At 36.6% G+C, this 57671-nt stretch carries 54 protein-coding genes, 5 tRNA genes and 1 pseudogene (2 of these 60 cut by a window edge); 28 read left to right on the top strand and 32 right to left on the bottom strand.

The genetic code is table 11. From position 1 onward, the window contains the following. Both uvrA and GTK57_RS04955 read right to left on the bottom strand, forming a co-directional pair. A protein-coding gene (gene uvrA, locus GTK57_RS04960) for an excinuclease ABC subunit UvrA (RefSeq protein WP_163121670.1) crosses the window boundary here: on the bottom strand, positions 1 to 1612 show its 5' portion. 1220 nt of this gene lie to the left of the window's left edge; the window shows 1612 of its 2832 coding nt (coding positions 1-1612); the start codon lies at positions 1610 to 1612; its stop codon lies off the left edge, out of view. Between the two features lie 176 nt (positions 1613 to 1788). Further along, a complete protein-coding gene (locus GTK57_RS04955; protein WP_163121663.1) occupies positions 1789 to 2172 on the bottom strand; it encodes a hypothetical protein in 384 nt (127 codons plus the stop codon). A gap of 208 nt (positions 2173 to 2380) precedes the next feature. Here GTK57_RS04955 and GTK57_RS04950 point away from each other — a divergent pair. Next, a pseudogene (locus GTK57_RS04950) lies at positions 2381 to 2721 on the top strand (GlpM family protein). 133 nt (positions 2722 to 2854) lie between these two features. Here GTK57_RS04950 and tenA read toward each other — a convergent pair. Beyond that, positions 2855 to 3526 (bottom strand): thiaminase II, encoded by a 672-nt coding sequence (gene tenA / locus GTK57_RS04945; RefSeq protein ID WP_163121661.1) that lies wholly within the window; start codon positions 3524 to 3526, stop codon positions 2855 to 2857. 320 nt (positions 3527 to 3846) lie between these two features. Here tenA and GTK57_RS04940 point away from each other — a divergent pair, with 320 nt between their 5' ends. From GTK57_RS04940 to GTK57_RS04925, 4 genes are all read left to right on the top strand, one after another. After that, positions 3847 to 4926, top strand: a complete 1080-nt coding sequence (locus GTK57_RS04940; protein WP_152873987.1) for a DUF475 domain-containing protein — start codon at positions 3847 to 3849, stop codon at positions 4924 to 4926. A gap of 154 nt (positions 4927 to 5080) precedes the next feature. Further along, on the top strand, positions 5081 to 6445 hold the full coding sequence (locus GTK57_RS04935) for an MFS transporter (protein WP_152873988.1): 1365 nt from the start codon (positions 5081 to 5083) through the stop codon (positions 6443 to 6445). 51 nt (positions 6446 to 6496) lie between these two features. Then, complete coding sequence (ssb, locus tag GTK57_RS04930; RefSeq protein ID WP_152873989.1) at positions 6497 to 7096, top strand: single-stranded DNA-binding protein; 600 nt, start codon at positions 6497 to 6499, stop codon at positions 7094 to 7096. 127 nt (positions 7097 to 7223) lie between these two features. Next, complete coding sequence (locus GTK57_RS04925) at positions 7224 to 7637, top strand: hypothetical protein (RefSeq protein WP_163121651.1); 414 nt, start codon at positions 7224 to 7226, stop codon at positions 7635 to 7637. 99 nt (positions 7638 to 7736) lie between these two features. On the opposite strand, the gene GTK57_RS04920 is transcribed toward GTK57_RS04925, so the two are convergent. After that, positions 7737 to 8369, bottom strand: coding sequence for a nitroreductase family protein (locus GTK57_RS04920; RefSeq protein ID WP_152873991.1), 633 nt, complete (start codon positions 8367 to 8369; stop codon positions 7737 to 7739). 45 nt (positions 8370 to 8414) lie between these two features. Continuing rightward, positions 8415 to 9275, bottom strand: a complete 861-nt coding sequence (locus GTK57_RS04915) for an SDR family oxidoreductase (protein WP_163121649.1) — start codon at positions 9273 to 9275, stop codon at positions 8415 to 8417. Positions 9276 to 9587: 312 nt separating this feature from the next. Here GTK57_RS04915 and GTK57_RS04910 point away from each other — a divergent pair, with 312 nt between their 5' ends. Together GTK57_RS04910 and ahpC are read left to right on the top strand one after the other, a co-directional pair. Then, the gene (locus GTK57_RS04910; RefSeq protein ID WP_163121647.1) at positions 9588 to 9962 is read left to right on the top strand and encodes a winged helix-turn-helix transcriptional regulator; all 375 of its coding nucleotides are present in this window, start codon (positions 9588 to 9590) and stop codon (positions 9960 to 9962) included. Between the two features lie 122 nt (positions 9963 to 10084). Continuing rightward, the gene (ahpC, locus tag GTK57_RS04905; RefSeq protein WP_152873994.1) at positions 10085 to 10648 is read left to right on the top strand and encodes an alkyl hydroperoxide reductase subunit C; all 564 of its coding nucleotides are present in this window, start codon (positions 10085 to 10087) and stop codon (positions 10646 to 10648) included. 62 nt (positions 10649 to 10710) lie between these two features. On the opposite strand, the gene GTK57_RS04900 is transcribed toward ahpC, so the two are convergent. Then, positions 10711 to 11634, bottom strand: a complete 924-nt coding sequence (locus GTK57_RS04900) for a LysR substrate-binding domain-containing protein (RefSeq protein ID WP_152873995.1) — start codon at positions 11632 to 11634, stop codon at positions 10711 to 10713. 138 nt (positions 11635 to 11772) lie between these two features. After that, the gene (gene ycaC / locus GTK57_RS04895; protein ID WP_152873996.1) at positions 11773 to 12399 is read right to left on the bottom strand and encodes an isochorismate family cysteine hydrolase YcaC; all 627 of its coding nucleotides are present in this window, start codon (positions 12397 to 12399) and stop codon (positions 11773 to 11775) included. Positions 12400 to 12692: 293 nt separating this feature from the next. On the opposite strand from ycaC, the gene GTK57_RS04890 reads away from it, so the two are divergent. The 3 genes from GTK57_RS04890 to GTK57_RS04880 all read left to right on the top strand — a co-directional run bounded on the left by GTK57_RS04890 (position 12693) and on the right by GTK57_RS04880 (position 16128). After that, entirely contained in the window at positions 12693 to 13568 is an 876-nt protein-coding gene (locus GTK57_RS04890; protein ID WP_163121645.1) for a pirin family protein, read from the top strand. A gap of 430 nt (positions 13569 to 13998) precedes the next feature. Then, positions 13999 to 15297, top strand: a complete 1299-nt coding sequence (locus tag GTK57_RS04885; RefSeq protein ID WP_194240563.1) for an FAD-dependent oxidoreductase — start codon at positions 13999 to 14001, stop codon at positions 15295 to 15297. 3 nt (positions 15298 to 15300) lie between these two features. After that, positions 15301 to 16128: an SAM-dependent methyltransferase gene (locus tag GTK57_RS04880; RefSeq protein ID WP_163121641.1), complete on the top strand. Its 828-nt coding sequence runs from the start codon at positions 15301 to 15303 to the stop codon at positions 16126 to 16128. Positions 16129 to 16195: 67 nt separating this feature from the next. Here GTK57_RS04880 and GTK57_RS04875 read toward each other — a convergent pair. From GTK57_RS04875 to GTK57_RS04860, 4 genes are all read right to left on the bottom strand, one after another. Continuing rightward, positions 16196 to 16271: transfer RNA gene (locus GTK57_RS04875), tRNA-Thr, on the bottom strand. Between the two features lie 190 nt (positions 16272 to 16461). Then, positions 16462 to 16689 (bottom strand): hypothetical protein, encoded by a 228-nt coding sequence (locus tag GTK57_RS04870; RefSeq protein WP_152874000.1) that lies wholly within the window; start codon positions 16687 to 16689, stop codon positions 16462 to 16464. Between the two features lie 439 nt (positions 16690 to 17128). Then, positions 17129 to 19297, bottom strand: a complete 2169-nt coding sequence (gene yccS / locus GTK57_RS04865) for a YccS family putative transporter (protein ID WP_163121639.1) — start codon at positions 19295 to 19297, stop codon at positions 17129 to 17131. A 465-nt stretch (positions 19298 to 19762) separates the two neighbouring features. Beyond that, positions 19763 to 19852, bottom strand: a tRNA-Ser gene (locus GTK57_RS04860). 122 nt (positions 19853 to 19974) lie between these two features. On the opposite strand from GTK57_RS04860, the gene GTK57_RS04855 reads away from it, so the two are divergent. After that, on the top strand, positions 19975 to 21855 hold the full coding sequence (locus GTK57_RS04855) for a potassium transporter Kup (protein ID WP_152874002.1): 1881 nt from the start codon (positions 19975 to 19977) through the stop codon (positions 21853 to 21855). Positions 21856 to 21939: 84 nt separating this feature from the next. Here the strand turns inward: GTK57_RS04855 and GTK57_RS14655 are convergent, their stop codons facing one another. Continuing rightward, positions 21940 to 22296: a hypothetical protein gene (locus GTK57_RS14655; protein ID WP_228720287.1), complete on the bottom strand. Its 357-nt coding sequence runs from the start codon at positions 22294 to 22296 to the stop codon at positions 21940 to 21942. A gap of 264 nt (positions 22297 to 22560) precedes the next feature. Between GTK57_RS14655 and GTK57_RS04845 the strand changes: the two genes are divergently transcribed. Further along, a complete protein-coding gene (locus GTK57_RS04845; RefSeq protein WP_163121637.1) occupies positions 22561 to 23676 on the top strand; it encodes a DNA/RNA non-specific endonuclease in 1116 nt (371 codons plus the stop codon). A gap of 74 nt (positions 23677 to 23750) precedes the next feature. After that, positions 23751 to 23996: a hypothetical protein gene (locus tag GTK57_RS04840; protein WP_163121635.1), complete on the top strand. Its 246-nt coding sequence runs from the start codon at positions 23751 to 23753 to the stop codon at positions 23994 to 23996. A gap of 85 nt (positions 23997 to 24081) precedes the next feature. Here the strand turns inward: GTK57_RS04840 and aqpZ are convergent, their stop codons facing one another. Further along, complete coding sequence (gene aqpZ / locus GTK57_RS04835; protein WP_163121633.1) at positions 24082 to 24771, bottom strand: aquaporin Z; 690 nt, start codon at positions 24769 to 24771, stop codon at positions 24082 to 24084. A 262-nt stretch (positions 24772 to 25033) separates the two neighbouring features. Continuing rightward, positions 25034 to 25792, bottom strand: a complete 759-nt coding sequence (gene hisF / locus GTK57_RS04830) for an imidazole glycerol phosphate synthase subunit HisF (RefSeq protein WP_152875396.1) — start codon at positions 25790 to 25792, stop codon at positions 25034 to 25036. Positions 25793 to 25906: 114 nt separating this feature from the next. Between hisF and GTK57_RS04825 the strand changes: the two genes are divergently transcribed. From GTK57_RS04825 to GTK57_RS04815, 3 genes are read left to right on the top strand one after another with little or no spacing between them, the layout of a single operon-like run. Next, positions 25907 to 26857 carry a homoserine kinase gene (locus GTK57_RS04825; protein WP_163121631.1) on the top strand — a complete coding sequence of 317 codons (951 nt, stop codon included), beginning with the start codon at positions 25907 to 25909 and terminating at the stop codon, positions 26855 to 26857. Positions 26858 to 26872: 15 nt separating this feature from the next. After that, positions 26873 to 27502: a DUF1294 domain-containing protein gene (locus GTK57_RS04820; protein WP_163121629.1), complete on the top strand. Its 630-nt coding sequence runs from the start codon at positions 26873 to 26875 to the stop codon at positions 27500 to 27502. Between the two features lie 27 nt (positions 27503 to 27529). Further along, complete coding sequence (locus GTK57_RS04815) at positions 27530 to 27925, top strand: DUF4870 family protein (protein WP_152875400.1); 396 nt, start codon at positions 27530 to 27532, stop codon at positions 27923 to 27925. Positions 27926 to 27969: 44 nt separating this feature from the next. Here the strand turns inward: GTK57_RS04815 and GTK57_RS04810 are convergent, their stop codons facing one another. The 6 genes from GTK57_RS04810 to hisB form a co-directional block, all read right to left on the bottom strand. Then, positions 27970 to 28893: a DMT family transporter gene (locus GTK57_RS04810; RefSeq protein ID WP_163121627.1), complete on the bottom strand. Its 924-nt coding sequence runs from the start codon at positions 28891 to 28893 to the stop codon at positions 27970 to 27972. A 76-nt stretch (positions 28894 to 28969) separates the two neighbouring features. Beyond that, positions 28970 to 29695, bottom strand: a complete 726-nt coding sequence (gene hisA / locus GTK57_RS04805) for a 1-(5-phosphoribosyl)-5-[(5-phosphoribosylamino)methylideneamino]imidazole-4-carboxamide isomerase (RefSeq protein ID WP_152875402.1) — start codon at positions 29693 to 29695, stop codon at positions 28970 to 28972. Between the two features lie 114 nt (positions 29696 to 29809). Continuing rightward, entirely contained in the window at positions 29810 to 30457 is a 648-nt protein-coding gene (locus tag GTK57_RS04800; RefSeq protein ID WP_163121625.1) for a 3'-5' exonuclease, read from the bottom strand. 100 nt (positions 30458 to 30557) lie between these two features. Beyond that, complete coding sequence (locus GTK57_RS04795) at positions 30558 to 31088, bottom strand: DUF805 domain-containing protein (RefSeq protein WP_152875404.1); 531 nt, start codon at positions 31086 to 31088, stop codon at positions 30558 to 30560. Positions 31089 to 31240: 152 nt separating this feature from the next. Next, on the bottom strand, positions 31241 to 31858 hold the full coding sequence (gene hisH / locus GTK57_RS04790) for an imidazole glycerol phosphate synthase subunit HisH (RefSeq protein WP_152875405.1): 618 nt from the start codon (positions 31856 to 31858) through the stop codon (positions 31241 to 31243). Next, complete coding sequence (gene hisB, locus GTK57_RS04785; RefSeq protein ID WP_152875406.1) at positions 31858 to 32451, bottom strand: imidazoleglycerol-phosphate dehydratase HisB; 594 nt, start codon at positions 32449 to 32451, stop codon at positions 31858 to 31860. Before hisB ends, hisH begins: the two co-directional genes overlap by 1 nt. A 94-nt stretch (positions 32452 to 32545) precedes the next feature. Here hisB and GTK57_RS04780 point away from each other — a divergent pair, with 94 nt between their 5' ends. The 4 genes from GTK57_RS04780 (at position 32546) to GTK57_RS04765 (ending at position 34218) form a co-directional block, all read left to right on the top strand. After that, complete coding sequence (locus tag GTK57_RS04780; RefSeq protein WP_163121623.1) at positions 32546 to 32923, top strand: GNAT family N-acetyltransferase; 378 nt, start codon at positions 32546 to 32548, stop codon at positions 32921 to 32923. Positions 32924 to 33080: 157 nt separating this feature from the next. Next, positions 33081 to 33156, top strand: a tRNA-Phe gene (locus tag GTK57_RS04775). A gap of 137 nt (positions 33157 to 33293) precedes the next feature. Then, positions 33294 to 33369: transfer RNA gene (locus GTK57_RS04770), tRNA-Phe, on the top strand. Between the two features lie 123 nt (positions 33370 to 33492). Continuing rightward, a complete protein-coding gene (locus GTK57_RS04765; protein ID WP_163121621.1) occupies positions 33493 to 34218 on the top strand; it encodes a class I SAM-dependent methyltransferase in 726 nt (241 codons plus the stop codon). A 16-nt stretch (positions 34219 to 34234) separates the two neighbouring features. Here the strand turns inward: GTK57_RS04765 and GTK57_RS04760 are convergent, their stop codons facing one another. The 4 genes from GTK57_RS04760 to ompR form a co-directional block, all read right to left on the bottom strand. Beyond that, positions 34235 to 34654 carry a GNAT family acetyltransferase gene (locus GTK57_RS04760; RefSeq protein ID WP_152875411.1) on the bottom strand — a complete coding sequence of 140 codons (420 nt, stop codon included), beginning with the start codon at positions 34652 to 34654 and terminating at the stop codon, positions 34235 to 34237. Positions 34655 to 34784: 130 nt separating this feature from the next. Then, positions 34785 to 36302 carry an acetyl-CoA hydrolase/transferase family protein gene (locus GTK57_RS04755; RefSeq protein WP_152875524.1) on the bottom strand — a complete coding sequence of 506 codons (1518 nt, stop codon included), beginning with the start codon at positions 36300 to 36302 and terminating at the stop codon, positions 34785 to 34787. Between the two features lie 205 nt (positions 36303 to 36507). Beyond that, positions 36508 to 37968: an ATP-binding protein gene (locus tag GTK57_RS04750; RefSeq protein WP_163121619.1), complete on the bottom strand. Its 1461-nt coding sequence runs from the start codon at positions 37966 to 37968 to the stop codon at positions 36508 to 36510. Positions 37969 to 38205: 237 nt separating this feature from the next. Continuing rightward, entirely contained in the window at positions 38206 to 38970 is a 765-nt protein-coding gene (gene ompR, locus GTK57_RS04745) for an osmolarity response regulator transcription factor OmpR (protein ID WP_152875523.1), read from the bottom strand. A 334-nt stretch (positions 38971 to 39304) separates the two neighbouring features. Between ompR and GTK57_RS04740 the strand changes: the two genes are divergently transcribed. Continuing rightward, the gene (locus GTK57_RS04740; RefSeq protein ID WP_163121617.1) at positions 39305 to 41662 is read left to right on the top strand and encodes a Tex family protein; all 2358 of its coding nucleotides are present in this window, start codon (positions 39305 to 39307) and stop codon (positions 41660 to 41662) included. Between the two features lie 59 nt (positions 41663 to 41721). On the opposite strand, the gene GTK57_RS04735 is transcribed toward GTK57_RS04740, so the two are convergent. The 4 genes from GTK57_RS04735 to GTK57_RS04720 all read right to left on the bottom strand — a co-directional run bounded on the left by GTK57_RS04735 (position 41722) and on the right by GTK57_RS04720 (position 44996). Continuing rightward, entirely contained in the window at positions 41722 to 42033 is a 312-nt protein-coding gene (locus tag GTK57_RS04735) for a hypothetical protein (RefSeq protein WP_152875528.1), read from the bottom strand. Between the two features lie 108 nt (positions 42034 to 42141). Beyond that, positions 42142 to 42429 (bottom strand): hypothetical protein, encoded by a 288-nt coding sequence (locus GTK57_RS04730; protein ID WP_163121615.1) that lies wholly within the window; start codon positions 42427 to 42429, stop codon positions 42142 to 42144. A gap of 119 nt (positions 42430 to 42548) precedes the next feature. Continuing rightward, entirely contained in the window at positions 42549 to 43436 is an 888-nt protein-coding gene (locus tag GTK57_RS04725) for an SDR family NAD(P)-dependent oxidoreductase (protein WP_163121613.1), read from the bottom strand. 282 nt (positions 43437 to 43718) lie between these two features. Continuing rightward, on the bottom strand, positions 43719 to 44996 hold the full coding sequence (locus tag GTK57_RS04720) for an O-acetylhomoserine aminocarboxypropyltransferase/cysteine synthase family protein (RefSeq protein ID WP_163121611.1): 1278 nt from the start codon (positions 44994 to 44996) through the stop codon (positions 43719 to 43721). A 321-nt stretch (positions 44997 to 45317) separates the two neighbouring features. Here GTK57_RS04720 and ettA point away from each other — a divergent pair, with 321 nt between their 5' ends. From ettA to GTK57_RS04690, 6 genes are all read left to right on the top strand, one after another. After that, positions 45318 to 46979 carry an energy-dependent translational throttle protein EttA gene (ettA, locus tag GTK57_RS04715; protein WP_163121609.1) on the top strand — a complete coding sequence of 554 codons (1662 nt, stop codon included), beginning with the start codon at positions 45318 to 45320 and terminating at the stop codon, positions 46977 to 46979. A 158-nt stretch (positions 46980 to 47137) separates the two neighbouring features. After that, positions 47138 to 47536, top strand: coding sequence for a cation efflux protein, CzcI-like (locus GTK57_RS04710; RefSeq protein ID WP_163121607.1), 399 nt, complete (start codon positions 47138 to 47140; stop codon positions 47534 to 47536). Positions 47537 to 47593: 57 nt separating this feature from the next. Beyond that, complete coding sequence (locus GTK57_RS04705) at positions 47594 to 48982, top strand: TolC family protein (RefSeq protein WP_163121605.1); 1389 nt, start codon at positions 47594 to 47596, stop codon at positions 48980 to 48982. 1 nt (position 48983) lies between these two features. Further along, positions 48984 to 50207: an efflux RND transporter periplasmic adaptor subunit gene (locus tag GTK57_RS04700; protein WP_163121603.1), complete on the top strand. Its 1224-nt coding sequence runs from the start codon at positions 48984 to 48986 to the stop codon at positions 50205 to 50207. Further along, a complete protein-coding gene (locus tag GTK57_RS04695; RefSeq protein WP_163121601.1) occupies positions 50197 to 53412 on the top strand; it encodes an efflux RND transporter permease subunit in 3216 nt (1071 codons plus the stop codon). The genes GTK57_RS04700 and GTK57_RS04695 overlap by 11 nt, the downstream gene beginning before the upstream one ends. Before the next feature lie 66 nt (positions 53413 to 53478). Beyond that, on the top strand, positions 53479 to 54432 hold the full coding sequence (locus GTK57_RS04690) for a cation diffusion facilitator family transporter (protein ID WP_163121599.1): 954 nt from the start codon (positions 53479 to 53481) through the stop codon (positions 54430 to 54432). Between the two features lie 21 nt (positions 54433 to 54453). Here GTK57_RS04690 and GTK57_RS04685 read toward each other — a convergent pair whose 3' ends face one another. The 4 genes from GTK57_RS04685 to GTK57_RS04670 all read right to left on the bottom strand — a co-directional run bounded on the left by GTK57_RS04685 (position 54454) and on the right by GTK57_RS04670 (position 57048). After that, positions 54454 to 54795, bottom strand: coding sequence for a hypothetical protein (locus GTK57_RS04685; protein WP_152875509.1), 342 nt, complete (start codon positions 54793 to 54795; stop codon positions 54454 to 54456). A gap of 150 nt (positions 54796 to 54945) precedes the next feature. Next, positions 54946 to 55021 (bottom strand) — tRNA-Glu (locus GTK57_RS04680). A 92-nt stretch (positions 55022 to 55113) separates the two neighbouring features. Next, positions 55114 to 56622, bottom strand: coding sequence for a glutamate--tRNA ligase (gltX, locus tag GTK57_RS04675; protein ID WP_152875508.1), 1509 nt, complete (start codon positions 56620 to 56622; stop codon positions 55114 to 55116). Positions 56623 to 56751: 129 nt separating this feature from the next. After that, positions 56752 to 57048, bottom strand: coding sequence for a hypothetical protein (locus tag GTK57_RS04670; RefSeq protein ID WP_152875507.1), 297 nt, complete (start codon positions 57046 to 57048; stop codon positions 56752 to 56754). 392 nt (positions 57049 to 57440) lie between these two features. On the opposite strand from GTK57_RS04670, the gene GTK57_RS04665 reads away from it, so the two are divergent. After that, positions 57441 to 57671, top strand: partial view of a sulfate ABC transporter substrate-binding protein gene (locus GTK57_RS04665; protein WP_163121597.1) — the 5' end (the start) only. It continues 771 nt past the right edge of the window; 231 of the gene's 1002 nt are visible here — the first part of the coding sequence; it begins with the start codon at positions 57441 to 57443; its stop codon lies off the right edge, out of view.

The raw sequence follows: 57671 nt of genomic DNA, 5'->3' as shown, positions 1-57671 counted from the left end.
AATCACGTAAGCGAACCAATGTTTCAAGCAAACGGTCGTTATCACGTTGATGTAAACCAATTGATGGTTCATCAAGTACGTACATCACGCCCATTAAGCCCGCACCAATTTGCGAAGCCAAACGAATACGCTGTGCTTCACCCCCTGAAAGGGTTTCGGCAGAACGTGAAAGGCTTAAATAATTCAAACCAACAGATACTAAGAAATGTAGACGTTCACGAATTTCTTTGAAAATCTTATCGCCAATTTCACCTTTGGCACCTTCAAGCTGAACATCTTGATAATAATTTTCAGCATCGCCAATCGACATTTTAGTAATTTGGGCGATGGTTTTATCTAAGATTTTTACATTACGTGAGATTTCATTTAAACGTGAACCATCACAAACGTCACATGCCGCATTAGAAAGATATTGTGCTAAATCTTCACGAACATAATTACTTTCTGTTTCACGGTAACGACGTTCTAAATGTGGCAAAATTCCTTCAAAAGCTTGCACACGCTTATGTGAGCGACCACGTTCATCGATATAACTTAAATCTATTTTATCTTTGCCTGTACCGTATAAAAATTTCTTTTGAGTATCGGCATCAAGTTCATTCCATGGCGTATCTACAGAAAAACTAAAATGATCGGCAACTTTTTGAATCATGCTGTAGTAGTAAGGGCGTTGTCTGTCCCAACCACGAATTGCGCCTTGGCTAATAGAAACTTCTTTATTCGGAATGAGTTTATCTGCACTGAAATGACTGCGCGTTCCTAAACCATCACAAGTCGGGCAGGCACCAAATGGATTGTTAAACGAGAACAAGCGCGGTTCTAATTCACCCACAGCGCGGTCACATTCAGGGCAAGAGTGTTTTGCAGAGAACGTACGGTCTGCTTGTTCACCTTTCATCCAAGATAAAATGGCAATATCACCACCTAAACGCAGTGCAGTTTCAAAAGATTCTGCAATTCGGTTGCCTAAATCATCACGGACTTTAAAACGGTCAACCACTACTTCAATGGTATGTTTTTTCTTTTTATCGAGTTCAGGAATTGGGTCGATGTCCATGACTTCGCCATCGACACGCGCACGAACAAAACCTTGGCTTTGTAATTGTTCAAATAAATTGGTGTATTCACCTTTGCGATCTCGAATAACAGGCGCAAGCAACATCAGTGCTGTTCCTTCTTCAAGACCTTTTACAGCATCGACCATTTCTGAAATAGTTTGTGCCACCATCGGTAAGTCATGTTCTGGGCAATATGGCGTGCCGACACGTGCGTAGAGCAAACGAAGATAGTCATAAATTTCTGTAATTGTTCCCACGGTTGAGCGTGGGTTATGACTTGTCGATTTTTGTTCAATCGCAATGGCAGGGCTTAAACCTTCAATCGAATCGACTTCAGGTTTTTCCATTTGAGATAAGAACTGACGCGCATAGGCAGAAAGTGATTCTACATAGCGTCGCTGACCTTCGGCATATAAAGTATCGAATGCTAAAGATGATTTCCCTGAGCCTGAAAGTCCCGTGATTACCACAAACTTGTCTCGTGGAATATCGAGTGACACATTTTTTAAATTATGGGTGCGTGCGCCTCGAATACGGATATGACTTTGACTCATAAATACTTCTCAAAAAGGGTGCGTGAATAAAGGTATATGATAGCGCATGAAAATTGTTCAAGTGCAAAATAAAGTAATTAAAACGACAATTTGTGGCGGTGATTGTTTTAAATGTGACACAAATAAAAGCACAGTATAAAACTGTGCTAGAAAGATGCTAAAAATTTGAAAGAAAACTAAGCGATATCACATAAGCCAGAATAAGGACGTTCAAAAATAGATTCAATATTTTCAAAAGATTGTGCTTTTATTTGTTGTGTTTTACCGAAAGAGTATTGAATCACTAAGCGTTCAAGTTGAGATAAAAAGTGTTCATATTGTTCTGAAAAGTTTTCAATATCTAGAAAATCGAAATTTAGTTTAGGGTTGCAATTATAGCGACCAATAAAATCGAGCATTAAATTTTGAACTTTACGGTTGGTAAAATAAATTAAATAAGTCGCAGCAGAGCCACAATGCAAACAACCTTGGTTTAAATAAATTTCATCATTTTCATACCAGCACTTTCGCAATGTAATCATGGCGCGAATGGCTTCGGTACCTTGTGTTTCCTGATTCATATCGAGTTGCTCCAATGTTATTTTTAAATGATAATAATTCTCATTAATAATAGTGTACCGTGTCATTTAATAATTACAAATCAATTTTTTGTAAATATTCAGAAATATATTTTTGATTGAAAAATAATCTTTAAGTTTATGATTTTTATCGTAGAACATGTTTTTACTCAGCTATAATGCTGAAAAAGGAATTTACGAAAAATAAATTATGTTTGCGTTATTTTTGAAGTGTGCTTTAGGTGCTGCGGTTGTTCTTCTTATCTCTATTTTGTCGAAAAGCAAAGCTTTTTATATTGCAGGATTAGTTCCTTTATTCCCTACATTTGCTTTAATTGCACATGTGATTGTGTCGCAACAACAAGGGCAGGGGCATTACAGAAAACTGCTTTATTTGGTTTGTGGTCGCTTATTCCATATTTTATTTATTTGCTGATGGTGTATGTGTTTGCAACTAAAATGTCGATGTGGTCATGCTTAGGATTGGCAACTTTGTGTTGGGTGGTTGCTGCGGCAGGTTTAATTTATGGTTGGCAGTTGTATCACCAATAAACAAAAATTAAATTGTTTTAGTGCGAATGAAAATGCTCTTGGTGCCTTTGGGTGAAATCAAAGTGATGAATGAAATGATGTATTTCATATTCTCGATGCACATTTGCATCGAGAATATTTTTTATGAATACAATTAAGCTTCTAAACCATTCCATTGTCTTTGATGATAAGCACCATCCCAGAACAACCATTCAAGCTGTGCAGCACGTGTATATGCTTGATGCATCTTTTCAAGCGTATCTACATCGCAACGTTCAGCAATTGCATCTACAGTATCAATCACTTTTTGTACGGATTCATGAAAGTCTTCACTTGCATAAGTATCAATCCAAGCTTGATACGGATTATTTTCTACCGATTTATTTACAATATCTTTCCCCACTTCTGCATAAATCCAGAAACAAGGCAGTAGAGATGCCAAAACAACAGGATAGCTTTCAGACCAAGCCGTTGCTTGTAAAAATGAAGTGTAATGATGGCAAGCAAGCGTAAGCGGTGTTGTTGCAAAGTCTTGCGTAGAAATTTTAAATTGATCTAAAAATTCATTGTGCATTTCACGTTCAAATACAATGGCAAGTTTCGCAGCTTCAGAGAATTGAATAATTTCTTCTGCGCTAAATGCTTTTGCTGCACATACAGCAAGCGAGCGACCATAAGCCACTAAATAATGTGCATCTTGAATGACATAATGACAAAAAGCATCTTTGTCTAAAGTTCCTTGCGCAAGCTCTTGGTTAAAAGGATGCTGAAGTGTTTTTTGATATAAATCTAAATTTCTATTCCAAACGTCTTGTGAAAAGCTCATCTTAAATCCTGTTTCGAGCATGTTGATATTGTTAGGCTTAATATAGCAATTCAGTACCTGTAGCGTGTTGCAGAAGTATTAATATTTACGCAGTTTCAAAAAATAATATGAAGACTTTGGACTAATTTTTAAAAATAGTGATAATTGAACAAAGTTAAATCAGACAATATTAAACCTGCTTGATTATCTACTACGGTAAAAATTACACAAAGCAAAAAAAACGACAGACATTGGATTGTCTAAAACGAGAAATAAAATAATTTTTGTGCTGTATAATTTTACCAAATTTTAATATTTGAATTATTTAAGGTCGTTCTACCATGTTGAAACATTTTGGTTTCTCTATCTTTTTTACGATCGTGTGTTTGGCTATTTCTGCATATTGGGGTTATACCCACGGTCCAGAAGCTGGCTTACAAACCATGTTCACAGCACTCACCGTAACGGCAATTTTAGCCGTAATGGAAGTATCTCTTTCATTTGATAATGCTGTCGTAAATGCCTCAGTTCTGCGTAATTGGGATCATTTTTGGAAAATGCTATTTTTAACAGTGGGTATTATTGTTGCTGTTTTTGGTATGCGTTTAATTTTCCCTGTTGCCATTGTTGCTGTAACAGCAGATATGGGCTTTATGGAAGTGGTTCAATTGGCGCTGAATGATCCTAAAACCTATTCACAACGTTTGTTAGATCATCATGCTGAAATTGCTGCTTTTGGTGGAGCATTCCTGTTACTAGTATTCTTAAACTTCTTCTTAGATGAAGGGAAAGATACGCATTGGTTCAAATGGCTTGAAAATCGTTTAGCAAACTTAGCCAATGTTCCTGCAATGTCTGTATTTGTTGCGCTTATTGCATTGCTTGTTATGGCAGCAAATGTTGATGAAGCAAAACGCTTAGTGGTAACAATGGCAGGTATTTGGGGCATTGTGATTTATATTGGCGTTCAAGTTTTAGGTCACTTATTGGGTGGCGAACCTGAAGTAGATGAAGATGGTAACAGTGTAGACAAAGAAGGGAATGTTATACCGGGTGGAGTGGTTAAAGCAGGTATTGGTGGTTTCCTTTATTTAGAAGTTTTAGATGCATCGTTTAGTTTTGATGGTGTAATTGGTGCATTTGCGATTACTTCAGATGTTGTCATTATTATGTTGGGTCTTGCTATTGGTGCAATGTTCGTACGTTCTATGACAATTTACCTTGTAGATAAAGGCACATTAGATGCTTATGTTTACCTTGAACATGGTGCACATTATGCCATTGGTGCATTAGCATTTATTATGATTGCAAGTGGCACAGGCTTGCACGTACCTGAAGTTGTTACAGGCTTAATTGGTGTGGCTTTCATCGTTTGGGCTGTGATTGCATCTATTCAATATAATAAACGACAAATGACATGATCTCTTTGTGATTAAGTTGTTGAGAAGCGTAACCTAAGTTACGCTTTTTTGTTTTTTTAGATGGTGATCATCTTTATTTCAAATAAAATATATGCAGAGATTAGCATCAAATGACCTATAATCTTCCACAGAAATTAACGAGTTTTAATGACCTATGATGAACGCCCTTGAACGTCGCTCAACCTTTGCTTTAAGTAGTATTTTTGCCTTACGCATGTTGGGTTTGTTCATGATTATTCCTGTATTTTCAGTTGCAGGACAGGCATATCAAGGTGCAACACCTGCACTTATTGGTTTGGCTGTGGGTGTTTATGGTTTAACTCAAGCCATTTTACAAATTCCATTTAGTCTTATTGCAGATCGTTATAGTCGTAAACCTCTTATTGTATTTGGACTTTTGCTTTTTGCTTTAGGCGGTGCCATTGCTGCCATGTCTGACACCATTTATGGCGTGATTATTGGTCGTGCTATTGCAGGTGGTGGTGCGGTTTCTGCGGTGGTCATGGCATTACTTGCAGATGTAACGCGTGAAGAACAACGTTCTAAAGCAATGGCAATGATGGGTATGAGTATTGGCTTATCCTTTGTTATTGCTTTTAGTTTAGGACCTTGGTTAACCAGTTTGGTGGGTATTTCAGGTTTATTTTGGGTAACAACCATTATGGGCATACTTGCTATTTCTATGTTGTTCCTTGTACCTAAAGTAACGCGTCATCACAAAAATTTTCAACAAGGTTATTTGGTACAGTTAAAAGAAGTACTGAAAATGAAAGATTTGAACCGTTTGCACGTTTCGGTTTTTTCATTGCATTTATTGCTAACAGCCATGTTTATATATGTGCCCTTACAACTAATTAATTATGCAAAAATTCCATTATCTAGCCATGGTTTAATCTATTTACCATTATTAGTTTTGAGTTTATTTTTCGCTTTCCCAAGTATTATTTTGGCTGAAAAGTATCGCAAAATGCGAGGCATTTTCCTCACAGCAATTGGCGGTATTATCTTAGGCTTAATCTTTATGATATTTGGCTTCGAATCTAAATACATTCTGCTTTTAGGCTTGGGATTATTCTTTATTGCATTTAATGTGATGGAAGCTTTATTGCCTTCATGGTTATCTAAAGCAGCACCTATTCAGTCTAAGGCAACGGCTATGGGGGTGAATGCGAGTGGTCAATTTTTAGGGGCATTTTGTGGTGGTATTTTGGGTGGTCAGCTTATTATGCTGAATAATACAGCGATGGGGTGGAGCATCTTAACGGCAATTGCCATTGTTTGGTTGTTCATTAGTTTTGGCTTGTCACAACCTCGTTATTTATCATCTCTAGTATTAAGATTGCCTGACACCAAACAAACAGATGAATGGACTTCTCAATTATTGGCAATTCATGGTATTGAAGAGGTCTTAGTGATGCCTGAACAGCAAGTTGCTTATGTAAAAGTTGATAAAATGCAGATAGATGATGCTGCACGACAACATTTAACGCACTTGTTAGGTAAAGAGGTAGTCATTTAATGAGAACTCTTATAAAGTAAAACATAGAATCGAATAGGAAGATAACAGCAAATGCGCGGCGTAAATAAAGTAATCTTAGTTGGTACTTTGGGTAAAGACCCTGAAACAAAAACATTTCCAAATGGTGGATCACTCACTCAGTTTTCTATCGCGACAAGCGAATCTTGGACAGACAAAAGTTCAGGTGAACGTAAAGAACAAACAGAATGGCATCGTATTGTATTGCACAACCGTTTAGGTGAAATTGCACAACAATATTTGCGTAAAGGTTCTAAAGTTTATATTGAAGGTTCATTGCGTACACGCCAATGGACAGACCAAAGTGGTCAAGAACGCTACACGACTGAAATTCGTGGCGAACAAATGCAAATGCTCGATTCTGCGAACCGTCAACAACAAGGTGGCGATCAGCAAGATGGTTTTGCTCAACCACGTTTTAACAATAATAACCAAGGCGGTGGCAATAACTACGGCAATCAAGGTGGTTATGGCGGTCAACAGTCTGGTGGTTATAACAACCAACAACAAGCACCACAAGGTGGCTATGGCAACAATGTTAACCAAGGTTTCCAAGCGCCTAAGCCACAGCAACAACCTGCTAAGCCAATGGCAACAGCACCTTCAGACTTAGATGATGATTTACCGTTCTAATTTTTAAAACAGTAAACCATATTCAAAAAACCCTTTGATTCATCAAAGGGTTTTTTATTTTGTTATATTTTAAAAAATCTATTATAAATGAAGGATCAAACACGAATAATTATTTGGGGGAATAAGCGTGAAAAAACTCATAGCAATATCAATTTTATTTTTTACGACAACAGCTTATGCAACAACATCAGAAAAATGGGTAAAAGTAAGTACAGATGAATATGGCGAAACATTTGTAAACTCAAGCCATATAAAAAGTGTAGCGGGACATCCATCTGTTATAGAGTATGGTTATAAATATATTTATACATATGGTGTGCCATCATTACAAATTGCACCGCGTGGTTATATTCAAGCAATACACCAAATCAATTGTAAAGAACAAACTAAAGCAACCATTAAAAGTCAGCGTTTTAAGCCAAATGGCAAAGCAATAGATATGGATACACCATTTTCAACAGTATATTTTGAACCTATTTATGATTCTCATACAGATTTAATGAAAGTGTATAAATATGTCTGCAAAGCGAAAAAATCTTAATGTGAAATTCTTCTAAAAACCGATGATTATGTATTTTTTGAATTTTATTAAATAAAAAGAGCACCAATATTGGTGCTCTTTTTTTGCCTAATTCAGTCATTACTTAATTTCAGTAATAAACTCTTCTGTTGGACGACGTACTTTTTTCAATGCGCTTAACCAATCACCTTCAGGTTGACGACGACCTAAAGCAAGTAAAGTTACTGACATTAGACCTTTCGATTTTAAATCTAAGAACTCATCTAATTGGATTTTATCAAAGCCTTCCATTGGTGTTGCATCTACACCTAATTCAGCGGCAGCAGCAATTGCCATACCAAAGCCAATATGCGCTTGTTTTGCAGCATGATGGTGCTGTTGTTCTTCAGTAAATGTCGAGAATAATTGATTCAAGCCAGCAACAACATCTGCTGTTTTATCTAAAGGCAAGCCACGCTCATTATTCGTATAATCATAAATTGCTTGAATACGCTCTGGATCCATTTTGTCCCAAGCTGTAAAAACAAGTAAGTGAGATGATTCAACAATTTGTGGCTGATTAAATGCGATAGGAGAGATTTTTTCTTTCATTTCTGGGTTTGAAATGACGAAAATGTGAAAAGGTTGTACACCCGCAGATGTAGGTGCTAAACGAGCAGCTTCAACAATTTGATCAACAAGCGCTTGCTCAAGTTTTTCACCTGTCATACGTTTAGTTGCATAGCGCCAATTTAATGCTTTTAAAAGTTCCATAAGTATTCCTAGTTTGTATTGTGTTTCATTGTTTTGGTTGAATAGTTAAATTTGATATAACTCTTTAAGTGCAGATTTCAAATCTAAAGGCGATCTACCTAAAAGTGTTTTTAAGTCTGAGCTATTTATTTCATATTGATGCTGTTTGATATCTATAACAGTTCCTTTGGTTAAATAAATTAGGAACTCAGGAAGTTGAATGTCTTTTAATAGTTGTTCGAATTGAGCTTCATCTGCATTGATATAATTAATATTCTTATTGCTAATTTGACTCAATGTTTGCGCAATATCTGCATATGAATAAGCGACATCACCTGTAATATTATAGGTTTTATTTTCATGATTCTCTTGTACCAATAAATTGGCAATTGCTTCGCCCATTTCTCTGCGTAAAGCATAAGGAACTTTGCCATCACCACCTGGTAAATAAACACCTTGTTCAAATACTTTTTCACCAACAATGAGGGGAATTGCATCTGTGTACATGGTGTTTCGAACAAAAGTAAAATCTAAGCCACTCGCTTGTATATATTTTTCAGTATCAAAATGGCTTTGCATTAGGTCTTTAACATTTGAAGTTTCAATATTTTGAATGGCTAAGCCTGTATAAATAATATGCTTTACACCTGCCATTTTTGCAGCATCAATCACATTTTTATGTTGTTCTAAGCGATTGAAATCCATTGTAGAAATAAGTAAAAGTTTTGTTACGCCTTCAAATACATGTCCTAAAGATGAAATTTGATTGAAGTCACCAATACGAACTTCAATGCCTTGTTCTTTATACTTTGAAGCTTTAGTTTCATCTCTAGCAAAAATAGAAAATTGATCTTTTGATGTTGTTTTACTTAATTGAGAGATTACGCTTGAGCCTAATTGGCCTGTTGCGCCTGTAACTAATATCATATGAATTCCTATTGTTTTAACTTTTTTTAAAGTGAAGTTGTTAAAGGGAGATTAATAAAACTGTACTATTCATTTTTTTAATTTCTTATCTTTAGTAAACAAAGTCAATGGACAGTCATGTAAGTGAAATTTTAGGTTGTTTTAAATGTCTTTATAAATTGATTTATTAGTAAAGTTTTATTTAATTTTGTTGATCTATCTTAACGTATTTAAAGGTTTTTTTAAATATTATTAATATTTTACTATACATTATTATAGTTAAAAAATGCTATACATTGTTATAGTTAAACCACTCCCCAAAACTGAATGAAAATGAAGAAAAATACCATTAATCAAGAGAGCTGTAGTGCCAGTTTTGTTGTCGCGCTTAAAGATGCATTGAATGTCATTAATGGCAAATGGAAGCTTGCTATTGTTTGTACATTGTTAGCAGATCAACGACGATTTAGCGATATTGAAAAACTGATTAAAGGTATTACACCACGTATGGTTTCTAAAGAATTAAAAGAGCTTGAAATTAATGGTGTGGTGAGAAAAATTGAAATGCTCGAAAATGGATTAACCGTGACCAAATATGATTTAACTGAATCTGGTCGAAACTTACATGATGTGATTGTGACGATGGTGGAATGGGGTAAGCAGCATCGTGCATTTAGTTTGTCATTAGATATTAACGAGAAAGAATAAATCATTAATCTAATAAATCGATTAAAATTATAAAAAAGTACTGTTTTACCAATTTTAAATATTTTCGTATTCTAGCTTCACAAGATAAGCACTTATATAAATTGAAGTTAGAGGAATATCTCATGAGTTTAATTAACACCCAAGTAAAACCATTTACAGCAACTGCTTACAAAAATGGTGAATTCATTGAAGTGTCAGATAAAGACATGATGGGTAAATGGTCTGTTGTATTTTTCTATCCTGCAGATTTCACTTTTGTTTGTCCAACAGAATTAGGCGATTTAGCTGATCATTATGCTGAATTCCAAAAAATGGGCGTAGAAGTTTATTCAGTTTCTACAGACACACATTTCACGCATAAAGCTTGGCACGATTCTTCTGAAGAAATTAAAAAAATTGAATATCCAATGGTAGGTGACCCAACTTGGACACTTGCTAAAAACTTTGAAGTTTTAATTGAAGAAGATGGTTTAGCTGACCGTGGTACTTTTGTAATTGATCCAAACGGAACAATTCAAATTGTAGAAATTAATGCAGGTGGTATTGGTCGTGATGCATCTGAATTGCTTCGTAAATTAAAAGCAGCTCAATATGTATATGCTCACCCAGGTGAAGTTTGTCCTGCTAAATGGAAAGAAGGCGATGCAACTTTAGCACCTTCAATCGACTTGGTTGGTAAAATCTAAGTTATCCGATTTAAAAGAAAAGCCAGAGCAATTGTTCTGGCTTTTCTTTGTCATTTTAAAACTTATGCAATATAGCCTTTTGTCGATGTTGCATAACTTCGAACCCCATCAATCAGATGATCAATTAACTTCTCCATAACAAGCCTCTGACCTTTACGAGAAGAGTAGACAATTTGTATAGTGCCAATGTTAGAACACCATTCAGGTAAAATATGGATTAAGCGACCTTCTTGAAGATCTTTTTCTACGGTTAATAATGGTAAATCTGCAATACCTAGCCCATCTAATGCAGCAAAATAAGCGCCCGATAAATCGTTACTTTTCACTCGTGGATCTAGATGAATATCAATTTTTTCATGATGTTTTAAGTTGTGTAAACTCCAACGATAATTTGTTTTTTGCGTACCTAAAACAATACTTGGAAAATCACAAATTTCTGTTACGTGTTCAATAATACGCCCTTGAAGTAATTCTGGACTTGCAACTAAGCAATGTGTGGTACGAATAACATCACGCACAATAATGCTGGAATCTTCATTATTTTCGAAATTTGTACGAATCGCTAAATCAATATCATCATGCAAAATATCGACTCTGCGACTAGTGAGTTCCATTTCAATTTTAACTTGCGGATATTGCTTTAAAAACTGATTAAGCAAGGGTCGAATCTGATGTTCCATCATGACGGATGGACAACTCAGTTTAACTAAACCACTTGGTTCTAGTGTTTGTTTCAATAGAATATTTTGAGCACAATCTGCTTGAGATATAATTTTGCTACATTCTTCAAAGAATTCTTGACCTAATGGTGTGACTTTAAAGTGTCTTGTTGATCTTTGAATAAGCGTGACATCGAATTTATTTTCTAAGTCTAATATTCGTCTGCTTAATTTAGATTTTGTAATATTACTTGCTTCACTGGCTGCACTAAACCCACCATGTTTAACAACAAGGTAAAAGTAATAGTAGTCATCAAATGAATGCATATACGCTCCGAGAAAGCAAAAATATTAAATTCTATTGGTGATCATATAGGATATTTTTCAAATACCAATCTGAAAATAGTAAAAGCGATCCATTGATCGCTTTTATTTTATGCTCAAAATTTAACGTGAAATAAAAATTTATTTTTTAGTCGTGTTTTGAACGTAACTATTGATGAGGTTGCGGTAGTCAGGAATATGTTGACTAAATAATGCACCTAAACCTTCAACATCATTACGCCAATCACGGTGTAATTCACATGATGCACCAAACCAAGTCATCAATTGAGCACCAGCATTTGACATGCGATCCCATGCAGAATCACGTGTTAAATGGTTGAAAGTACCCGATGCATCGGTAATCACAAAGACATCAAAATCTTCTTCAAGCGCAGATAAAGCAGGAAATGCTACGCAAACTTCAGTTACAACACCTGCAATAATCAGTTGTTTTTTACCTGTTGCTTTAATCGCTTTAACAAAGTCTTCATTATCCCAAGCATTAATTTGTCCAGGACGGGCAATATAAGGTGCATCGGGGAACATTTCTTTTAATTCGGGAACTAACGGGCCATTTGGACCATCTTCAAAACTTGTGGTTAAAATGGTTGGAAGATTAAAATATTTTGCGGCAGCAGCAAGTGCTAATACATTATTTTTGAATTTATCAGGGTCGATATCACGAACTAAGGAAAGTAAACCTGTTTGATGATCTACTAATAATACGGCTGCATTGTCTTTATCTAAACGAACGTATGGCTTACCCATAATCGTATCCTCATAAGTGCCTATTGGTGAAGAAATAGATTTATAAAGTGAATCAATTTCTATTGAATCTTCATATTAATAGGATAGTTTTTGCTGATACAGCCCATATTTCAGGATTGATAATCTTAAAAATAAGATAAAAACTTAAAATGGATTTAAATGAATCGAGGTAATCGAGTTTAAATTAAAAAATTGTTCTACTTTTAGGATGCTGTTTTCTGAGTGACCTATTGGTCTATATAGGATTAAATCTTAAAATAGAGCCATGTTAAATCCGAGCGTAGGAGCTTGAGATGAAAAAAATTATAGGCGTATATCGCAATGAAAACATGCATTGGGTGGGTGATGGTTTCCCAATGAAAGGTCTTTTTTCTTATGATCGTTTAGGTCAAGCCATTAGCCCATTTTTGCTTTTGGACTATGCTTCACCTTATCCATTTAAACCAACGAATGAACAGCATGGTGTCGGTTCACATCCGCATCGTGGGTTTGAAACAGTGACTATTGCTTATCAAGGTGAAGTGACTCATAAAGATTCAGCAGGTGGTGGTGGAACCATTAAAACAGGCGATGTTCAATGGATGACAGCAGGTTCAGGTCTTGTTCATGAAGAGTTTCATTCTCCTGAATTTGCACAAAAAGGTGGATTATTTCAAATGGCACAATTGTGGGTGAATTTACCTGCAAAAGACAAAATGACAGCACCTCGCTATCAAGCTATTGAAGCTAAAGATATTCCTATCATTGAGTTTAAAGATAAGTCGGGTCATTTACGTGTAATTGCAGGTGAATTTGCAAGAAAACATGGTCCTGCATCAACTTTTAGCCCAATTAATGTTTGGGATGGTGAGTTAGTCATTGGTCATAAAGAAATTATTCACGTGCCTGTAGGTCATACAGTTTTATTTGTCGTGCTTGAAGGCGAAATGCTTTTAAATGAAACGCAAAAAGTATTGGATAGTTCCATTGTTATCTTTAATAAAGACAGTGAAACAGATATTCAGCTTGAAGCAACCGTAAATGCGAAATTCTTGGTTTTAACAGGTGAGCCTTTAAATGAACCTATTCAAGGCTATGGACCATTTGTGATGAATACCAAAGAAGAAATCATTAAAGCTTTTGATGATTTTAATAGCGGTAAATTTGGAGAGATTGATGTAAGTCATTAATTTTTTATTATTTATGATGTTTAATCTACAATAAAAAAGCCCTTGAGTTTATCAAGGGCTTTTTTATTTACGCTGTATTTCCATTCTTCTTTTTATTGTGCTTTTATTGTTATTATATTTTATTATTGTGATGTATTTATCATTCTTGTTGGTGTAATAGTAGTCAATTCGTAATTCTTTGTAAACTACTTTTGAGAAAAAAATTCAATTTTATTGAATGATTTATATCCGTTTTTTTAAATAGTTGATAAATCTTTAATAAATTCCTATGTTTGTGTACACATAGTTACATTGTAATTTTGTGTAAACTTTTTGGTGTTGGGGGAGGGTCAGCACAATAAATTAACAATCTGGTAGTTTTTACTAACTGCTTTTTTAAACCGTTAGTTCATAATCTTGATGAGTTAGACAATTAAAGATGGATTATATTTTGGATATTGCAGTCATTGGTAGTGGCATGGCGGGACTCGCTACAGCAAGAATTCTTAAAGATGCAGGGCATAATATAACAATATTCGAAGCCTTAGCTGGTCGTGGCATGGACAGTCATAGCATGGAATTTGAAGGTGGTTTAATTGACGCGCCACTGCGTGTAATGAATCCGCACTTATGGAAGAATACTTTAAGTTTAGCTGCTCACCTTGGTATTAAGACATATCCAGTTCGTACTTATATGGCATGTAGTTGGTTGTTTGAAGATAAAACTGAAACATGGTTGACCACTTCGCGTAGTCGTATTGGTAATTTTCCAATTATCAATAACCGTAAAGGTTTACAACAATATGGCTGGCGTTTAGTGAAGGGCATGTTACAGCTTAAAACTGCAATTGCTAAGTTTTTTAAATCGAAAGATCAAGACATCACACTTGCAGAATTCATCAATAATAATCATATCGAAGAAGTATTTTTACATGGTGCGGTTATGCCTGTGCTTTATACCATTTGTACATGTGATCCAAAGACCATTGGTGAATGGCCAGCAAAACCATTACTGGTCTTTTTACGTCAATTGACAGATGGAGATGCCTTACTTCGCTTGCAAGGCGGTACACCTGCGCTTGTAGATAAACTTATTCAAGGTATAGACATTAAAAGTGGTTCGCCAATTCGCTGTGTAAAAGAACAAAATGACAAAGTACTTGTTCAAAATGAAGCAGGTGAAAGCTACCAATTCGATAAAGTTGTTGTTGCAACGCCAACGACCAAAATTGAATCATTTCTAGATGCAGAACAATTTGCAGATGACATCGCATTATTGAAAAAATTTAGATTTGAAGATGGTGACTTGGTTATTCATACCGATCAAACGGCTATGCCACCTAAACGTAAAGATTGGGCGGTATTAAGTTATATGATGGATCGTAAATTTACCCGTCAGCAATTTACGGTTTGGTTAAACTCAATTGAGCCATCTTTAGTCGGTAAATCACCTATTTTCCAAACATGGCGTCCAGTTGTAGATATCGATCCGAAGAAAATTATCTCTTCTGTAAAACTAACTCGAGCAGTTGTAGATTCAGATACCATTGCTTTAAATAAAGAGCTTCAAGAACGCCATAAAGCAGCAGATCGCAAAGTGTATTTCTGTGGTTCTTGGTCTTGTGATGGTCTGCCAATTTTAGAATCTGCGGTGACATCAGCCATGAAAATTGCAGAAAATTTTGGCGCACCATTGCCGTTTGTCGGATTAAAACCTAAAGTTGAGGTTGCACCACAACTCGGTTATTAAGAAATGAAATGGCTTCAAGCAATTCGTAAATCTATCCCAAAACATAAATATGCAATTAATGCACAAATGCTAGGAGATGATCGTGAACTTGCTTGGAGTAATTTGGGATATTGGGAAGATACAACATCTTCCTATCCTGAAGCTTGTCAGACATTAGCAGATCAGCTTGCACAATCTTTAGAACTTACATCGAAACACAATCTTTTAGACCTTGCGTGTGGGCAGGGGGCTAGTCTTATTCATTGGCAAGATGCTTATCAAATTCAAAAAATATCTGCCGTAGAATTACAACAAGAGTGTGTTGACAACATTAAGTCAAAATATTCAGAATTTGTAGATATTCATTGTGATTCATTTTTGAATTTAAAAAATATTCCGTTGCAGCAAAAATTTGATGTTGTTGTTTGTATAGATGCGGCTTATCACTGCAATTTAAATTCATTTGTTAGATCGGCTTGCTCAGTTTTAAATTTAAATGGGAAATTAGGATTCCACTATTTGATGCTTTCCGATAAATGGGAAAATTTAAATTCATTACAAAAGCAAAAATATAAGTGGCTATTAAAAGCTGCGGATGTGAATTTAGATGATTTGATGTCAAAAGCAGAAATGACTCAAGTTTTAGAAAATAATGAATTCAAAGAGATTCAGATATTAGATTTATCGAAACAGGTATTTGCAGGTTTTTCATCTTATGTAAAAAACCGTTTGGCATTCAATAAAGATGCAAAAAATTTAGATCAATTTAAAATTGAAATGACAGCAAAGCTTTGTCGAAAATTATATGAAGATGGTTTAATTAAGTATGTGCAGGTCAGCACTGAAAGATAATTTTAATTATTGTAAAAATACAGGCTTTAAAAACATCAAAGCCTCACTATAAAGCGAGGCTAAGAAATGGTGCCGGCACACGGATTCGAACTGTGGACCTACTGATTACAAGTCAGTTGCTCTACCAACTGAGCTATGCCGGCGTTGTGGAATGCATTCTACAGAAAGTTTTTTTGAATGCAAGCTAAAAAGTGAGCGTTTAATTCTATTTTTAAGTTTTTAGTCAAATTAATGGGAAAAGGTCATTTCTAAATGAATAAATCGCCTACTTCATTTAAGTAAGCGATTTATCTATAGGATTAAATATTAAATGGCTAAAGTGAAGTCAGCAGGTTATTTACTGCGTAATATTTGGTCTAAATCTTGTGCGCATTCTTCCAAAGTAAATGCAGTGTCTAGTTGTAGTTGAGGTTTTAACTCCATTGCGAGTTTTCTCCATTCATCGATTAGGCGTATGGCTTTTTGGATTTTATGTTTATTCACGTCTTTGGCAATGGTGGGGGTGTATCCTCCGCGTTTAGCGTTTTTGATTTGTTTGACATAATTTGCGCTGTTATTCATGTTCGCTCCCCGAATAGCAGTTTCTATATGTTGTGTTTCTTGGAATAACGCTTTTAAAAGTTCGATGGTTGATATAAAGGTTTAAATGTCACAAATGGTATTCTTTGAAAAATTCAGAAAATACCTGAATATCTGTGATAACTCTTTTTTAACATAGAGTTGCAAGATTGTCTTCAATGTAGCTAAAAGCAATTTGTAATAAAAAGTGTCAAAAAATGAACACTAAAATGTAGAATTTATACGTTCATAAAACCACAATATATAGAGGTTAACTTGGTAAAAGATCCGTCTTTTTCTTTATAGAAAATGGTTGTTTTATCTTCTTAGATTAGCTTTTAAAATAAAAAAGACTTAGATTAAAAATCTAAGTCTTTGATAATTTGGCAGTAAGGGAAGAACTTAATTAGTCATTTTTTAATTTCTAATTAAATAATCTAAATTATACTAATGTTAATTCTTCAGCATCCTTATTGTTTATAAGACTTTGTTTCAATTGATTTAATTGATTTAAAATATTAAAAATTAAGGATAGCTGTTGCAAAATAACCAATGATTTTCGATCATCGTCCTCTAAATGTGACAGACGTTGTCGAATATTGTGCATATTTAATTGTGTACTTAGATCAGGAGTTTTATCTTCCAGTAGAACACCGCGAATAGCAATTAAAGCATGATCGAGTAGATCAAAAATTTCCTGATCAAAAATTTGATCACGGTGTGCACCAAGTGCTGAGATATAACTGAGTAATGTATGGTTCAAGCATAAAAACTCAAAAGCAATTTTCTTCTGTTCAGCATCAAAATCGGGTTCAGTTGCTAAAGTTGAAATGAGTGACGCGACTTCTGCATCCGTATTATGTGCAGCACGACGAACCATACGGTAGGTTAGATCGTTATTACGACCAACTTTGTAATGTTGAATCACTTCACTTAAATAATCACATTGCGCGCGCAATGAGCGCTGAATGGTGCGTGGCAGGCGACGGAATTTCCAATCAGGGAAAATGAAGGTCATACCCATCCAAGCTAAACCACAACCAATGATGGTGTCGACCATACGAGGTAATGCAGCGGTATAACCAAGACCATCGAAGTTAAAACTCAGCATTGCTAAAATGGTAATGAATGCAGTTGCTTGCGCGTATTGCTTACTACGTAGTACGAAGAAAAGAGCACCACTGAGGACAAGAAGAATTAATTGACCTTCTACGGACGGAATAAAATACAGAATAATAAAACCCAAAATAATACCCATGAGCGTACCGACAATCCTTAAGCGCAAACGACGTTTGGTCGCATTAAAGTTAGGTTGGCTGACAAATACACTAGTAAGTAAAATCCAATAACCAAATTGGATATCGGTCATCTGTACAAAAATATAACCAATACATAATACAATAGACAAACGTACGGCATGACGAAATAGTACCGATTCTGGCGTTACATGTTGCTTGATTCGTACAAGAATATCTGCCCAACCTTTTAAGTCATCGTCATTAAGTTGATGGTCAGAACCTTTGTTGTGATCAAATTTTCTATAACGTTCTGTTTCTAAATTACGTAGCTGCGCATCTATAGATTTTAAATTCTGATACAGCGTAAATAATGAATTGATAAGTACAGGATTATATTGTTTTTCATCACGAAGTTTATTCAGTGAAATTTTAAGGTTTTCAAAAGCGGGTCTGAAACGTTTGTTATGTACATAGGCTTTACGTGACAAAATACTTTCACTTAAATCCTTACATTCCTGTGCTTGAATGAACATGATACGTTGAAAGCGGAATAAAATATCGCTGTGCTGAAAGACTTTGGTCAGCACTTGATAATCCATCTGTGAGGAATTCGCATGCTCGTGAATATCTTGTGCGACAAAATAATATTGCAAACTATGGCGAGTATCTTTTTGCCCACGGTCACCTTTGAGACGGGTTAATAGAATTGTCCTCATCTCATTAAAAATCGTAATTAATTTGGCATTTTCAAGTGAAAGATCAATCATACTTTGCTGATAACTTTTGGCACTCATATCAACATCAAATAAGTTTGCTTTAGTATATAAAAAGTCACGTAAAGCATCGTAGCATTTGGCTAAATGATCTTGCGCTTTATGTGATGGAAACAATAAGAAACTAATTGTTGATAGAAAACCGTACCAAGCCGCACCAAGTACCAACAAAAAGGCTTGCATGTACCAGTTGTCAAACAAATGTACACCTAGCATGGCGTAAACAGAGGTAATTAAGCAGCCATATGAAAGAGCAGCATAACGATGACCTAAAGAACCTAAAATAATCAGTGCAATGCATGATGATAGTAGGGTAAAGCCAAATAAAATAGGATAAGGGAATAAAATATAAACTGTAACAGCCGTTATAAAAAAACCGATACATATATAAAATTGATTTAAAAGTCGAACTGAAAACCGATCATCAATATCACTTAAACCTGCAGCGACAATACCTAAGCTTAGTGGGATAGTGAGTAATTGCTCATCCATTAAGTATGGAATAAAAGCGGCACCTGCGAACGCGATCAACATACGCAGATGATAGATTGCGCTCGTGTTGTAAATGGTTTGTCTCAGGTATGAGAGCAAGAATTTCAAAAGTTGTCCTTCGATATACTTAGTTCAGAAAAACTCTGAATAAGTATGTGAAATGTTCAGAAAAGTAAAAATGATTTGAGTGGTAAAGAATACTATGGACTATGTAAAGTTGTCTGCATAGTTGGGCTTAAAATTCGAAAGATTATGCAGGGAAAAAGTTGTAAGAGCTGATTTAATTAATTTTGTAAAAGTATCGAATGTAAGATGATGTGAAGTCACATCTCCCTCATTAGAATATTTAACTTTTTTCTAAAGTTTAATATTTTAGATTTGGGCATCTGTAAGTATAGTAACCTTCAATGGGGTTGAGGGATTCTGAGGGTAGTTTATTATACTATTTGTTATCCCTCTAACGAGATCAAGCTTAAAATGGATACAGTAAATTTTATTAGACATTAAAAAAGGCTTAAACTCTTTAGGTTTAAGCCTTTATAAGACATCATGTTAGTACATGATGATGAATTTTGGCGGTGAGAGAGGGATTCGAACCCTCGATACGCGCAAACGTATACACACTTTCCAGGCGTGCTCCTTAAGCCACTCGGACACCTCACCATATAGGCGATGGATAATAACGAAAAAAAAATATTATGCCAAGCTGAAACAATTGATTTAAAGAAAAACTTTTATGGTGGTGATATGATTCGCCAAAATACTGTCTAAAATGAAGACAAAATATGCAAAATACTGCAAAAAAAGCGGCATTGCCTGTGATTACCTTGGCAGCACTTGGTGTGGTCTTTGGTGATATTGGTACAAGCCCGCTTTATGCACTACGTCAATGTTTCTTAACGGCTCACTTAGCAATTACAGATGCTACGGTGTTAGGTATTCTCTCCCTCATATTTTGGTGCATGATGCTCAGCATCAGCTTCAAATACGTCACTATTATTATGCGTGCAGACAACAACGGTGAAGGCGGTATTATGTCTTTACTTGCATTGAATCTGCGAACAAACCGAATTGCTGAAAAGAAGAAAATTTACTTAATTGCACTTGGCTTTATTGGTGCATCACTCTTTTTTGGCGATGGTATTATCACGCCTGCAATTTCAGTGTTATCTGCAATTGAAGGCATTAGCATTGCAACGCCAATGCTTAATCATTGGTTAGAGCCACTTTCTATTGGTATTTTGGCAGGGCTATTTTTAGTTCAGCGCCATGGTACCGCAACAATGGGTAAGTTCTTTGGACCGCTGACGTTGCTGTGGTTCTTGGCGATTGGTGCTTTAGGTGTATGGAGTATTATCCAAACACCATTTGTACTTTCAATGGTGAGTCCACATTGGGCGTTTAACTTTATTGTTCATCAACCCTATGTTGCATTTTTAACAATGGGTGCTGTTATTTTAACGATGACAGGTGGTGAAGCGCTTTATGCCGACATGGGGCATTTTGGTAGATTGCCGATTCGTTTAGCGTGGTTTATTGTTGTTTCACCTTGTTTATTACTCAACTACGCAGGGCAAGGTGCATTATTACTGCGTAATCCTGAAGCCATTGCTAACCCGTTTTATATGCTTGTGCCAGAATGGGCGTTGTTTCCTATGATTGGACTTGCAACGGCAGCAGCGGTCATTGCATCTCAAGCCGTGATTACAGGCGTATTCTCGATGGTGAACCAAGCGATTCAATTGCGCTATTTACCACGCCTTACGGTGCGACATACATCCGATGTTGAACAAGGACAAATCTATATCCCATTTATTAATTGGGTACTTTTCATTTCTGTCCTCATTTTAATTCTACTCTTTAAAAATAGTGCAAACCTTGCAAGCGCTTATGGTGTAGCAGTGACCATGACCATGCTTTGCGGTACGATTTTAATTACGGTGCTCGCGTATGGTTTATGGCGTTGGCCATTATGGAAAATCATATTGTTTGCAACGCCATTCTTAATATTAGATTTCATTTTCGTTGCATCAACATCGCTTAAAATTGTGTCTGGTGGATGGGTGCCAATTATGATTGGTGCAGTGTTATTTACAATTTTAATGACATGGAAAGATGGGCGAGCGCTTGTTTTAAAGCGTTTGGAACGAGATGCTTTACCTATCGATTTATTTATTAAAAGTGTGAATTTTGGCTCTGAAACCAAGTTTGTACCAGGTGATGCCATCTTCTTAACAGGAACACCTAATATTGTTCCGCATGCGATGCTTCATAATATCAAACATAATAAAGTGTTACATGAACGCAATATTATGGTGACGATCATCACAAAAGATGTCCCTTATGTCTCGCAAGAAGAGCGGCTCATGACAGAAATGCTTGATGAGCATTTTTACAGAATTACCATGTATTACGGTTTTAAAGATCAGCCAAATATTACACATGCCTTACAGCAGGCATATGAAGAACTCGATTTTGAATATGACTTGATGCAAGTGAGTTTCTTTATTTCACGTGATCGTATTATTCATTCTGTGGGTGATGGTATGGCGCCATGGCGTGAAAAGCTCTTTATTTCCTTACAGAGAAATACAAGTCCTGTGAGTGACTTTTATCAACTTCCAACGAACCGAGTGGTGGAGCTGGGAAGTCAAATTGAAATTTAGGTAGTTATTTTCTATTTAGTAAATTTCAAGCATAAAAAAACCAGAATTTATTCTGGTTTTTTTATATTTAAAGCGTGGCAAATATTATTGCGCTGGCGCTTCTGGTGCAGCAGTTTCAGATGCAGGTGCTTCTTCAGTTGTTACTACGTCAGATGCAGCATTTTCGTCAGCAACAGCGTCAGATGCTGCTACTTCAGATGCAGGCGCTTCGTTAGTTGCTTGAGCATTAGCTTCGCCTAAAATTTTGATTTTTCCGCTAGCCGCTAATTCTTGTAAAGAACCTGGTTGACCATTTACAGTTGTAGAAATTTTAGCTTGAGATAAACTTTCTAGAGTTTCACCTGGCTGAATTGCTGGCTCAGCAAAAGCTGCTACGCTGATGATGCCAGCGATAAGACCTAAACCTAAAATTTTAGAACCTGTAACTTTAGAAGAACGCATAAAATACTCCAAAAAAAATAATGATTTTGCTTATTCGTATTTTACAGTGCCATATTTTGAAGATCGGGTGCTACTAAACACACGAAAACTCAAATAGATTACCTAAGAACTCCATATAAAAAAGACATGTTGTTACAACATAGTATTTCTGTATATTTCATTTTGACTATTTGTTGGTCGAACAGATTGTGCAGCATATACAAGCCTTGTAGCGCTTGCTAATCTGCTGAAAAATTATGTATATGTACAGTACTTGCAGATCTAATGGCGAAGAAAAGAACCAGTTCGAAAAATATTTTTACTCAACTTTTTGGGCAAAATGGTTTAAAAATTGTTTTAGGCTTAGTTGCGTCAGGAAGCTTTGCAATTGCATTTGGGCAAGAAAAAATTAGCCAATGGATTTCGTTGCCATCATCATCCTCTTCAAGTTCTGCATGTGCAGGACAATTCTATAAAGAAGTTCCGCCATTTTTAGCCAAAGAATCTTTAAGTAAAAATACATATCCACTGTGTTTTAATGGCTTTAATGTGATGTATTCAGGTGTGTCGAAAACACCTCTTTGGGTTGCTGAAGCGCTTACACCAAAACGTTTAAGTCAAAAAATTCCACGGGAAGATAGCTTTCATGAGGAACTTAAAGTTCCAACAGCATATCGGGCGACTTTGGCAGACTATAAAGCTTCAGGATATGACCGTGGTCATATGGCTCCGAATGCCGATATGCCAACAAAAGCATCTCAATCGGATAGTTTTTCTTTAGCGAATATGGTACCTCAAGCGCCAAAAAATAATCAAAAAGTATGGCGTGAATTAGAAGAAGCAACTCGTGCCATTGTGACCAAGCAAAAGCATGATGTGTATGTGGTCACAGGTCCAACATTTACAGGCAAGAAGTTAAAAACCATTGGGAGCAGTAAAGTTATTGTTCCAACTGCGGTTTTTAAAGCTATTTATATTCCTAAAACGGGTGCGATTGGTGCTTATTACGCTCCGAATGATAACTCGCTCAATGTAAGAGTCGTGAGTATTTGCTACTTGGAAGAACAATTGGGGATGAATATTTTCCCACAATTAACCGAAGAGCAAAAACGTAATACATATAAATTGCCTTTAAAGGCAAATTTGGTAAAAGCCAATCAAGCAATTACATATTCATATTGGGATGCAGAAAGCCAATGTGCGGAAGATGTGTCGAATGATCAATTGGTTGCCGTGAAAAATCAATTTAAGTCGAATGGTTCAAGTTCACAAAGTTCAAATTCAGAAAGCTCTAATCAATCAAGTTCAAATCAACCAAGCGTAGATCCAAGTACTCAAGATGCCATTGTGAAGCAACTTGTAGAAGCTTTATTGCAATATATTTTGCAGTTGCTAAGATAATATCGACAGCATAATATGCAGAGTAGGAAAATTAAAAATCCTATTTATATAACAAAAAATAGAGTGAGATAAATATGTTTAAAGCTTTTGAAAATGGAACAGAATCGCATTCAATTCATGATCTCACTATAGAAAATGATGTTGATCGAGTGAGTATTTATGGTAATTTGCAAGTCACTAAAGATCAAGAAGGATTAAAAGCAGCACAGGCTTTACAAGCAGTCATTAATCAACTTGTGCAGCAATTAGAAAGTGAAGAAAATTTACCTGAAAAAATTCAAAATAAAGACGAAGATGAAATCGAGAATCCATTTTTATAAAAATATTTCAGTATTCAGAATGTTCCACATGGAACATGAAAAAGCCCACATGATGTGGGCTTTTTCATGAAAGTGACTAAAGGAATTAATCTGCTTTTTTAGCAATAAGGTTGTATAAGAAAGCACCAATAATGGCACCGACAATTGGTGCAACCCAGAATGCCCACAATTGACCCATTGCTGCAGTTTCAGCAAAGAATGCAACACCTGTACTACGTGCAGGGTTTACAGATGTATTTGTCACAGGAATGCTAATTAAATGAATCAGTGTTAAAGCCAAACCAATTGCAATTGGGGCAAAACCTGCAGGAGCACGTTTGTCTGTAGAACCCATAATCACAATTAAGAAGAATGCTGTTAATACCACTTCAATAATTAAAGCAGAAACCAATGAGTATTTACCTGGTGATAACTCACCATAGCCATTAGAGGCAAATCCGCCAGTGCCTACAAAACCTGCTTGACCTTGAACAATAATATAAAGAACTAGTGCTGCTAAGGTTGCACCAATCACTTGTGAAATAATATAAGGAGCAAGTTCTTTTGCGTCAAAACGCCCACCTGCCCATAAACCAATACTTACCGCAGGGTTGAAGTGACCACCTGAAATATGACCTAAAGCATAAGCACCTGTTAAAACGGTTAAACCGAATGCAAGTGATACACCTACGAAACCAATACCAAGTTCAGGGAATGCGGCAGCTAGTACAGCACTACCACATCCACCAAATACAAGCCAAAAGGTACCAAGTAGCTCTGCTAAATATTTATTCATTTATTTCTCCAGCAATTTATTTTTACTGCTTTATTTAGAGGTTAAAACAATTATATGTATTTATTGTTGCAAGCGCACTTTAGCGCTAATTTTAATCATTTTCAAATTTCATCTATTTTAACAAGATGATATTGCTGTATTTTGAGAGTGTTTAAAGGAGTATGAAAGTTGACTATTCAATAAATAACTAGATGACTTTTATCACATTTAAAGTCAAAAAAAGAGCGCAAATTAAGCACTCTTTTTAATTGATATTTTTTTATTACAAACGCATTTCAATGCCTTGGTTGGCAAGGTATTGTTTGGCTTCAGGAATAGTATGTTGCCCAAAATGGAAGATAGATGCGGCAAGAACAGCATCAGCACCACCATGAATAATACCATCTGCCAAATGTTGTAAATTACCAACACCACCAGAAGCAATGGTCGGAATAGTGACGCGATCATTAATTTGACGCATTAATTTTAGGTCATAACCTGCTTTGGTGCCATCGGCATCCATTGAGGTAATGAGTAATTCACCTGCACCGAAGTCAGCCATTTTCACAGCCCAATCAATAGCATCAATACCTGTTGCTTTGCGACCGCCGTGGGTGAAAATCTCCCATTTATTGTCGCCCGTTTTTTTCGCATCAATAGCAACAACAATACATTGAGCGCCAAAACGCTGAGAAGCTTCTTGTACAAACTCAGGGTTAAATACCGCAGCAGAGTTAATACTGACTTTATCTGCGCCTGCATTAAGCAATAAACGAATATCTTCAACTTTACGAACACCACCACCAACAGTAAGCGGTACGAATACAGATTCAGCCATACGCTCAACAGTGCGGTAGGTTGTATCACGACCATTTGAGGTTGCTGTAATGTCTAAAAAGGTAATTTCATCTGCACCTTGTTCGTTATAACGACGTGCGACTTCAACTGGATCACCTGCATCACGAATATCTAAAAATTGGACACCTTTCACCACGCGGCCATTATCGACGTCTAGGCAAGGAATAATACGTTTAGCAAGCATAAATTTTTCCAGTAATTACAACACATTACGAAACTGACCTACGGTTGGTGCTACACCTTGGTAGATGGACAATGTATTCTATCAAAAATATGTAAGTTTTTTCGCAGGTTTTCTATGTCGGTTTATACCACTTTGACTTTAATGGAAGTTCAGGACTTCTCTTCACCTTATGGATTAGAGGTAATTGACCTGATTCCAATTCAAGGAGGTATTCAAAATACAAACTATTTTATTGTCACAAAAGACGGTCATCAGTTTGTACTCACAGTATTTGAAGAGATGGATGAACACGGTGCAGGTGAGCTTGTACCTGTATTGGAGCATTTAGGAAAAGCTGGCTTAGCTGTGCCCGTTCCTTTAAGTCATTCAGGAAAATCTATTCATAGTATTAAGAATAAGCCTGCACAAATTGCGCCACGTATGATGGGAGAACATCCCATGCCATCAACTATTGAGCAAGTTAAAGAAATTGCCATTGCACAAGCAAAAATGCATGTCACTTTAAAAGATTTCCCTTTAGAGCGAGCTGAATATAGAGATCAAGCATATTGGGCAAAAGTCACTCAAGAATTAAAACCAACTTTAGATGTTGCCGATAAAACTTTATTGGCTGAATTATTAGGTTTATATGAAGCAATAAGAGCAGCGTATCCAAATCGTCCAAAAGGTTTTATCCATTCAGATTTGTTCCGTGATAACACGTTATTTGAAGGCGATAAGCTCAAAGGTATTTTAGATTTTTACGAATTGAATAAAGATGAATTATTATTTGATATTGCCATTACTTTAAATGACTTTTGTACAGAATATCCAGATGTGCATTTAAACGAAGATAAGGCAGTTGCATTCTTAACAGCTTATGAAACCATTCGACCATTAACTGAAGATGAACGTGCTTGCCTTGAAATTTATTTGGCAATGGCGGCTGGTCGTTTTTGGATGATGCGTTTACAAGTGGCACAAAAAAATGCTGCTGAAGGACGTACAGGCGATGATATTTTGCAAAAAAATCCTTTAGAAATGCGTAATATGCTAATCGAAAGATTAAAGTTTGTTACTGCATAAAAGGAAATAGTAAAAATGCGCGATCAAGGTCGGTTGGTTGAATGGTTCGATGATAAAGGCTATGGATTTATCCAACCTAATGATTCAAAAAAAGGTCGTGTATTTTTACACATTAAAGATTTTGCAAAACAAGGTCCACGTCCAATCGTGGGCTGTGCTTTAGATTATCAAGTTATTTTAGATGAAAAAGGGCGTTATAAAGCGCAAAAAGTGGTGTATTTAAAAGCATCTCAGGCAGTTAAATCTAGACATGCATCATCGACATCTAATGTTGTAAAAATGAAGAAGAAAATGCAGCCCATGCAAATGTTATGCATTGGCTATATTTTACTTTTAGCCGTTTTAACCTTGTCGGGTTTATTCAGTGGAATTTTCTTATTATTTATTAGCTTAATGAATGCTGCGACATATTGGTTTTATATGCAGGACAAAGAGGCAGCTCAGTTAAATAAACAGCGTGTTCCTGAAAATTCTTTGCATCTTTTGGCTTTTTTAGGCGGTTGGCCTGCGGCATGGCTTGCACAACAACGTTTGCGTCATAAAACACAAAAACAACCATTCAGAAAGATTTATTTTTGTACTATAGCTTTTAACATTCTTTTAATTTTATGGTTAGTCTCACCATTAAATCGCTTTTCTATTTAATGAGATATAGTTTTTAGAGGGTATAAAATGAATTATTCAATAGATAAAGACTCAAATCGCACACTCACCATTGTTTTATATGTTCTCTATATTGTTGCAATTTTTTCAGCGGGTATTTTGGCAATTGTTGCACTCATTATTAATTATATTAAGCGTGATGCAGTCAAAGGTTCTATTTTTGAAAGCCACTTTACATGGCAAATTCGAAGTTTTTGGTGGTATTTAATTTGGAATATTGTCGCTTTTGTTCCGTTCTTATTCTTATTTTTCACGGGTGAAAACCCAGATGCCTTTGTCGGTGTTGCATTTGGTGCATCTGCATTTTGTGTCGCGATGATTGCACTTTCATGGGTGTGGATTGTATACCGTGCAATTCTTGGTTTAATTCGTGTGAATGATAATAAACCAATGTATCAATCTTAAATTTTCAAATTTAGGATCAATCGAATATGAGTTAAAAAAAGAGCTTAGTTAAGCTCTTTTTTTTCATCTTTGTTTTTTAATATTTTATTTAAAAACTTAGGTTTGAGTTCGCTAAGCATCACACCTAATACCACCAATGCACCACCAACAAGTGCAAGAAATGGAAGTCGTTCTCCTGCAATACGTCCAATCAGTGCCGCCCAAACAGGTTCTCCTGCATAAATAATGGCAGCTTGTGATGAATCTACAGATTGTTGTGCCCAGTTCATAACAAGTTGAATGCATGCACTTGCACAGCCTAAGCCACATAAAATAACAATAAGCATCCAATGAAAATCGGGTAGACCACTTTCACCCAATAATGGACTCATGATAAAACAGAATAAAGATGCGAAAATAAGTTGAAGAACAGTCACGCGTCTTACATTCACTTTTCCTGCAAAATAACCAATGAAAATGATCTCAAGTGCAATCGCAATAGAGCCGAAAATAGTGATGATTTGCCCAAAGTTAAGCTGAATTTGTTGAAAGCCATTACCTGTTAAAAAGATGAGCCCGACAAATGCAAATAGGCAGCCAATCCACGTCATGATATATGGTTTTTTACGAAAGATAAGCCACATAAAAATAGGGACAAGTGGAACGTAAAGTGCCGTTAAAAATGCAGACTCACTGCTACTAATGGTTTGTAAGCCAATGGTTTGCGTGCCATAACCAATGGCAATGACAGCACCAATGACAGCACCTGCAAATACTTCTTTTAAATTAAAATCTTTTAAATATTTGATAGAAATTAAACTGACTGCAAGGGCAGCCGCTGCGAAACGTAAAGCCACAAACATAATGGGGCTACTGAAACTCAGTGCATATTGCACCGTAATGAAACTTCCGCCCCAAATGAATGTAATGAGAATAAGCGAAAGTTGTGGCACTTTAGATTTAATCCAAGTGGGGGATAAGAAAGCCATGAAATTAAGTCAAAACCCTAAAATTGGTGAAATGAAAAAAGAGGTCAAAAGACCTCTTTTTTGTACAAAGGACGAATTACACTTGGTCTAAAAGTGCTTGTGCTTCACGAAGATTCAGCGTGTTTTCATAAATTGCACGACCTGTAATTGCACCTAAAATGCCAGGTTGACCTTTCAAATTACGAACGTCATCTAGGTTGGTTACACCACCTGACGCAATAACAGGTAAACCTGAATATGTTGCAAGATTAACAGTTTGTTCAACGTTAACACCTTGCATCATGCCATCACGTGCAATATCTGTATAAACAATGCTAGAAACGCCAGCATCTGCAAAACGTTTAGCAAGATCAGTTGCTTTAACGTCAGTGACATTTGCCCAGCCGTCAGTTGCAACCATGCCATTCATTGCATCAATACCGACAATGATATGACCTGCGAATTTTTTACATGCTTCTTCAACAAATGATGGATCTTGAACGGCTTTTGTTCCAATAATCACATAAGAAACACCTGCATCTAAATAATGCTCGATAGTTTCTAAAGAACGAATACCGCCACCAATTTGAATTGGAAGATTTGGTTGAGCTTTACAAATGGCTTCAACAACAGGTTTGTGAATAGGTGTACCTGCGAAAGCACCGTTCAAATCTACTAGATGGAGACGACGAGCACCTTCATTTACCCAATGTTGTGCAGTTGCAACAGGATCATCAGAAAATACAGTATCGTCTTCCATACGACCTTGTTTTAAACGGACACATTTGCCATCTTTCAGGTCAATTGCAGGGATGATCAGCATGCTTTCGCTCCTAGCCAAATCTTGTTGAATTTAATGGCGACAATCTTAACAAAGTATTGGCAATTCTCTAAGCATCTGATGATGGTTTTATTTTAATCGGGCGTATTCGGGGCTTTAAATTGGTGTTTGGAGCTTTAAATTGGTGCTCGGAATGTTTTTTGGTAATAAACCTAAGCGTAAAAGTTCTTCAAAAACTAAAATTGCACCGTAAGCATCTGCTGCCGCATAAGAAATTTGTTGAGACGTTAATTCTTTTCTTGCCCAATTTGAGGTGCTTATTTTTTTAGATTTAGGAAAATGCTCGTTAAATAGTATCGCAATGGCATTTTTTAGACCCACTTGGTTTTTATATCCAAAGCTAGAAAAGCATTTAGATAATTCAATAATACTATTGAGTTCGATACCTTTTTTTCTGAAAAGATGAGCATCATTTTTTAAACCGAAACCGATTTTAATTTGGTCGTGACTGCTAAAAATGGGTGCTAGAAAATTAAGAATTTCAGGGTTTACTTTGAATAAATAGGCTTTTTCTAATGTAGCAAGTTGAATGAGGTGAGGGCCTGTTTGCGTTTCACCTTTGGTAAATGTTGGTTTAGATTCTGAATCGAAGCCGAATAAAGCAGTGTTATAAAGTTCTTCTTGTAATGCTATGCATTGATCGAGTGTTTGTAGCACAACAATTTGATTTGATGATAAGTTTTTAAATAATGGAAGTTTGGAAATTTCTTCTTTTGATAATAAAGCAGTTTGTTGCACTTCCATATAATTTCAAACTTAAATCCATAATTTTTGAGATTAAAGGGTTTTGAGTGTTTAAGCAAAAATAAAGCCTGAATTATCAGGCTTTATTTGAAATTGCTTTTTATTGTTGATGATTTTGCTCAATTTGGATCTGCTTAGAGCGTTCAACATAATCCTGATAAGCAGGAATAGAAATTGCGGCCAAAATACCAAGAACAAAAGTTACAGGAATACAAATAATATAAATCCACCCCAATACTTTTTCCCATCCAACTGTTAAACGAGGATTTCCATAACGGTTAAGTGAAGGGTCGCCTTTTGCACAAAGTAAATAAATAATTAAGATTAGATTAGCGATTGGTAAGAGAACGAGAAGAGAAAGCCAACCTGATTGATTTTTATCGTGTAAACGTCTAATGATAAAAACAAAAGAGAAGTAAATCCCTAAAGCATAAATCACAACTGAAAAGAAAAATATCCCTGAATAGATTGAGTCGGATTGTTCAGAGCTTTGAAAAAAAATCGATGCTAATATGAATAGAGCCAATATAAATATTGCAAGCAGTAAGTTCCATGCAGCAAATGATAGTCGTCCAAAACGACCATTAGCTTTGAAAGCTGAATCTTTAGTTTGTTGAATAGGTGAATTCATTTTTTAATAATCCCAAAAATAAAATTTGTTATAAAAAACTTTTAAAAAGAAAAAATATGCTGTTTATAGAGATATTGCGCGGTGAATAATATTTGCTTTATGGTTAAAAATAAAGCCCACCGAAGTGAGCTTTTTTGAAATCATTTGAAAAATTAGATGTTCCATTCCACGAAGTTTTTAAGCAATTGCAAACCTGCTGTATGACTTTTTTCAGGGTGGAACTGTGTAGCAAATAAGTTCTCTTTATGAATCGCTGTACAGAACTCAAGACCATAATCACATGTTGCAGCAACAAGAGATTTATCTTGTGGTTCTACATAAAAACTATGTACAAAGTAGAAACGAGCATCTTGTTCGATGTCTTTCCACATAGGATGGCTTGGGTCTGCTTGATGAACTTGGTTCCAACCCATGTGCGGTACTTTTAAACCATCAACATCGGGGAAGCGTTTAACAGCACCTTCAAAAATACCCAGTGCATCTGCACCGCCATTTTCTTCAGAACGTTGCATTAACGCTTGCATGCCTACACAAATGGCAAGAACAGGCTTATTGAAAACGGCATTACGTACAACTTCATCAATACCTGCTTCATGCATACCTTGCATACAATCACGCATTGCGCCTACACCGGGAAATACAATTTTATCTGCTTGTGCAATTAACTTTGGATCATTTGTCACATCAACAGTTGCACCCACATGTTCTAATGCTTTTGCTGCTGAGTGAAGATTTCCCATGCCATAGTCTAAAAGGGCAATACGGGTCATTACAAAGTACCTTTGGTTGAAGCGACAGTATTTTCTGCACGAGGATCGACTTCACAAGCCATACGAAGCGCACGTGCAAATGCTTTAAATACACTTTCAATTTGGTGATGGCTGTTTTTGCCTTTCAAATTGTCAATGTGAAGCGTCATTAATGCGTGATTCACAAAACCTTGGAAAAATTCAGAGAATAAATCGACGTCGAATGAACCAATCAATGAACGTGTAAATGGAATATCCATCCATAAGCCCGGACGACCCGATAAGTCGACAACGACACGGCTTAAAGATTCATCAAGTGGCGCATAGAAATGACCATAGCGTTTTAGACCTTTTTTATCGCCCAAAGCTTGTGCAAAAGCTTGACCAAGCGTGATACCACAGTCTTCTACCGTGTGGTGATCATCAATTTCTAAATCGCCATCACAATGAATATCAATATCAAATAAGCCATGTCGCTTGATTTGATCGATCATATGATCTAAAAAGGGAACACCTGTATTGAGGGTGCCTTGACCCGTACCATCAAGATTTACACGAACACGAATTTTAGTTTCGTTGGTATTTCTTACCACTTCACTGATACGTTGCGTCATAAACACGTTCCTCAAAAACGTTGAAATGATTGATATAAAATGTTTTTAGCGGTGACTAAATACCGCATATTAGATTGCTCAGGAGGGTTAATCAATGCCTATTAACGTACATGCCAAAACTTCTATCGAAAATGATGAAGTCCGTACTCAGCTTGAGCGACTGTATGACACTAGCCCAGAGTTTGCAGATGGGAAAGATGCCACAGAACAACTTGAACAAAACTTAGATCAGTATACATTACTTTACATCGCAGAATTTAATACAAAAATTATTGGAGCGGTATGGTGTACAGGTCAGGGGGAAACTCGAACGATTGAGAACATTGTGATTCACCCTGCAAACCGTGGTCGTGGCGTTGCAGAAAGATTGGTGAGTGAAGTTTGCCGTATGGAAGAAGAAAAGGGTGTGACCACTTTTGTTCCTGGGTGTGGTGCGATTCATCGTTGCCTAGAAAGTCTAAACAAGCTTTAATTTTTTTAAGATGATTAAGTAACGATTAAATAATCGTTTGTAAATTAAGCAAAATTCAACGTAATGTGTTAAATATGATTTAAAAGTGAACATTTGATTCAATATCAAAGAAAGTCACTTGACGTGTTCACTGTGAAATTGTTTAATACGCGTCATCGGCGTGATAGCTCAGTAGGTAGAGCAACGGATTGAAAATCCGTGTGTCCCCAGTTCGATCCTGGGTCTCGCCACCATATTCAAACGTGAAAACGTTTAAAAAAATCTCTAACATATGTTGGAGATTTTTTTTGTGCAAAAAAAAGGCACTCAAATAAAAAAGTTAGGATTTATATTGACTATTAACTCGAGATACGGCTTAATACACCGCATCGGCGTGATAGCTCAGTAGGTAGAGCAACGGATTGAAAATCCGTGTGTCCCCAGTTCGATCCTGGGTCTCGCCACCATATTCAAAAAACCTCAAACATTGTTTGGGGTTTTTTATTGCTTGAAATTTGTGTCTAAGCATTGTTTTACTAGGTAAATTCGCTAAATTAGAACTTCAAATAATGCGAATATTTAAATTAAAAATGAAAGATTTATTCTCAAGTCAGAGTTCGCTTTATCAAAAAGCCAGACCAAGCTATCCGCAAAGTGTAGTCGATGAAATATTGAAGCATGTAGAATATAAAGAATATGCTTGGGATTGTGGTGCAGGGTCGGGGCAATTTACTCAATTATTAAGTCCATATTTTTCGAATGTGATTGCAACAGATTTAAGCCAACAACAGCTCTCACAAGCACCCACTTTCAAAAATGTAGAATATTTGGTTCAAGCAGCAGAACAGAATAATTTTCCATCGGCTTATTTCGATTTAATTACCGTGGCACAAGCCATTCATTGGTTTAATTTTGAAAGTTTTTATAAAGAAGTAAAGCGTGTATTAAAGCCTAACGGTGTTTTTGCTGTGATCGGCTATGGTTTGCTTCAGCTTAAAGACTCAAAAGTGAATGATCTTATTCAAAAGCTTTATTTTCACATATTGAAAGGTTATTGGGATGCAGAGCGTAAATATATAGATGAGGAATATTTAACCATTCCATTTCCTTTTCAGGAAATAGCCATATCTAAAATGCAGATGGAATATGTTTGGTCGGCAGAACAACTTTTGGATTATTTAAATACATGGTCTGCAATTAAACATTATAAAATCCAGAATTCAGATGATCCTTTAAGTGAGTTAAAGCAAGCATTGAAAAATTCTGCACAATCTTTTGCAGTTGAATTTCCTATTTTATTTAGAATGGGGCGGTAAATGTTGAAAGGTGTTTTTAATCTGAGATCAGTCGCTTCCCAAAACAAACTGCTTCAATTTCTTCATAGCCCAATTGCTCATAAAAGTTTTGCACGTCGATATTGTCTTTACGAATAAGAAGTTGAAGCTTTGGGCAACCAAGGGCAATTAAACGCTTTTCTAGTTGCTGTATTAGCGCTGTAGCAATGCCATTGCGTTGAACATGTGGATGAACCGCTAAATAGTTTAACCAGCCTCTATGACCGTCATAACCGCCCATAAGTGTAGCTATCAGCTCATTGTCTTTGACTGCCACTAAGAAAAGCTCATCTTTTTGAGCGACTTTTCTGAATATATCAATTTCTGGGCTATTCCAAGGGCGCGTTAAGTCACAAACTTCCCAAAGTGAAATCACATCTTCTAAATCAGTTTCTGTAAATTGTCTGATAATAAACATATTTGTTTAAAAGTAACCTAATTAGGATAAGTCGAGATTAATTCATAATTGTATGAATAGTAAACAGTTTTTGTGCTAAATTTTAAGGTATAAAAAAACGCCCCGAAGGGCGTTTTTATTTTGCTAAATATTAAGCTTCAGCAAGTTCTTCAGCTTCTACAAGCATTTTACCTTGTTCTTCGAAGTTGAAGTGCCAAGATAAAGCTTCACGTAGAATGTGAGGAGTTTGACCGCCTTTAGCACATGCACGAGCGAAGTAATCGTTTAAAGCATCTTGATACATTGGATGTACGCAGTTATCGATAATTGCGCGAGCACGTTCACGAGGTGCTAAACCACGTAAATCTGCAAGACCTTGTTCTGTTACCAATACGTCTACGTCATGACATGCGTGGTCAATGTGAGATGCAAAAGGAACAACAGAAGAAATTGCACCGCCTTTCGCGATTGATTTGGTTACGAAGATTGCAATGTGAGCATTACGTGCAAAGTCACCTGAACCACCAATACCGTTCATCATTTTAGTACCACAAACGTGAGTAGAGTTTACGTTGCCGTAAATATCGAACTCAAGTGCAGTATTAATACCAATAATACCTGTACGACGTACAAGTTCTGGATGGTTAGAGATTTCTTGTGGACGAAGTACTAATTTGTCTTTGTAAGCTTCGATGTTGTTAAATACTTTTTCACCGTACTTTTCAGATAAAGTGATTGAAGAACCTGAAGCAAATTTCATTTTGCCTGCATCGATAAGTTCGAAAGTACAGTCTTGAAGTACTTCAGAATACATCACTAAGTCTTCAAAATTAGAATCTTTAAGACCTGTTAATACGGCATTTGCAATAGAGCCAATACCAGCTTGTAATGGACCTAAGTTAGATGGTAAGCGGTTTGCAGCAACTTCGCGTTCAAAGAATGCAATAAGGTGATCTGCAATGCTTTGAGTCTCATCATCTGGCTCAGTTACTGTAGATGGAGAATCGTGCAGTTCGCTGTTAAATACGATACCTACGATTTTTGAAGGGTCAACTTGAATTGCAGTTGTACCAATACGCTCATCAACTTTAGTTAATGGGATTGGACCACGAGTTGGACGCATTTCAGGAATGTAAATGTCGTGTAAGCCTTCAAAAGCAGGGCTTAAATTTGTGTTGATTTCAACAATCACTTGTTCAGCAAATTGAACGAAGCTTGCAGAGTTACCTACAGAAGTTGTAGGAATGATGCCGCCATCTTCGGTAATTGCAACAGCTTCAATTACAGCAATATCATTTTTCTTAAGCTGACCATTACGCATTTGTTCAACAGTTTCAGACAAATGTTGGTCAATAAACATTACTTCGCCTTTGTTGATGGCTTTACGTAATGTGTTATCTACTTGGAATGGAAGACGACGTGCAAGTACGCCTGCTTCAGTCAATTGTTTGTCTAAATCATTACCAAGACTTGCGCCAGTAATTAAAGTGATTTTTAACGGATTTTCTTTCGCTTGTTTTACTAAAGCTAAAGGAACAGCTTTTGCTTCACCAGCACGAGTAAAGCCACTCATACCTACGGTCATACCATCTTTAATAAATTTGGCAGCTTCTTCAGCACTGATTACTTTGTCATGGAGGCTAGCTAAACGGATACGATCTAAAGACATGGATTACTCTCGTTAAAATCTTAAAACTGATACGGATTGTACCGATCAAAGAGCCAATTTACATACCTGTTAGGCTAAGGTCTAATTTTTTGAAAAAATGAAGGTATAAGAAAATTTGATGGTTTTTATCTTATTGTTTTTAAATATTAAAAAAATGGTGGATGAATAGTTGATCAAAACTGTTTGATCAACTATTCATCATGATTTAGAAATGTTCTGTAATACTTTGTTTTAATTTCTCGAAGCGACTGACAGTTGGCACGCCATTGTTTTCTATATGGGTTATTGGTAAAGAGATGATTGCTTCAAGACCACCTTGTGAACGATTTTTAATCGTAAGCTCACCTTGGTGGATATCAACAATTCTTTTTACAATAGATAGACCTAAGCCACTTCCTTGAATCGTTCGGGCTTCATTACCACGAACAAAGGGTTGCATAAGTTCGTCAATTTGATTTTCCGGAATACCTTCGCCGTTATCTGCAACATGAATTAAAATGTGTTCATTTTCAACTGTTGCAGAAAGTTCGATAGGTTCTGCGCCGTAACGTTTAGAGTTATTAATTAAATTACCCACCAATCTTTTTAAAGATAGCGTTCGTGCTTGAATAAGGGGTAGCTCAGTTTGTTCAAAACGAATATCGAGTGGTTTAAATTGAATAATCAGTTCTTGTAATAGTGCATTTAAATCTGTGTCATGAATTTCTTCGTCAGAACCATCACGCATATAAGAAATGAACTGATTTAAAATCGCATCCATATCTTCAACATCGTAAATAAGACCTTCTTTTAAGAAGTCGTCATCGGGCATCATTTCAGCACTTAAACGAATGCGGGTAAGGGGGGTGCGTAAATCATGTGAAATACCTGCCAACATGATGCGTCGATCACGTTCGGTTTGATCTAAGGTATAAATCATTTGATTGAATGCTTGGTTAACTTGGCGAATTTCTAATGGACCATGATTTGTTTCTAAATAAGGTGCTGTACCTGTTTTACTGAAGCTATTAGCTGCATTTTGTAGGCGTAATAAAGGTCTATTGAGCTGTCGAACCAAAGTTAAAATAATAATGGCTGAAATAAGCGGAACGCCAAGTAGCCAAATTAAAATAAGTTCGGGGCTATAGTTAGCATAAGTTCTTAAAGGCTCTCTAACCCAATTACCCTGCATTTCAGGTGTTTGAATCCAAATTTGAGGGCTTGGTTTAAATTGGAAATATACAGTGGCTGTATCAATATTAAGTTCTTTGGCAAGACTTTCTTCAACTTTATTGGTAAAGAACTCTGCGACAATTTTTTCTTTTACATTTGGAAACTCTTCAGGATCTGTCACATATTCAAGACCTGCACGGCTGTTTAGCCAATCATGAGGTGTAATTTCTTTATCATGATCAAGGATTTTTATATTTGGATTTCTAAGAACTTCTAATTCAATTGCAAGATAGCGTGCATGTTGTTGTATTTCTGGAAGGTATAAAGTGCGCCAAAAGAACCATAAAGACATAAATAAGCTAAAGAAAACGACAAAAACAACCAATACAGCGGTTCGCATTGCCGCAGAGCGTGGTTTAATTTTATCTAGGAAGCGTTCCCATGGTGTACGCTTTCTTTCTGAATAAGCTTCGTATTCTGTGAAATTTTGTGGATCAATGGGTTCGAGTTTCACACCTGATTCCTTTAGCTATATTATTTTAATGGCAGATGGTTATTCGAAATTTTAGGATAATGCGATGTGGGGATCTTCGAAAAGTGCATACCATTGAATTGGGATAAGTCAAAAAAATAGCCATTCACTAAACTTTTATATGTCCTCTAATGGTTAGATTTCATAAGTTTTTAAAGTAGAGAATGGCTTTTCAAGTTTATTTTAGAGATGTTTAATCACTTAAATAAACACAGTTATTTATTCAGCACCATCTGGAACAAAGACATAACCTACGCCCCAAACCGTTTGAATGTAGCGGGCACGAGCAGGATTTTCTTCAATCAGGCGACGTAAGCGTGAAACCTGAACATCGATAGAACGCTCCATTGCACCCCATTCACGACCACGTGCAAGATTCATAAGCTTGTCACGAGTAAGTGGTTCACGTGGATGTTGAACAAGTGCTTTTAGAACAGCAAATTCGCCAGTCGTTAAAGTCACTACTTGTGATTCACGCGTTAATGTACGTGTAGAAAGATCTAAAGACCAAGGACCAAAACTAACCACTTCCATTTGTTGGCTAGGTGCACCTGGCACTTCACGAACTTGGCGACGCAATACCGCACGAATACGTGCAAGTAATTCGTTCGGGTTAAATGGTTTTGGTAAATAGTCGTCTGCACCAGCTTCTAAGCCCGCAATACGGTCAGCATCGCTGCCACGTGCAGTAAGCATAATGACAGGTGTGTCGATATTCGATTGACGTAAGCGTCGGCAAATACTTAAGCCATCTTCTACAGGAAGCATAAAGTCTAAAACAATAAGCGAAAAAAGCTCACGCTGTAATAAACGATCCATTTGCGCTGCATCATGTGCAGTTTTTACCACAAAGCCTTTATCTTCTAAAAAGCGTTGAAGTAAAGTGCGAAGACGAACATCATCATCGACAACGAGGATACGTTCAACGCGGTCAGTTTCAGCTTGTACGACATCTGTATTTTCAGCAGGTACAACTAAACTCATGATGTTCTCCTTTATTATTTCTTGTCATAGACAAAAAGTTTTTCATTACTTTGAGTATACGATTCATTGCCATCTTATTACTATGTTCTAAAGCAACAAATATTGCATTTTAAATCAAGACCTAGATACTAAATATATACATGTATTTTTTAAATAAACAAAACAAACTCGATGAATTTAAAGGAAGTTTATCTTTAAATTAAGTCAAAAAAGTGAAAAAAAACGTCTTGGCAGGAATATTCATATATAAATTTTATAAAACAATTGTGGATTTTATACACTTGGTCTTTATAATCCTAACTTTTAGTCCTTATCCTTTGTGGAATTAAACACGATGACTGACTTAGTTCAGCAGTTGGCAAGTGAGATTGCCGTACGTCCTAACCAAATTGAAGCTGCTATCAAGTTAATTGATGACGGGGCAAGCGTTCCATTTATTGCACGTTACCGTAAAGAAGTAACGCAAGGTTTAGACGATACGCAATTACGTCAGCTTGATACACGCTTATCTTACTTACGCGACCTATTTGAGCGTCGTGCAAAAGTAATTGAGTCATTAACAGAACAAAATAAATTATCTGATGATTTACTTGCTCGCGTAAATGCTGCTGAAACAAAAAATGCATTAGAAGAGATTTATGCACCGTACCGTCCAAAACGTACGAGTAAATCTTTCAAGGCAAAAGAAGCAGGCTTAGGTCCTATTGCTGAAAAAATCTTTAAAGAAGCAATTGATCCTACTGAAGCTTTGGCAGGTTTTAGCCATGAAGACTATGCAGATGTAGAAAGCCAATTAGATGCAATCCAACACATTTTAATTGATGATTGGGCGCAGAACATTGCTTTAACAACAGATTTGAAAGCAACATTTGCAAAAACAGCGGTATTAAAAAGCTTAGTTGCAAGTGAAGAGAAAAAAGAAGTTGGTAAGAAATTCCGCGATTACTTCGATTTTTCTGAAAACTTTAACAAAGTACCTTCACATCGCTTATTGGCAATGTTACGTGGTCGTCAAGAAAACGTACTTGGCTTAAAAGTAGATGGTGAAGATGCTACACCGCTTACTCGTATTGAAACTGAATACGATTTAGAAACTGCACAGCCACAAAGCCGTCAAGATTTCTTAAAGCAAACTGCAAAATTATTTTGGTTAGGTAAAGTTCGTCCAAGTATCGAACATTCATTATTGACTGAAAAACGTTTGGTTGCTGAAAATGAAGCAATGGATGTATTTGCAGAAAATTTACGCCATTTATTGCTATCTGCACCAGCAGGCGCACGTACAACTTTAGGTGTTGACCCTGGTATTCGTACAGGTGTGAAACTTGCTGTTGTCAATGCATCGGGTGATGTACTTGCACACAGCACAATTTACCCATTTGCACCAAAAGAAGATAAAGCAGGTTCAATTGCAGAACTTGAACGTCTTTGTCGTGAATTCAATGTAGACCTTATTGCCATTGGTAATGGTACTGCAAGTCGCGAAACTGAAGCCGTTGTTGCAGAAATGATGACTGCAAATGCAGATCTTAAACTTACACGTGTTTCTGTTTCAGAAGCAGGTGCATCGGTTTATTCTGCTTCAGAATTGGCTTCACAAGAACTTCCTGAACTTGATGTTTCAATTCGTGGTGCTGTTTCAATTGCACGTCGTTTACAAGATCCGCTTGCAGAACTTGTGAAAATTGATCCTAAATCGATTGGTGTAGGTCAATATCAACATGACGTAAACCAAGCAGGTTTAGCAAAAACACTTGAAGCTGTAGTAGAAGACTGTGTGAACTCGGTTGGTGTAGATGTAAATACAGCATCTTCAGCAATTTTGGGTTATATCGCAGGTTTGAATAAATCTATCGCGCAACAAATTGTAGATTTCCGTAAAGAAAATGGTCGTTTTGACAGCCGTAAAGATTTGAAAAATGTACCACGTTTAGGCGAGCGTACTTTTGAGCAAGCGGCAGGCTTCTTACGTATTCAAGATGGTTCAGAGCCTCTAGATGCTTCTGCTGTTCATCCAGAATCTTATGCATTGGTGTCTAAAATTGTTGAAGCGAAAGCGACAACTGTAAAAGACATTATTGGTAATTCTGAAATTATTCGTCAAGTTGATGCAGAAGCATTGGTTGATGATAAATTTGGTCTTCCAACGATTAAAGATGTATTGGCTGAACTTGAAAAGCCAGGTCGTGACCCGCGTCCAGAATTCCGTACTGCTAAGTTCCGTGATGATATTACGCAAGTATCTCAATTGACTGAAGGCTTACAGTTGGAAGGTGTAATTACCAATGTAACGAACTTTGGTGCATTTGTTGATGTTGGTGTTCATCAAGATGGTTTAGTGCATATTTCTGAACTTGCGAATGAATTTGTATCTGATCCACATAAAGTGGTTAAGCCTGGTCAAATTGTTCAAGTGCGCGTTTTAAACGTAGATGTTGAGCGTAACCGTGTGAACTTGTCGATGCGTCCTGAAGGTTCTGAAGCTCCTGCGAAAGCGCCTCGTCAGCCACGCCGTGAACAAAGCAATGAGCAACGTGCTGAACGTAAGCCTCAAGCGAAGCGTCCGCAAAATGCACGTCCTCAAGGCGATCGTCCACAAGGTAAAAAACCTCAGTCTGCTAAACCTCAAGAGCAAAAAATTGGTGGTTTAGGTGCGTTGTTATTACAAGCAGGGATTAAAGGTTCGAAGTAATCTTTAATTGCTAAAAAAACCTCCCATTTGGGAGGTTTTTTTATTATTTATAATTCTTTTTATATAAGAGGAACAACCCAACTACAAATAATCAGCATAATGCCTAAATGACCAAGTTTACGGGTCACATTTACAAGTTTTGATGGTGGTTGGTCTAATTGTTTTGCATATTGCTCAAGACTAATACCATCTTTCGTATTGCTTGAAAAAAGGAAAGTACCTAAGTCGATACAAATTAAAATAGTACCAATATTCGCTACAAGCTCCATCAGCACATAATCATTTTGGTACAAAGATAAGCCAACTTTATAGCTTAAATAAAGCGCAAAAGCCAAACAACCCAATTGTAAAACTAAAGCAAATATTCGCATAAACTCGATAAATAAGATGAAAAGCATCGTGTTTATAACATGAAATTAAGGTGCTATAAGCAATTAATCATTAAATTTAACATGGAATTTTAGATAATTAAGTTGGCTTTAAATGCTGAGCGATTGAATTAAAAAACCAATAATTGAAGTACTTAACCCAATTTTAGACATTAAATAACGATATTTTGAAGATGATTTTATTTGAATATCATCTTCTTGGTTTTTAAGTTCTTCTTTTGCATTAAAACCCAAATCTATAAGCAATAGTATAAGACCAAACTGAATCAATATATTCACATAAGGAATCTGTTCAGATTTGAAGTCTACAATCATATTACTGAGTAATAAGAAAGAAGCACAAAAGCAAAATATTTTGAACAATATTGTTCTATTCATGAGGTATCTCCTCAGTTTTTATTGTTTAAATTTTGAATCTTTATTCTTAAAGTATTATTAAATTTCATCAAAGAAGAAAAAAAACACTCAACTTTATATATAAAGTTGAGTGTTAAAAACTACCAATGCTCACCAGGGAATAAGCGGGCATAAGCCTTTTGAACCCAATTTAAATTTTGCTGCTCACCCACAGAAGCGCTAGAACTTGGGAACAAGTTATAGCCAATCGACATCAATTTATTATTTACATCAGGTGCAATGGAATAGGTGATGGATGCCAAACGACCTAAATTTGTTGCTACTTTTTTCGGACGCTTCACAATTGCTTTAGCAACTAAATCTGCTGCTTGTGCAGGAGATAAAGTCGGAACGTAGTTATAAATTTTAGTTGGTGCAATCATAGGGGTGCGCACAAGTGGCATATACACCGAGGTGATTGCAATATTGTGTGAGTGAACTTCGGCAGATAAACAGCGACTAAAAGCATCTAATGCGGCTTTTGAAGCAACATATGCAGAAAAACGCGTTGCATTTGCCAATACACCAATTGAACTAATATTAATGATGTGCCCATCTCGACGCATCATCATTTGCGGTAAAATATTCATCACTAAGCGAATAGCACCAAAGTAGTTGAGTTGCATGGTACGTTCAAAATCATGAAAACGATCTACAGATTCATGTACTGCTCTGCGAATAGAGCGTCCTGCATTATTAATTAAGATATCAATATGATCGACAGAACTTAGAATTTGTTTAGAAACTTCATCAATTGAAGCGATGTCATTTAAGTCACATGGAAAAACCAGTGCTTGCCCACCTTTAGCTTCAATTTCATCTTTTACTTCATTTAAAGTTTCGACTGTACGTGCAACAAGAAGTACACGCGCACCTGCGTCGGCAAGTTTATGTGCAACAGTTAAACCAATACCGCTTGATGCACCCGTAATGAGGACAGTTTTTCCATTTACTTTTTGTTGAAACGCTTTTTCTAATTTGGTTTTCACAGTTCTATTCCCTGATAAAAATTGACTGAAATATTGATGACTTCAAGGTTTCAGCCGCTCATTAAGATTGGCAGTTTAAAGCAATGCATGAATTGAATGAATATCCAAAAAGCTTGTTTTTATATTCAATTTGTCACGCTAAAGTTTAAAGTTGTTCTTCCATTTGTATTTTTATAATGAGTGCTTAATTATTATTCTTAGCATGAACGTTAAATAAAACCAATATCTTAGATATGAAAAATCCCTTTTATTTATGTAATAAAAGGGATTCTTTATAAAAAATTAGACTTGAGCAAGTGCTTGTTCAAGGTCTGCAATCAAGTCATCTGCATGTTCAATTCCTACAGATAAGCGCACCATATCAATACTGACACCCGCTGTTTTAAGCTCTTCTTCATTTAATTGACGATGGGTTGTTGTTGCAGGATGACACGCCAAACTTTTTGCGTCACCAATATTGACTAAGCGTGTAAATAATTGCAGCGCATCAATAAAGCGAGTTCCGCCTGCTAAACCATCTTGAACGCCAAAAGATAAAATTGCCGATGGTTTACCTTTTACATATTTTTGCGCCAATGCATGTTGAGGATGGTCTTTTAACCCTGCGTAATTCACCCACTTAACTTTTGGATGAGCTTTTAAATAGGTCGCAACTTTTAACGCATTTTCAGTATGACGCTCCATACGTAAGCTTAATGTTTCTAAGCCTTGTAGAATGAGGAAGACATTTTGAGGGCTAATTGCCGCACCTGTATTACGTAAAGGCACAACACGTGCACGAGCGATATAAGCAGCTTCACCTAAAGCTTCTACATAATTTACCCCGTGATAACTTGGATCTGGTGTATTTAAAGCAGGGAAGCGTTCAGGATATTTGCCCCAAGGGAATTTGCCGCTATCGACAATAATGCCGCCAATCGAATTACCATGACCGCCAATATATTTAGTCAATGAATGCACCACAATATCTGCACCAAATTCAAAAGATTTTTGTAAAACAGGCGTTGCAACAGTGTTATCGACAATGACGGGAACACCATACTCATGTGCAATTTTAGAAATTTCTTCTAGGTCAATAATATTACCAAGTGGATTACCAATAGATTCCACAAAGACCAATTTGGTTTTTTCATCAATTAAGTCACGTAGGCTTTCAGGTTTTTGATAATCGAAAAAGCGAACTTCAATGCCTTGTTTGGGTAGGGTATGTGCAAATAAATTATAAGTCCCGCCATAAAGCGTTGAAACAGATGCAATGTTATCGTCTGCTTCAGCAATGGTTTGAATGGCATAAGTAATTGCCGCCATGCCTGATGCCAAAGCCAATGCACCAATACCACCTTCCAAAGCAGCAACACGTTGTTCAAGTACCGCAGTTGTTGGGTTCATAATGCGCGTATAAATATTACCTGAAACCTTTAAATCAAATAAATCTGCGCCATGTTGTGTGTTATCAAAAGAATAAGAAGTCGTTTGATAAATCGGAACTGCAACTGCTTTTGTCGTGGGTTCAGGGCTATAACCTGCATGAATGGCTAAAGTTTCATCTTTATACGTCATTTTTATATCATCTTTATGGGTTAATTTTGATCGATATTAGCATTTCTTTTTATGAAACAAAGCGCTTATTTCTTGAAATGTTTATCTTTAAAGTTCATATCAATGAAATATTTTTAGGTGAAAATGCATCAAATTTAGGCTAAAAACCATTGATTAATTTATAATCGAAAAGTTTTTTACAACAAAGTGATGAAGTTGCACTAGATGCCTTATTTTTTCAGGACTTTCATCGTATAATGGTCGATTATTTTTTCTGCTCATTTGAGTAAGGGGATAGGTTGTTGATATCTCCAGTTTGGTTTTTCTATTGAGGAGTCCTACGTGGCCCAATATATTTACACGATGAACCGTGTGTCGAAAATGGTTCCGCCTAAGCGCGAAATCTTGAAAGACATCTCTTTATCATTTTTCCCGGGCGCTAAAATTGGTGTTCTTGGTTTAAACGGTGCAGGTAAATCTACCTTGCTTCGTATTATGGCTGGCGTAGATAAAGATTTCTCTGGTGAAGCTCGTGCACAACCGGGTATTAAAATCGGTTATCTAGAGCAAGAGCCACCTTTAGATGAAACTAAAGACGTTCGTGGTAACGTTGAAGATGGTTTACGTGAACCGCTTGATGCTTTAGCTCGTCTTGATGAGGTTTTCGCTGAATATGCAGCTGAAGATGCAGACTTCGATGCACTTGCAAAAGAGCAAGAGAAGCTAGAAGCAATTATCCATGCTTGGGATGCACATAACCTTGGCAACCAAATGGATCAAGCAGCAGCAGCGTTAAACCTTCCAGCTTGGGATGCAGATGTTAAATTGCTTTCAGGTGGTGAACGCCGTCGTGTTGCACTTTGCCGTTTATTACTTTCTAAACCAGACATGTTGCTTCTTGATGAACCGACGAACCATTTAGATGCATCATCTGTATCTTGGTTAGAACGTTTCTTGAAAGACTTTGCTGGTACCATTGTAGCCATTACGCATGACCGTTATTTCTTAGATAACGTTGCAGAGTGGATTCTTGAGCTTGACCGTGGCATGGGTATTCCATATCAAGGTAACTATTCATCTTGGTTAGAGCAGAAAAATGCTCGTTTAGAACAAGAGAACAAGCAAGAAGAATCTTTTGCTAAAGCATTGAAAAAAGAACTTGAATGGGTTCGTTCTAATGCCAAAGGTCAGCAAAAGAAAAACAAAGCGCGTATGGAGCGTTTTGAAGAGCTTAACTCGCGTGAATTCCAACAGCGTAACGAAACTTCAGAAATCTACATTCCACCTGGTCCACGTTTAGGGAACAAGGTTGTAGAAGTTGAAGGCATCAGCAAATCATTTGGTGATCGTACGCTTTATAAAGATTTATCATTTGTTGTACCACCATGTGCCATTGTTGGTATTGTGGGTGAGAACGGTGCAGGTAAAACGACACTATTCCGTATGATGACTGGCGAACAGCAACCAGATACAGGTTCTGTGGTTCTTGGTGAATCAGTTAAAGTCGCTTATGTAGGTCAGATTCGTGACACGCTAGATGACAATAAAACTGTTTGGGAAGAAGTTTCTGGTGGTTTAGATATCTTACGTATTGGCGATTACGAAATTGCATCACGTGCTTATATTGGTCGCTTTAACTTTAAAGGCCAAGATCAGCAAAAACGTGTAGGTCAATTGTCAGGTGGTGAGCGTAACCGTTTACAACTTGCGAAAATCTTACAAATGGGTGCTAACGTAATCTTACTCGATGAACCGTCAAACGACTTGGATATCGAAACTTTACGTGCACTTGAAGATGCAATTCTTGTATTCCCAGGTACTGTAATGGTGATCTCGCATGACCGTTGGTTCCTAGACCGTATTGCAACGCACATCTTGTCATTTGAAGGTCAAACACCTGAATTCTTTACAGGTAACTATGCTGAATTTGAAGCATACCGTCAAAAACGTGATGGCGATGACTTAGTAACTAAGCGTCAAAAATATCGCAAAATTGGTAACTAAGCTTTAGTTTTACTTTAAAAAACCAGTCTAAGGACTGGTTTTTTTTGTTTTTAAATTACAAAAAGCTACTAAGTTTTCTGCAATAAGTTGGTGAATGTAATTTTATTACACATGATCAGGTTGTTATATTCGGCAACATCTTTTAATTGATAGTTATTGTGAAACGTTCAAGAATCTTTATCACAGTCTTGTTGAGCTTATTCATGTTCCAAAGCATTTGGAATGTGGCAGCGGCGTTTTGTGTGCATGAAAGTGATGTTAATCGCGTTACAACAAGTCACTTTGGGCATCATTCAAATAAGAGCAGTCACGAGCAGCATCAAAGTGACAATCAGAAAACATCAAAATTTATTCAATATTTAGAGCAAGTGGAAAATGATGATCATAGTGATCATTTACCGTCATTGGCTCATGCTTTTTTAGTTGAACATTCCTCGGAAATTAATTGGAATGTTTCGACCTATTATATTGAAGATAAGTTTTTAGATTGGAGTAGTTTGTACCAGTCGCCACATTTATACCTACCCAAACTCCCTCCTATATATACCCCGCTATAGGTGGGGTAGCCAATATTTAGCCCACCGCTCAGTTTATTAACTTAGTGGGGCATAGTCATGTCAAAAATAAAGTTTAATCAGCACTTTAAGCTGAAAAAAAGCACGAGAATAAAAGTGAATTTTTGTGCTGCAGTTATTGCTATAAGTACCTTAGGAGCAATGCCATTTTTGGCAAATGCAGAAGAATCGAAGTTGGATACACCAATATCGATGTCGCAAATTCTTGAACGTGTTCGTGTATATCAGCAAGCACAGGGTATTTGGCAAACACAGCAAAATATTGCAGATGCGAATATTAAAAATAGCAAATTATGGGCAAATCCAAGTTTGAATGTTGAGCGGGCAGGTTTTGCAAATGATCAAGATCAAGAATTAACGATTGGTCTATCTCAACCCTTAGATGTGTTTGGGAAAAAGAAAGCATCTAAAAAAATTGCAAATTTAGCAAATGAACAACTCGGTCTAAAGCAACGTATTTACGATGAACAATTACAAATAATTGTGAAGTATTTATGGTCACAAGTGATGTTGTCAGAAGTTGAGTCGGCTTTGCTTATGGAGCAGTTAAAAGCAAGTGAGCAAAGTTTAGAAGTTGCGGAAAGAAGGTTTCGTGCGGGAAGTATTTCACAAGTTGATGTAGATCGTGTGCGCTTAACGCATATTGACAATATCAAGTTAGTTCAACAAGCAGGATTACAGCTACAAATAGCACGAAAACAACTGGCAAATTTATGGGGGGAATCTGAAAGTAGTAATGTAATTGGTCATGATATTTCATCGTTTTGGCCACAAAAAACTTTGGAAAAAGTGAATGCAAATTTAATGGATAACCTTGTCGAGAAGACCCAAAGCTATCAAGTCTTAGAAGCCAAAGCCAATATTGACTTATTAAAAGCTCAAGCACGCCCAAATCCAGATGTAAGTGTGAGCATGAAGCAGACGAAAACGCCACAAAATCAAACCGATAATCAATTAACGGTTGGTCTGAGTGTTCCTTTGGCAATTTTTAATCGTAATCAGTACGGTATTCAAATTGCCCAAGCGAAAGAACAACTTATTGAAAAGCAAAAAATGTTTTATCAAATGCAAAACAAATTAGAAGTACAGACCTTATTAAGTGAACTTGGAGGTTTAAAAGAACAGTTTGATTTGGTTTCTCAAAAACAAATTCCATTGGCAGTTGCTGTTCAAAAACGCACCTTAACGGGTTTTCAGGTCGGAAAATTAAATGTGATGGATGTGCAACAGGCAACAGCACAACTACATGATGTGCGTATTCAAAGTGTTCAAATTCTTAAAAGTGCATGGCAAAAGTCTATTGAAGCGGAAAGCTTAAGTTTAGGAATTGAACCGAGCCAAGTCATGGCAAAAGATGCACTTTCACAAATCAATCAAAACTTAATACAGGATACCAATGCTTTGCCAGTCATAGGAATGGGGAATTAAAATGAACATGATCAAAAAACAATTTGGCAAAATTTCACAACAAATTTTAATTATTTTGGTTCTATGTATTACGGCTATATTGGTTCTGTCTTTAATTATTTTTAAAAAGGCGAATAAAGAAGATCATTTAGATGAAGATGATCATGCTGTAGAAAAAGGCAGTGAAGAAGGGCATGAGGAAAAAGAAGGAAAAATTTCACTGACTGCACAACAGATGGTGGAACAGGGTGTTCAGCTCGCAAAAGTAGATGTAGGGACGATAGATCAACTCAGTAATTATCCTGCAAAATTAACAGCAAATACAGATAGACAAGCACATGTATCGCCAAGTTTTAGCGGACAAGTACAAGAGGTATATGTCGAATTAGGTCAGCATGTTAAAAAAGGAGAAGCTTTGGCAAGTTTACTTGTTCCAGATTTAGTTGATCAACAAGCACAACTTCAAATTGCACGTACAAATTTAGATTTGGCAAAGCAAGACTTTAATCGAGAAAGAGATTTATGGTCACAAGGAATTTCTGCAAAGCAAGATTATCAACGAGCATCTAATACATACCGTCAGGCGCAAATTCAGGTTCAGGCTGCACAAAGTCGACTTGCTGCCTTTGGTGCAAGTGCAGGTTCAAATGGTCGTTATATGTTACGTGCACCTATTTCAGGTGTGGTTAGTCAAAAGGATTTAGTTCTTGGTGAAAACGTTCAGCTGGCATCGCAATTATTTGTGATCGATCAATTAGATCAGCTATGGCTTGAATTTATTGTGCCAAATATTGATGTTGCAGAAATTCAGCCAAACCAAACTATTCAATTTAAATCTTTACAGACCAATGCACTTTATAAAGCGCAAATCCTAAATTTAAATGCCGTAGCAGATGCGCAAACAGGGCGCTTGCAAGTGCGAGCTAAAGTTTTAGATCGGGCAGATGAGCTACGACCAAATTTGATGGTAAATGTTGAGCTTCAGCAGAATCAGCCCAAAGAGGTGATGCGTGTAGCCAAAGATGCAGTACAACAAGTTGAAGGTAAAGATGTTGTTTTTGTGCCAACGACGCAAATGAAAAGTGTAAGTTTTAAACCACAGAATGTAAGTGTTGGGCAAGTTTCAGCAGATGGAAAATGGATTGAAATTAAAAGTGGTGTAAAGCAAGGACAAGCATATGTGAATAAGGGCAGTTTCCTTTTGAAATCTGAGATGGAAAAAGGAGATGCTAGCCATGGACACTAATGATCTTCATAAAGTGCATCAGCCTGAAGAGGAATTGCCAAAACCACAAGGTATTTTCGATCGAATCATTCAGTTTTCAATACGCAATGCCATTTGGGTCATGTTGTTTGTGATCGCATGGATTGGCGTGGGTGTTTATAGCTACCAAAAACTACCCATTGATGCAGTTCCCGACATTACCAATGTCCAAGTACAAATAAATAGCCAAGCGAATGGTTTTACCGCTTTAGAAGTGGAACAACGAATTACCTATCCTATTGAAACAGCAATGGCAGGTATTCCCGATTTAGAGCAAACACGTTCAATTTCGCGTTATGGTCTTTCTCAAGTCACCATTGTTTTTAAAGATGGTACAGATATTTATTGGGCTAGACAGCAAATCAATCAGCGCTTACAAGAGGCGCGAACAGAATTACCAGAAAATATTTCTCCTGCAATGTCACCTGTGTCTACGGGATTGGGAGAAATTTATCAGTGGGTTATTCAAGCCGAGAAAGATGCAAAAAAGCCCGATGGTACTGCTTATGAACCGAGAGATTTGCGAGAGATACAAGATTGGATTGTGCGACCACAATTGCAAAAAGTAAAAGGCATTGCTGAAGTAAATAGTATTGGTGGTTTTAATAAAACTTATCTGGTCGAACCCGATTTAAACCGTTTACAGCAAATGCAAATTCCGCTTTCAGCATTGCAACAAGTACTACAAGAAAACAATGAAAACCGTGGTGCAGGTTATCTTGAAGAAAGTGGTCAACAGCTGACTGTTCGTGTACCAGGTACTTTAAATAATATCTCAGATATCGAGAACATCACTGTAAGCACCAAACAAGGCTATCCAATTCGTGTTTCTGATATTGCTAAAGTATCAATTGGGCATGATTTACGTACAGGTGCTGCAACTTACAATGGTGAGGAAACAGTGCTTGGTATTGCCATGATGATGATGGGAGAGAACAGTCGAACTGTTGCCAAGGCTGTCGATTCAAAAGTCCAAGAAATTCAAAAATCATTACCGAAGGGTGTGACGATTACGACGGTTTATGACCGAACCACTTTAGTAGAACGTGCAATTAAAACGGTGCAAAAAAACTTAGTTGAAGGCGCTGTTTTAGTCATTGTGATTTTATTCTTATTTTTAGGAAATTTTCGTGCAGCACTAATTGTTGCCTGTGTCATTCCATTATCCATGCTCTTTACTTTGGCAGGAATGGCTGAGAAAAATATCAGCGCAAACTTAATGAGTCTAGGTGCATTGGATTTTGGAATTATTGTCGATGGTGCAGTTGTTATTGTTGAAAACTGTATTCGACGTTTAGCAGAAGCTCAACATTTGAAAGGGCGGTTACTCAATAGGAGTGAACGATTTAAAGAGGTGTTTTTAGCAGCCCAACAAGCAAAACGCCCACTAATTTTTGGTCAGTTAATTATTTTAGTGGTGTATTTCCCAATTTTTGCACTTTCAGGTGTAGAAGCAAAACTATTTCACCCTATGGCGCTTACTGTGGTGTTGGCACTCATTGGCGCAATCATTTTATCGATTAGTTTTGTCCCTGCTGCTGTTGCCATGTTTGTTACAGGTGAAGTGAAGGAAACAGAATCTCGTTGGATGTTATGGTTAAAGCAAAAATACGAAAATATATTAAATTTTGCCTATCAATTTAAATATTTTGTTGTGACTTTGGCTGTATGTATTTTGGTTTTAACGGGTGTGATTGCAACGCAAGTAGGAAGTGAGTTTGCACCAAAACTCAGTGAGGGAGATTTTGCAATTCAGCAAATGCGCTCCCCAAGTACGAGCTTGGAGCAGTCATTACGTATGCAAGAAAATACCGAAAAATTACTGTTAAAAAAATTCCCTGAAATTAAAGGTATTTTTGCACGTACAGGTACTGCTGAAGTTGCAACAGATGTTATGCCTCCGAATATTTCTGATGGTGTAATTCTATTAAAGTCTAAAGATGAATGGGCAAATCCAAAAGAATCTATAGACAGTTTACGTAGTCGAATGGAAGAGTTTCTAGAAACATTACCGGGTAACAATAGTGAGTTTTCACAACCTATTGAGTTGCGTTTTAATGAATTAATTTCAGGTATTCGTAGTGATGTTGGAGTGAAAATTTTTGGTGATGATCTAGATGTTTTAAATCAGGAAGCTGAAAAAATTTCCAAACAAATCCAAAAAATATCGGGTGCCACGGCTGTTAAAGTTGAGCAAACAGATGGACTGCCACTATTAAATGTTGAGGTTGATAAAGCACTCGCAGCGCAATATGGATTATCTGTAAAAGAAATTCAGGACTTAGTTGCAACCAGTGTTGGAGGTCAAAATGTTGGGCAAATTCTTCAAGGTGATAGACGCTTTGATTTTGTGATCCGTTTAAGTGATGAACAAAGAACAACTCAGAACTTGGCTACATTACCCGTTCAAATACCTAATGGCGGGCTTATACAGCTACAAGATGTGGCAAAAGTTGAAACCGTTTTAGGTGTAAACCAAGTCAGTCGTGAAAATGGAAAACGTCGTGTTGTGATTACGGCTAACGTAACAGGACGAGATTTAGGCTCATTTGTACAAGAATTACAGATGAACTTATCTAAGCAAAAACTCCCTGCTGGATATTGGTTAGATTATGGAGGACAGTTTGAAAACTTAGCATCTGCAAAAAGTCGTATGCAAATTGTTGTGCCATTGGCGTTAATCACTATCTTTATTTTGCTCATGGCTGTTTTTCATAATTTTAAAGAGAGTTTGTTGGTATTCAGTGGTGTTCCTTTTGCACTTTCTGGAGGTTTGGTCGCACTTTGGCTACGTGATATTCCGTTGTCTATGTCAGCGGGTGTTGGTTTTATCGCACTTTCAGGCGTTGCTGTTTTAAATGGTTTAGTCATGCTGACGTTTATTAAAGAGTTGCGTGAAAACTTAAATGTGCATTTAGCAACATGGCAAGGCGCAATTCTACGTCTACGCCCTGTACTAATGACGGCATGTGTTGCTTCACTTGGTTTTGTACCAATGGCGCTTGCAACAGGAACGGGAGCAGAAGTACAGCGCCCATTGGCTACAGTTGTCATTGGTGGGATTTTATCTTCAACAATGCTTACTTTAGTCCTTTTACCTGTGGTTTACCGTTGGATGAATGAATCAAAACAAACAGGGTTTATTTGGGCTTTTAAAGAGAAGTTTATTGTTCGCTTTAAAAAGTGATAAGTTAGAACTAAAGCAAAAGTGGCTTAAAAAAAAAGCCACTTTCTTATCAATAAGGAGTCTGCTATGAGTGGACATCATGGGCATGATCATAGTCATGCTGTTGTAACAGAAGGTAATGCAAAAAAGCTGACGTTTGCTTTAATACTTACATCTACTTTTTTAGTGGTTGAGGTTATTGCTGGTTTCATGACACAAAGTTTGGCTTTGTTATCTGATGCTGCCCACATGTTTACCGATGCAGCAGCGCTTGCTATTGCACTTGTGGCAATTAAAATTGGCAAGCTACCTGCCGACAGCAAAAGAACATTTGGATATCAGCGTTTTGAAATTTTAGCTGCACTGTTTAATGCATCTATGTTGTTTGTTGTGGCGATGTATATTTTATATGAAGCCTATCAGCGTTTTAGTCAGCCACCTGAAATTCAAAGTACAGGGATGATGATTGTGGCGGTATTGGGTTTAATCATTAACCTGATTTCCATGAAAATTTTATTCTCAAGCTCGCAAGATAGCTTAAATGTAAAAGGAGCTTATCTTGAAGTTTTGAGTGATGCCTTAGGCTCAGTCGGTGTGATTATTGGTGCTGCTGTTATTTATTTCACAGGTTGGATGTGGGTAGATACTGTTATTGCAGTCCTTATTGGTTTTTGGGTGCTTCCTAGAACTTGGATTCTGCTTAAACAAAGTATCAATATTCTATTAGAGGGTGTACCTGAAGAAATTGATATTGAAGAACTGAGAAATGATTTACTGAATTTAAAAGGTGTTGAAAGTATTCATCAACTTAAAGTTTGGGCAATTACCTCTAAAAATGTACATTTAACGGTACATCTTTTTGCACCCAATGCAGATCGAAATGAATTATATAAAGAAGCTTTGGAAATGCTAACCCATGAGCACAGTATTACCGAAATGACTTTGCAAATTGAAGATGATGAATGCATTGCGCAGTCTCATAACCATGAGCATCAAAATCATAGCGAAGAAGATGAACATCAACACTCACATCAGCATTAATGCTGATGTGAGATTTTTATTTTAGATTTCCCATTCATGATTGCAGTCGCGGCATTTCCATTTTTTTTGCGATTGCATGAATGCTTGCATTGAAAGTTTAAAGTCAGGTAGGTCGCGGTAGAATAAGAAGCCTGCAATAACACATGCAAAGAACATTACAATCGTTGCAAGTTGTAATGTTTCGCCCGCGCCATTACCAAAAGCCCACATCGCAACGCTAATAGAAACTAAAAGTAATAAAATTAAAATTGCAGGAATAAGAAAAATTAAACTTTTAGGAACAACAGGACGCGCAGTCGTTTGACCAGGCTGAGTAACAGGTAAAAGTTTTGCACTTTGGCATTTCGGGCAGCGGTATTGCATTACAACTCCAAATTTTAATTTATAGGTTATTTTAATCGGAATTGTGTAGAAAGCAAAAAAGCACTTACATAAAATTTTAGGCAATAAAAAACCCAAGTCGTAATGCTTGGGTTTTTTATTAAGACCACTACACAAGAATGATCTTGAATATGGCGTCCCTACGGGGATTCGAACCCCGGTTACCGCCGTGAAAGGGCGATGTCCTAGGCCTCTAGACGATAGGGACAAGTGAGGCATCCAGATTCAGTGTTTAACACTGTGTCTCTGTATGGGCGCTATATTATGGTTATAGCGCCTCCTCGTCAACTAAAAAATCAATTATGCTTCATCAACTGCGTCATTTTTCGGCAATTTTAAGCTTTCATTGAGTTTTTCCCATACTTTTGCTTCTTTTTTGCTTGGTCCGCCCACAATTTCAAGCGCATGACGTAAGCGAGCGAAGGTTAAATCTGGCCCAATTGTGACCATAGATTGCATAACAGGCGTTGAAGATGTTGAACCTGCAATCGCAATAAAGAAAGTTGGCATGAAATCACGAAGTTTGATTTCCATTTGGTTCGCTAAATCCATAAGCGTTTGGCTTACAGTCTCATTGTTCCAAGTAAACATGCTTTCTAAACGCCAAATTGCAAATTGTAAGCTTTGACGAACTTGTTCTTCAGTCAATTTTTTGCTTTCAAATTGTTCTTTGCTAAGCGTAGGGAATTGGTTGAAATAGAAACCTGCCCAGTTCACAGCTTCAGACAATAAGTTAATACGCGGTTGAATCGCAGCGGCAATTTCTTCTAAAGTTTGACGGTCAGATTTCCAAGCAAGCAACGTATCAAGCAATTCAGAAGGGGTTAAACCTTTAATCCACTGACCATTTAACCAATTCAGTTTTTCAACATCAAAAATTGGTCCACCTAAAGACACACGTTTAATGTCAAAGTGCTCAATCATTTCAGCTAAAGTGAATTTTTCACTCTCATCTGGCATAGACCAACCCATACGACCTAAATAGTTCAATAGGGCTTCTGGTAAAACACCAATATTTTTATAATAGTTAATTGATGTTGGGTTTTTACGTTTAGATAGTTTTGATTTATCTGGATTACGTAAAAGTGGCATGTGGCAAAGCACAGGCATATCCCAACCGAAATATTGATAAAGCAATTGATGCTTAGGTGCTGATGGAATCCATTCTTCACCACGAATCACGTGGGTAATTTCCATCAAATGGTCATCAACAACATTGGCTAAATGATACGTTGGTAAACCATCCGTTTTAAGTAGAATTTGCATGTCTACTTGAGCCCATGGAATTTCTACTTCGCCACGCAGCATATCATCAAATTTACAAATGCCTTCAGTAGGCACTTTCATACGAATAACGTGCGCTTCACCTGCAGCTAAGCGACGCTGAACTTCTTCTTCAGATAGTAATAAACCACGACCATCATAGCGAGGATTTTCACCGCGTGCTTGTTGATCTGCACGCATTTGGTCTAATTCTTCTGTCGTTGCGAAACAGTAAAAAGCATGACCTTTTGCAACAAGTTCTAATGCATATTTTTTATAAATATCCATACGCTCAGATTGGCGATATGGTGCATGTGGACCACCAACATCTGGGCCTTCAGACCAATTTAGTCCTAACCAACGCAATGAATCTAAAATCATTTTCTCAGATTCAGGTGTTGAGCGAAGTTGGTCAGTGTCTTCAATACGAAGAATAAATTCACCACCATGTTGCTTTGCAAAGCATAGGTTAAACAAAGCAATATAAGCTGTACCTACATGAGGAAAGCCTGTAGGGGAAGGAGCGATACGAGTACGAACTGTCATAACTAGATATTATTCAGAATGCAAATTGGAACTATTATAACGAAAAAGCCCCATTACATTATGTTTAATTAAGCATAAAGTAATGAGGCTTCGCTTGGTCAAACACAAGGGGGTGTTTGACCTAATATTTTATGAATTATTTGTTGTGAATAGCGTTTGAATGAAGCGTGAAAAGCGTTCATTTTGTGATGCTAAAAAGCTTTGTGATGGTGCAATATTAATAGATGTAAGCACTTTTAAGTTGTCTTCAGAATGAAATTTTCTATCATTCTTTTGTTGTTGAAGTGCTTTTTCAATAGGCGTAATTTTTACAACAGAATTCACCATTTTGGTTTCTGTTGTTTTGGTTACGGCTGTATGTCCAACTTGTGAAAATACGATTAAACCGCAAGTTAAGCAAAGTGCTTTAAATAATTTACTAGTCATTTCCAAACATCCCCCTATTTTGGTGTCTGAACAATATTGTTATAAACATAGTGTTTTTGTATATCAGATGGTTATTTAATCATATTTTGTATTGAAAATGTATAGCTGTGTCACATTAGTTACAAAAAAGATATATTTTATTTGAATTTTCAGTATTTATGTATTCGTTCTAAAAAAGCCTTTTCTTTCTTATTAAAAGACTGTGTAGGCATGAATAATTAATTTATAACATTTTGTCTGTTCATTTTTTATATCAAATAAAGTGGTTTTTATATGAATTTACTAGATATCTTTTTATGTGAATAATTAAGAGATATATAATATAACCACATGATTGTTAAATTATTTTTTCATTTATATGATGCTGATATATATTAAAAAGAGTCTCACACATGAAAAAAATAATAGTATCGAGTGTTTTGGCAATATTAAGTGGTTTTTCTGCACATAATGTTGTGGCAAAAGATTTTCTGAATGTTTCTTATGATCCAACACGAGAATTTTATCAAGAATACAATAAAGAATTTGGTGAATATTGGAAGCAACAAACCAATCAAACAATCGATTTTAAACAATCACATGGTGGTTCGGGTAAACAAGCCCGATCGGTCATTGATGGTTTA

This window comes from Acinetobacter portensis (genome assembly GCF_010646905.1).
Lineage (GTDB): Bacteria > Pseudomonadota > Gammaproteobacteria > Pseudomonadales > Moraxellaceae > Acinetobacter > Acinetobacter portensis.
Note: the sequence above shows the minus strand (reverse complement) of the source record. Positions and strands in the feature narration are given on the sequence as shown.

Excerpts from the sequence above, each read along its gene's own strand:
- GTK57_RS04955 (WP_163121663.1), bottom strand. The coding sequence starts at position 2,172 with ATGAATCAGGAAACACAAGGTACCGAAGCCATTCGCGCCATGATTACA.
- tenA (WP_163121661.1), bottom strand. The coding sequence starts at position 3,526 with ATGAGCTTTTCACAAGACGTTTGGAATAGAAATTTAGATTTATATCAA.
- GTK57_RS04940 (WP_152873987.1), top strand. The coding sequence starts at position 3,847 with ATGTTGAAACATTTTGGTTTCTCTATCTTTTTTACGATCGTGTGTTTG.
- GTK57_RS04935 (WP_152873988.1), top strand. The coding sequence starts at position 5,081 with ATGATGAACGCCCTTGAACGTCGCTCAACCTTTGCTTTAAGTAGTATT.
- ssb (WP_152873989.1), top strand. The coding sequence starts at position 6,497 with ATGCGCGGCGTAAATAAAGTAATCTTAGTTGGTACTTTGGGTAAAGAC.
- GTK57_RS04920 (WP_152873991.1), bottom strand. The coding sequence starts at position 8,369 with ATGGAACTTTTAAAAGCATTAAATTGGCGCTATGCAACTAAACGTATG.
- GTK57_RS04915 (WP_163121649.1), bottom strand. The coding sequence starts at position 9,275 with ATGATATTAGTTACAGGCGCAACAGGCCAATTAGGCTCAAGCGTAATC.
- GTK57_RS04910 (WP_163121647.1), top strand. The coding sequence starts at position 9,588 with ATGAAGAAAAATACCATTAATCAAGAGAGCTGTAGTGCCAGTTTTGTT.
- ahpC (WP_152873994.1), top strand. The coding sequence starts at position 10,085 with ATGAGTTTAATTAACACCCAAGTAAAACCATTTACAGCAACTGCTTAC.
- GTK57_RS04900 (WP_152873995.1), bottom strand. The coding sequence starts at position 11,634 with ATGCATTCATTTGATGACTACTATTACTTTTACCTTGTTGTTAAACAT.
- ycaC (WP_152873996.1), bottom strand. The coding sequence starts at position 12,399 with ATGGGTAAGCCATACGTTCGTTTAGATAAAGACAATGCAGCCGTATTA.
- GTK57_RS04890 (WP_163121645.1), top strand. The coding sequence starts at position 12,693 with ATGAAAAAAATTATAGGCGTATATCGCAATGAAAACATGCATTGGGTG.
- GTK57_RS04880 (WP_163121641.1), top strand. The coding sequence starts at position 15,301 with ATGAAATGGCTTCAAGCAATTCGTAAATCTATCCCAAAACATAAATAT.
- GTK57_RS04870 (WP_152874000.1), bottom strand. The coding sequence starts at position 16,689 with ATGAATAACAGCGCAAATTATGTCAAACAAATCAAAAACGCTAAACGC.
- GTK57_RS04855 (WP_152874002.1), top strand. The coding sequence starts at position 19,975 with ATGCAAAATACTGCAAAAAAAGCGGCATTGCCTGTGATTACCTTGGCA.
- GTK57_RS14655 (WP_228720287.1), bottom strand. The coding sequence starts at position 22,296 with ATGCGTTCTTCTAAAGTTACAGGTTCTAAAATTTTAGGTTTAGGTCTT.
- GTK57_RS04845 (WP_163121637.1), top strand. The coding sequence starts at position 22,561 with ATGGCGAAGAAAAGAACCAGTTCGAAAAATATTTTTACTCAACTTTTT.
- GTK57_RS04840 (WP_163121635.1), top strand. The coding sequence starts at position 23,751 with ATGTTTAAAGCTTTTGAAAATGGAACAGAATCGCATTCAATTCATGAT.
- aqpZ (WP_163121633.1), bottom strand. The coding sequence starts at position 24,771 with ATGAATAAATATTTAGCAGAGCTACTTGGTACCTTTTGGCTTGTATTT.
- hisF (WP_152875396.1), bottom strand. The coding sequence starts at position 25,792 with ATGCTTGCTAAACGTATTATTCCTTGCCTAGACGTCGATAATGGCCGC.
- GTK57_RS04825 (WP_163121631.1), top strand. The coding sequence starts at position 25,907 with ATGTCGGTTTATACCACTTTGACTTTAATGGAAGTTCAGGACTTCTCT.
- GTK57_RS04820 (WP_163121629.1), top strand. The coding sequence starts at position 26,873 with ATGCGCGATCAAGGTCGGTTGGTTGAATGGTTCGATGATAAAGGCTAT.
- GTK57_RS04815 (WP_152875400.1), top strand. The coding sequence starts at position 27,530 with ATGAATTATTCAATAGATAAAGACTCAAATCGCACACTCACCATTGTT.
- GTK57_RS04810 (WP_163121627.1), bottom strand. The coding sequence starts at position 28,893 with ATGGCTTTCTTATCCCCCACTTGGATTAAATCTAAAGTGCCACAACTT.
- hisA (WP_152875402.1), bottom strand. The coding sequence starts at position 29,695 with ATGCTGATCATCCCTGCAATTGACCTGAAAGATGGCAAATGTGTCCGT.
- GTK57_RS04800 (WP_163121625.1), bottom strand. The coding sequence starts at position 30,457 with ATGGAAGTGCAACAAACTGCTTTATTATCAAAAGAAGAAATTTCCAAA.
- GTK57_RS04795 (WP_152875404.1), bottom strand. The coding sequence starts at position 31,088 with ATGAATTCACCTATTCAACAAACTAAAGATTCAGCTTTCAAAGCTAAT.
- hisH (WP_152875405.1), bottom strand. The coding sequence starts at position 31,858 with ATGACCCGTATTGCCCTTTTAGACTATGGCATGGGAAATCTTCACTCA.
- hisB (WP_152875406.1), bottom strand. The coding sequence starts at position 32,451 with ATGACGCAACGTATCAGTGAAGTGGTAAGAAATACCAACGAAACTAAA.
- GTK57_RS04780 (WP_163121623.1), top strand. The coding sequence starts at position 32,546 with ATGCCTATTAACGTACATGCCAAAACTTCTATCGAAAATGATGAAGTC.
- GTK57_RS04765 (WP_163121621.1), top strand. The coding sequence starts at position 33,493 with ATGAAAGATTTATTCTCAAGTCAGAGTTCGCTTTATCAAAAAGCCAGA.
- GTK57_RS04760 (WP_152875411.1), bottom strand. The coding sequence starts at position 34,654 with ATGTTTATTATCAGACAATTTACAGAAACTGATTTAGAAGATGTGATT.
- GTK57_RS04755 (WP_152875524.1), bottom strand. The coding sequence starts at position 36,302 with ATGTCTTTAGATCGTATCCGTTTAGCTAGCCTCCATGACAAAGTAATC.
- ompR (WP_152875523.1), bottom strand. The coding sequence starts at position 38,970 with ATGAGTTTAGTTGTACCTGCTGAAAATACAGATGTCGTACAAGCTGAA.
- GTK57_RS04740 (WP_163121617.1), top strand. The coding sequence starts at position 39,305 with ATGACTGACTTAGTTCAGCAGTTGGCAAGTGAGATTGCCGTACGTCCT.
- GTK57_RS04735 (WP_152875528.1), bottom strand. The coding sequence starts at position 42,033 with ATGCGAATATTTGCTTTAGTTTTACAATTGGGTTGTTTGGCTTTTGCG.
- GTK57_RS04730 (WP_163121615.1), bottom strand. The coding sequence starts at position 42,429 with ATGAATAGAACAATATTGTTCAAAATATTTTGCTTTTGTGCTTCTTTC.
- GTK57_RS04720 (WP_163121611.1), bottom strand. The coding sequence starts at position 44,996 with ATGACGTATAAAGATGAAACTTTAGCCATTCATGCAGGTTATAGCCCT.
- GTK57_RS04705 (WP_163121605.1), top strand. The coding sequence starts at position 47,594 with ATGTCAAAAATAAAGTTTAATCAGCACTTTAAGCTGAAAAAAAGCACG.
- GTK57_RS04700 (WP_163121603.1), top strand. The coding sequence starts at position 48,984 with ATGAACATGATCAAAAAACAATTTGGCAAAATTTCACAACAAATTTTA.
- GTK57_RS04695 (WP_163121601.1), top strand. The coding sequence starts at position 50,197 with ATGGACACTAATGATCTTCATAAAGTGCATCAGCCTGAAGAGGAATTG.
- GTK57_RS04690 (WP_163121599.1), top strand. The coding sequence starts at position 53,479 with ATGAGTGGACATCATGGGCATGATCATAGTCATGCTGTTGTAACAGAA.
- GTK57_RS04685 (WP_152875509.1), bottom strand. The coding sequence starts at position 54,795 with ATGCAATACCGCTGCCCGAAATGCCAAAGTGCAAAACTTTTACCTGTT.
- gltX (WP_152875508.1), bottom strand. The coding sequence starts at position 56,622 with ATGACAGTTCGTACTCGTATCGCTCCTTCCCCTACAGGCTTTCCTCAT.
- GTK57_RS04670 (WP_152875507.1), bottom strand. The coding sequence starts at position 57,048 with ATGACTAGTAAATTATTTAAAGCACTTTGCTTAACTTGCGGTTTAATC.